We start from the raw sequence: 57,671 nt of genomic DNA, 5'->3' as shown, positions 1-57,671 counted from the left end.
GCGGCCACGCTCTACGACATCGGCTTTGGCCACTTCTGGCACGCGCCCACCGACACCCACGGCGGCGATCTGCTCTACATCCAGGGCCACAGCGCGCCGGGCATCTATGCCCGCGCCTTTGTCGAAGGGCGGCTCACCGAGCAGCAGTTGCTGGGCTACCGGCAAGAGACCGGGGGCACCGGGCTGTCCTCCTACCCGCACCCCTGGCTGATGCCGGACTTCTGGCAGTTCCCCACCGTGTCGATGGGCCTGGGGCCGCTGATGTCGATCTACCAGGCGCGCTTCCTCAAGTACCTGCAAGGCCGCGGCCTGGCGGACACCGCGGCGCGCAAGGTGTGGGCCTTCATGGGCGACGGCGAGATGGACGAGCCCGAATCGCTGGGCGCGATCTCGCTGGCCGGCCGCGAGCGGCTGGACAACCTGATCTTCGTCATCAACTGCAACCTGCAGCGGCTGGACGGCCCGGTGCGCGGCAACGGCAAGATCATCCAGGAACTGGAATCGGTATTCCGCGGCGCCGGCTGGAACGTGATCAAGGTGGTCTGGGGCGGCGGCTGGGACAAGCTGCTGGCCAAGGACAAGAGCGGCCTGCTGCTAAAGCGCATGGAGGAATGCGTCGACGGCGAGTACCAGGATTTCAAGAGCAAGAGCGGCGCCTACGTACGCGAGCACTTCTTTGGCAAGTACGAGGAACTCAAGGCGCTGGTCGCCGACATGAGCGACGAGGAAATCTGGGGCCTCACGCGCGGCGGCCACGATCCCGAGAAGGTGTTTGCCGCCTACGCGGCGGCCGTGAAGCACACCGGCGAGCCGACGCTGATCCTGGCCAAGACGGTCAAGGGCTATGGCATGGGCGAATCCGGCGAAGGCCAGATGATTGCCCACCAGGCCAAGAAGATGACGCAGGACGCCCTGCGCGGCTTCCGCGACCGCTTCCAGATTCCGGTCAGCGACGAGCAACTGGCCGACGTGCCCTTTATCAAGCCGGCCGAGGACAGCCCGGAGATGCAGTACCTGCGCGCCCGGCGCGCGGCGCTGGGCGGCTACCTGCCGGCACGCCGCAGCAAGTCCACCTCGCTGGAGATCCCGCCGCTGTCCAACTTCCAGCGCCTGCTGGACAGCACCGGCGAGCGCGAGATCTCCACCACCATGGCCTTCGTGCAGATGCTGGGCACGCTGGTCAGGGACAAGGCCATTGGCAAGCACGTGGTGCCCATCGTGCCCGACGAATCGCGCACCTTCGGCATGGAAGGCATGTTCCGCCAGCTGGGCATCTATTCGTCGGTCGGCCAGCTCTACAAGCCGCAGGATGCCGACCAGCTGATGTACTACCGCGAGTCCAAGGACGGCCAGGTGCTGCAGGAAGGGATCAACGAGGGCGGCGCGATGTCCAGCTGGATTGTGGCCGCGACCTCGTACAGCACGAGCAACGTGCCGATGATCCCCTTCTATATCTACTACTCGATGTTCGGGCTGCAGCGGGTGGGCGACCTGGCGTGGCTGGCGGGCGATATCCGCGCGCGCGGTTTCCTGCTGGGCGGCACCGCCGGGCGCACCACGCTCAACGGGGAAGGCTTGCAGCACGAGGACGGCCATAGCCACATCATCGCCGGCACCATCCCGAACTGTGTCTCCTACGACCCCACCTTCGCCTATGAAGTGGTGACCATCGTGCGCGAGGGCATGCGCCGCATGTACGAGCAGCAGGAGGATGTGTACTACTACATCACCCTGATGAACGAGAACTACACGCACCCGGGGCTGGCCGAAGCGAGCGCCGGCGCCAGCACCGAGGAAGGCATTCTCAAGGGCCTGTACCTGCTCAAGGACGGTGGCAAGGCCGGCAAGGGCGGGCTGCGCGTGCAGCTGATGGGCAGCGGCACCATCCTGCGCGAGGTGATCGCGGCGGCCGAGCTGCTGAAGGCGGACTTCAACGTCACCGCCGACATCTGGAGCGCCCCCAGCTACAACGAGCTGCGCCGCGACGGCATGGCCACGGAGCGCTGGAACCTGCTGCATCCCACCGAGCCGCGCCGCAAGAGCTGGGTCGAGGCGAGCCTGGATGGCCATGACGGCCCGGTGATCGCCGCCACCGACTACATGCGCAATTACGCCGACCAGGTGCGCGAATACGTGCACGCCGCCGGGCGCCGCTACGTGGTGCTTGGTACCGATGGCTTTGGCCGCAGCGACTACCGCGCCAAGCTGCGCAGCTTCTTCGAGGTGGACCGCTACCACGTGGCCGTGGCCGCGCTCAAGGCGCTGTGCGATGACGGCGCGATCAAGCCCGCGGTGGTAGCCGAGGCCATTGCCAGATATGGGGTGGATAGCGAGCGCGCAGCGCCGTGGACGGTCTGACAGGCGAAGGAATAAAGACAATGAACCAAGCCATTGAAATCAAGGTGCCCGACATCGGGGACTTCAAGGACGTGCCGGTGATCGAGCTGTTCGTCAAGGTGGGAGACCTCGTCAAGGCGGAGGACCCGCTCGTCTCGCTGGAGTCGGACAAGGCCACCATGGAAGTGCCCGCGCCGCACGGCGGCGTGGTCAAGCAGATCCACGTCAAGCTGGGAGATGCCGTCAGCGAAGGCAGCGTGCTGATGCAGTTCGAAGGCGCTGGGGCCGGCACTGCCGCCGCCGCGCCGGCGCAAGCCGCCAAGCCCAGCGTGAGCGCGCCGCCCTCCCCGGTCAGCGCGCCCGCCGGACTGGCCGAAGTGCGCATTCCCGACATCGGCGACTTCAAGGACATCCCCGTGATCGAGATCTTCGTCAAGGTCGGTGATACCGTGAAGGCGGAGGACCCGCTGCTGTCGCTGGAGTCCGACAAGGCCACCATGGACGTGCCGGCCCCGCTGGGCGGCGTGGTGCGGGAGATCCGCGTCAAGGTGGGAGACACTGTCAGCGAAGGCAGCGTCATCATGGCGCTGGCCACCGGCGATGCGCCGGCGGCGACAGCGACGACGGCGGTGCCGGCGCCAGCCGCCGCGCCCGCCGTGGCAGCCGCGCTTGCTGCCCCTGCCCCTGCCCCTGCCGCACCCGCCGCCACCGCCGCATCCGGTGGCGTTGACGAAACCGCTTTTGCCCTTGCCTATGCCAGCCCGGCAGTACGCAAGCTCGCCCGGGAGACCGGCGTGGACCTGGGCAAGGTGCGCGGCAGCGGCGAGCACGGCCGCATCCTGCGCGCCGACGTAGAGGGCTTCGCCCGCCCGGGCGGCGCCGTGGCGCCCGCCGCCAGGCCCGCCGCCGCGCCAGCGGCTGGCGGCGCCGGCCTGGACCTGCTGCCGTGGCCCAAGGTCGACTTCGCCAAGTTCGGCCCGGTCGAGCGCAAGGAACTGAGCCGCATCAAGAAGATCTCGGGCGCCAACCTGCACCGCAACTGGGTGGTGATCCCGCACGTCACCACGCACGACGAAGCCGATATCACCGACCTCGAGCCGTTCCGCGTGCAGATGAACAAGGAGCTGGAGAAGAGCGGCGTCAAGATCAGCATGCTGCCCTTCATGATGAAGGCGGCCGTGGCCACGCTCAAGGCATTCCCCGAGTTCAACGCGAGCCTGGACGGCGACACCCTGGTGCTCAAGCAGTACTACCACATCGGCTTTGCGGCCGACACGCCCAACGGCCTGATGGTGCCGGTGATCCGCGACGTCGACAAGAAGAGCATCCCCGATATCGCGCGGGAGATGGGCGAGCTGGCCAAGCTGGCGCGCGAGGGCAAGCTCAAGCCCGACCAGATGTCGGGCGGCACATTCACCATCAGCTCGCTCGGCGGCATTGGCGGCATCAACTTCACCCCCATCATCAACGCCCCCGAGGTCGCAATCATGGGCGTGTGCAAGAGCTTCTGGAAGCAGCACTCCAGCGACGGCAAGAACTGGGCTTCGCGCCTGACGCTGCCGCTGTCGCTGTCATGGGACCACCGTGTCATCGACGGCGCCGCGGCTGCCCGCTTCAATGTCCATTTTGCCAACCTGCTCGCCGATCTGCGGCGTGTGCTGTTCTGAGGGGCGCGCTGCAATGACCCAACGTGTCGAAGTCAAAGTGCCGGATATCGGCGATTTCAAGGATGTCACGGTGATCGAGGTCATGGTCAAGCCCGGCGAGACCATCGCCGTGGATACCAGCCTGATCGCGGTCGAGTCCGACAAGGCCTCGATGGAGATCCCATCCACCCACGCCGGCGTGGTCAAGGAGATCGCCGTCAAGGTCAACGACAAGGTGAGCGAGGGATCGGTGATCCTGGTGCTGGAGGCTGCCGAGGCCGCCGCAACCGTTGCCGCGCCCGGCGCGCCGGCGCCGGGGGCCTCATCGGCGCCGCCCAAGCCAGGGCCGGCCGCCGTGCCCGTCGCCAACGCTGCCAGCTACACCGGCAAGGCGGACATGGAATGCGAAATGCTGGTGCTGGGCGCCGGCCCGGGGGGCTATTCCGCCGCGTTCCGCAGCGCCGACCTGGGCATGAAGACCGTCCTGGTGGAGCGCTACGACACGCTTGGCGGTGTCTGCCTCAACGTGGGCTGCATCCCCTCCAAGGCGCTGCTGCACACCGCATCGGTCATGGATGAAGTGGCGACCCTGCCGGACCACGGCATCCGCTACGGCGCGCCCGAGATCGACCTGGACAAGCTGCGCGGCTTCAAGGACAGCGTCATCAAGAAGCTGACCGGCGGCCTGGCCGGCATGGCCAAGGCGCGCAAGGTCGAGGTGGTGACCGGCGTCGGCAGCTTCCTCGATCCGTATCACATGGAAGTGGTGGCGGCCGATGGCGGCAAGCGCGTGATCAAGTTCGCCAAGGCCATCATCGCGGCGGGCAGCCAGGCGGTGAAGCTGCCCTTCATGCCCGACGACGAGCGCGTGGTCGACTCCACCGGCGCGCTGCTGCTCAAGTCCATCCCCAAGCGCATGCTGGTGGTGGGCGGCGGCATCATCGGGCTGGAGATGGCCACGGTCTACTCCACGCTGGGCACGCGCATCGACGTGGTGGAGATGCTGGATGGCCTGATGCAGGGCGCGGACCGCGACCTGGTCAAGGTCTGGGAAAAGAAGAACGCGCACCGCTTCAACCACGTCATGCTGAAGACCAAGACGGTGGGGGCCAAGGCCACCGCGGCCGGCATCGAAGTGAGCTTCGAGGGCAAGGAGGCACCGGCGCCGCAGGTCTATGACCTGGTGCTGGTGGCGGTGGGCCGCAGCCCGAATGGCCGTGCCATCGGCGCGGATAAGGCCGGCGTGGCCGTCACCGAGCGCGGCTTCATCGAGGTCGACAAGCAGATGCGGACCAACGTCGCGCATATCCATGCTATCGGCGACATTGTTGGCCAGCCGATGCTGGCGCACAAAGCGGTACATGAAGCGCATGTGGCCGCCGAGGCCGCGCACGGCGAGCCCGCCTTCTTCGACGCGCGGCAGATCCCGTCGGTTGCCTACACCGATCCCGAGGTGGCCTGGGCCGGCAAGACCGAAGACCAGTGCAAGGCCGAGGGCATCAAGTTCGGCAAGGCGGTGTTCCCGTGGGCTGCTTCGGGCCGCGCCATCGCCAACGGCCGCGACGAAGGCTTCACCAAGCTGCTCGTCGACGAAGCCACCCATCGCGTGATCGGCGGCGGCATCGTCGGCACGCATGCCGGCGACCTGATCAGCGAGATCTGCCTGGCCGTGGAGATGGGCTGCGAGCCCGCGGATATCGGCAAGACCATCCATCCGCACCCGACGCTGGGCGAATCGATCGGGATGGCGGCCGAGGTGTTTGAGGGGCATTGCACCGATTTGCCGCCTGTGAAGAAGAAATAAGAAGAAATAAGAAGACGCAATAAGCGAGCGGCGCACGGCGCGGCATTGTCGCCGTGCGCCACGCCCAAGAGATCACAAGACCGTCTATCGCCGATCTGGCGCCCCGACCGAGCCACAGAGACAACCATGACCGAAAACCTTCGCGAAGCCGCACTCGACTACCACCGTTACCCCACGCCCGGCAAGATCTCCGTGACGCCGACCAAGGCAATGGCCACGCAGCGCGACCTCGCCCTCGCCTACTCGCCGGGCGTGGCCGACGCCTGCATGGAGATCGTGCGCGATCCGGCCGAGGCCATGAACCTCACGTCGCGCGCCAACCTGGTCGCCGTGATTACCAATGGCACCGCGGTGCTGGGCCTGGGCGATATCGGGCCGCTGGCGGGCAAGCCGGTGATGGAGGGCAAGGGCTGCCTGTTCAAGAAGTTCGCGGGCATCGATGTGTTCGACATCGAACTGGCGGAGGACGACCCGGATGCGCTGATCGACACCATCGCCCGCATGGAACCGACCTTTGGCGGCATCAACCTGGAAGACATCAAGGCGCCCGAGTGCTTCTACATCGAGAAGAAGCTGCGCGAGCGCATGAAGATCCCGGTCTTTCACGACGACCAGCACGGCACCGCCATCGTGGCCGCCGCGGCCATCCTGAATGCGCTCAAGCACGTTGGCAAGGATATCGCCGAGGTCAAGCTGGTGGCATCCGGCGCCGGCGCCGCGGCACTGGCCTGCCTGGACCTGATCGTCAACCTGGGCCTGCCGATCGGCAACGTGTTCGTCTCCGACAGCAACGGCGTGGTCTATCGGGGCCGCAAGGAGGCGATGGACCCCAACAAGGCGCGCTATGCGCAGGACACGTCCGCGCGCACACTGGCCGACATCATCGGCGGCGCGGACATCTTCCTGGGGCTGTCGGCCGGCGGCGTGCTCAAGCCGGACATGGTCAAGGTCATGGCGCGCGACCCGATCATCCTGGCCATGGCCAACCCTACGCCGGAGATTGCGCCGGAGGCCGCGCTGGCGGTGCGCCCCGATGCCATCCTGGGCACCGGCCGCTCGGACTATCCGAACCAGGTCAACAACGTGCTGTGTTTTCCGTTCATCTTCCGCGGTGCGCTAGACGTTGGCGCCACCACCATCAACGAGGAGATGAAGCTGGCCGCCGTGCGCGCCATCGCCGAGCTGGCGCATGCGGAAATCCCCGAAGTGGTGGCCCAGGCGTACGGCGCGGCGGGCCTGCGCTTCGGCGCCGAATACCTGATTCCCAAGCCGTTCGACCCGCGCCTGATCGAAGCGGTGGCGCCCGCCGTGGCCAAGGCCGCGATGGACAGCGGCGTGGCAACGCGCCCGATCGCCGACATGGAGGCGTATCGCCAGCGCCTTGGCCAGTTCGTCTACCAGTCGCGCAGCGCCATGGGGCCGGTGTTTGCCGCCGCCAAACGCGCGCCCAAGCGGGTGATCTACGCGGAGGGCGAGGACGAGCGCGTGCTGCGCGCCGCCCAGGTGGTGATCGATGAGGGCATCGCACGCCCGTTGCTTGTCGGCCGCCCCGATGCCATCGTCCAGCGCATTGCGCAATTCGGCCTGCGCCTGCAGCCCGGCGTGGATTGCGAGTGTGTGGATCCACTGGACCCCGCCGTCTACCGCGACGCGGCCGAGGCGTACTACCAGCTGAGTTGCCGCGACGGCGTCTCGCGGGCGCTGGCACAGGCGGAGGTGCGCAGCCGCGGTACGCTGCTGGGCGCCATGCTGGTGCGCCAGGGCCGGGCCGATGCCATGCTGTGCGGCACCGTGGGCCGCTTCCAGGACCACCTTGGCTACGTGCGAGACACCATCGGCCTCAAGCCCGGCAGCGAGACGCTCGCCGTCATGCAGATGCTGATGCTGCCGGGGCGCCAGCTGTTTATCTGCGACACCCATGTCAACCTCGACCCGACGGCGCAGCAGATCGCCGACATTACGCTGCTGGCGGCCGAGGCGGTCCGGCGTTTCGGCATCACGCCTAGCGTGGCCCTGCTTTCCCACTCCAACTTCGGCGGCTCCACCGCGCCGGCGGCGGTGAAGATGCGCGAAGCGCTGGCGCTGGTGAAAGCGCGCGAGCCGTCGCTGGCCGTCGAAGGCGAGATGCGCGGCGATGCGGCGCTGTCCAAGCCCATCCTGGAACACGAGTTCCCCGAATCCTGCCTGCCCACCGAAGCCAACCTGCTGGTCATGCCCAACGTGGATGCCGCCAACATCTCGTACAACCTGATGCGCATCGCCGCGGGCGGCGGCATCACGGTGGGCGGCATCCTGCTCGGCGCAGCGCGCCCGGTGCACATCCTGACGTCTTCATCGACGGTACGCCGCATCGTCAACATGAGCGCCGTGGCAACGGTCGACGCCAGCGCGCAGCGCGCGACGGCCTGGGCAATCGACTGACCTGCCCCCCCGACGACGCCGGCGCCCACGCAACCCCAAGGAGGAGACACCCATGGACAATGACAATCACCCCAAGCCGTTGTACCGATCCCTGTACTTCCAGGTCATCACCGCGATCGTCATCGGTGTGATCCTCGGCCACTTCTATCCGCAGGCTGGCGAGGCGATGAAGCCATTGGGCGATGGCTTCATCAAGCTGATCAAGATGATCATCGCGCCGATCATCTTCTGCACGGTGGTGGTCGGCATCGCCGGCATGGAGGACATGAAGAAGGTCGGCAAGACCGGCGGGCTGGCGCTGCTGTACTTCGAGGTGGTGAGCGCCATTGCGCTGGTGGTGGGCCTCGTGATCATCAACATCGTCAAGCCCGGGGTGGGCATGAACGTCGACGTGAGCACGCTCGACACCAAGAGCATCGCCGCCTATACCGAGCCCGGCAAGATGCAGGGCACGGTGGATTTCCTGCTGCATGTGATCCCCAATACCGTGGTGGACGCGTTCGCCAAGGGGGAGATCCTGCAGGTGCTGCTGTTTGCCGTGATGTTTGGTTTCGCGCTGCATAAGTTCGGCGGGCGCGGCACGCTGGTGTTTGACTTCATCGAGAAGTTCTCGCATGTGCTGTTCACCATCGTGGGCTACATCATGAAGGTGGCTCCCATCGGCGCGTTCGGGGCCATGGCGTTCACCATCGGGAAATACGGCGTGGGCTCGCTGCTGCAGCTTGGCCAGCTGATGGCGACGTTCTATGCGACCTGCCTGTTCTTCATCTTTGTCGTGCTTGGCGGCATCGCGCGCGCGCATGGGTTCTCGATCTGGAAGTTCATCAAGTACATCAAGGAGGAACTGCTGATCGTGCTGGGCACGTCGTCGTCCGAATCGGTGCTGCCGCGGATGATGGCCAAGCTGGAGAACCTGGGCGCGCGCAAGTCCGTCGTGGGGCTGGTGATCCCCACCGGCTACTCGTTCAACCTGGATGGCACGTCCATCTACCTGACCATGGCGGCCGTGTTTATCGCCCAGGCCACCAACACCGACATGAGCCTGACGCAGCAGCTCACGCTGCTGGCGGTGCTGCTGCTCACCTCCAAGGGCGCGGCCGGGGTCACCGGCAGCGGCTTCATCGTGCTGGCGGCCACGCTGTCGGCGGTGGGCCATGTGCCGGTGGCGGGCCTGGCCCTGATCCTGGGCATCGACCGCTTCATGTCGGAGGCGCGCGCGCTGACCAACCTGATCGGCAACGGCGTGGCCACGGTGGTGGTGGCGAAATGGACCGGCGACCTGGACGTGGCGCGCATGCACCGCCGGCTGGACAACGAATCGGACGCCGAGGCCGACGAACCGGAGGCCGTGCTCGATCCGATGGTGGCGCGCATGCCGGCCTCCGGCACCACGCTGACCCGGTGACCGGCAGGCCGCGATGAAACCTTCCACCTACCGTCCCGACGCCAGCGTCAAGGCACCGCACCGCATCGTCATCGTCGGCGGCGGCGCCGGCGGCCTTGAGCTGGCCACCCGGCTGGGCAACACCCTTGGCCGGCGCCGGCAAGCCGAAGTCACCCTGATCGAGAAGACCCGCACCCACGTGTGGAAGCCCAAGCTGCACGAGATCGCCGCCGGCAGCATGGACATGAGCGCCCATGAGGTGGGCTATCTGGCGCAATCGCACTGGCACCACTTCCGCTACCGCGTCGGCGAGATGGTGGGCCTGGACCGGGAGCGCCGTGAGGTGCTGGTGGCGCCTTATGTCGACGACGAAGGCACGCAGATCACGCCGCCGCGCACCTTTGGCTACGACACCCTGGTCATCGCGGTGGGCAGCCAGAGCAATGACTTCGGCACCCCTGGCGTCTACGAGCACGCCATGCGGCTGGAGTCCGCCGCGGACGCGCTGCGCTTTCACTCGCGCATGGTCAATGCCTGCATCCGCGCGCATGCGCAGACCGCGCCCCTGCTGGCCCAGCAGCTGCACGTTGCCATCATCGGCGCCGGCGCGACCGGGGTGGAACTGGCGGCCGAGCTGCACCGCACCACCCGCGAGGTAGTGGCCTTCGGCCTGGACCGGGTCGACGCCGACAAGGACATCCGCGTCACGCTGATCGAAGCCGCGCCGCGCGTGCTGCCGGCGCTGCCGCCGCGCCTCTCAAGCGCCACCGAGGGCCTGCTGCGCAAGCTGGGCGTGGAAGTGCTCACCGACGCCAAGGTGGCCGAGGTGCTGCCCGGCGGCGTGCTGCTGGGCGATGGCCGCCTGCTGCCGGCGGAGCTGGTGGTATGGGCGGCGGGCGTGAAAGCGCCCGATTTTCTCAAGGACCTGGCGGGCCTTGAGACCAACCGGATCAACCAGCTGGTCGTGCACCCCACGCTGCAGACCAGCCGCGACGAGAACATCTTCGCGATCGGCGATTGCGCGGCGTGCGCGTGGCCCGAGGCCAACCAGGGCAAGGGCGGGTTCGTGCCGCCGCGCGCCCAGGCCGCGCACCAGCAGGCCTCCCACATGGTCAGGCAGGTCCGCGCCCGCATGGCGGGCAAGCCGCTGGCCGATTACCGCTACCGCGATTTCGGCTCGCTGGTGTCGCTGGGCGAGTTCAGTACCGTGGGCAACATGATGGGCGGCCTGATCGGCGGCAGCCTGATGGTGGAGGGACTGTTCGCCCGGATGATGTACCTGTCGCTCTACAAGATGCACGAACTGGCCTTGCACGGCTTTGCCAAGGTGGCGCTGGACACGCTGGCACGCTCCATCGTCCGGCGCACCGAGCCGCATGTGAAGCTGCACTGAACCCGGTGCCGCTGTCCCGCACACGCACGCGCACACGCACAAGCAACCGCACTCTTCCGGACCCCATGACCACGCCCACGCCCGACCCCTCCCGCTGGATTGCCGAGCTCTTCAGCACGCAACAGACCATGCTGCGCGCGTTCGGCGCCGCTCCCGGCCAGGCACCGCAGGACGCCGACGCCACGCCCGCACCGGTTTCCATGCTGGCGGCAGCACGCGCGCTTGCCGCCTGGCCGGAACAGGCCCTCAGGCAAATGAGCGCGCTCTGGCCGGCGGGCGAGCCTGCCGGCACTGCGGACCGGCGCTTTGCCGCACAGGCCTGGCGCGATGACCCGCGCTTCGCGCTGGCGGTGCGCCACTACCAGAGCTACGCCACGCTGCTGCAAGGCGCGATCGAGCAAGCGCCGGCCGATGCGCAGACCAAGGGTCAGTGGCAGTTTGCGCTGCGCCAGGTGCTGGATGCGCTCAGCCCGGCCAACTGCCTGGCCACCAACCCCGAGGCGCTGCAGCTGGCGGTGGACTCCGGCGGTGCCAGCCTGGTGGAAGGCATGCGCCTGTTCCTGCAGGACCTGGCCAAGGGACGCGTCTCCATGACCGATGAGCAGCGCTTCGAGGTTGGCCGCAACGTGGCCACCACGCCAGGCGACGTGGTCTATGAGAACGAGCTGATACAGCTCATCCAGTACGCGCCGGGCGCGGGCAAGGTCCATCAGCGCCCGTTGTTGATCGTGCCGCCCTGCATCAACAAGTTCTACATCCTCGACCTGCAGCCCGAGAACTCTTTCGTCGCCCATGCGGTGGCGCAAGGACATACGGTCTTCCTGGTGTCCTGGCGCAACGTGGCGCAAGCGCAGGGGCACCTGACCTGGGACAACTATCTCGAACAGGGCGTGCTGCGCGCCATCGACGTGGCGCAGGACATCACCGGCGCCGATCGCGTCAACACGCTGGGCTTCTGCGTGGGCGGCACGCTGCTGGCCTGCGCGCTGGCCGTGGCTGCCGCGCGCGGCGAGGACAAGGTTGCCAGCGTCACGCTGCTCACCACGATGCTGGATTTCCACGACACGGGCGAGATCGGGCTGCTGGTCAATGAAGCCATGGTCGCCATGCGCGAGGCCACGATCGGCCGCGGCGGGCTGCTGCGCGGCCGCGAGCTGGCCCATGTGTTCGCGGCGCTGCGCGCCAACGACCTGATCTGGCCCTATGCCGTCAACAGCTACCTGAAGGGGAGCGCGCCGCCCGCGTTCGACCTGCTGTCCTGGAACTGCGACGACACCAACCTGCCCGGGCCGATGTACTGCTGGTACCTGCGCAACGCCTACCTGGAGAACCGCATGCGGGTACCCGGCGGCACGGTGCAGTGCGGCGAGCCGGTGGACTTTGCCCGGGTCCAGGTGCCTGCCTTTCTCTATGCCTCCCATGACGACCATATCGTGCCATGGGGCAGCGCCTATGCCACCACGCGCCTGCTGGGCGGGCCCACGACCTTTGTGCTGGGCGCCAGCGGCCACATCGCCGGCGTGATCAACCCGCCGGCCAAAGGCAAACGCCACCACTGGACCGGGCCGCTCCAGGGCGATCCGCAACGCTGGCTCGACGGCGCCAAGCGCACCGAAGGCAGCTGGTGGCCGGCCTGGACCCGCTGGCTGGCGCAACACGCCGGCGCGCGCACCGCTGCGCGCCGGTCGCCCGGCAACGCCGCTTACCCCGTGATCGAGCCCGCACCCGGGCGCTACGTCAAGGCGAAGGCCAGCTAGCTACCAACCAGCCAGCCGCCCCGTCAATCCGCTTATCCACCCTACCCCCAAGATTCACCCAGGAGAGTCACATGGAAGATGTTGTTATCGTCGCCGCGGCCAGAACCGCCGTGGGCAAGTTCGGCGGATCGCTCGCCAAGGTGCCGGCCCCCGAGCTGGGCGCCACGGTCATCAAGGCCTTGCTCGAACGCAGCGGCCTGAAACCCGAGATGGTCGACGAAGTGCTGCTGGGCCAGGTGCTGACCGCTGGCAGCGGGCAGAACCCCGCGCGCCAGGCCGCCATCAAGGCCGGCTTGCCCAACACCGTGCCCGCCATGACCATCGGCAAGGTCTGCGGCTCCGGCCTGAAGGCCGTGCACCTGGCGGCCCAGGCCATCAAGTGCGGCGACGCGGATATCGTCATCGCCGGCGGCCAGGAGAACATGAGCGCGTCGCCGCACGTGCTGGCAGGCTCGCGCGACGGCCAGCGCATGGGCGACTGGAAGCTGACCGACACCATGATCGTCGACGGCCTGTGGGACGCCTTCAACCAGTACCACATGGGCACCACCGCCGAGAACGTGGCCAAGGCCTACAACATCTCGCGCGAACAGCAGGACGCGTTCGCGGCCGCGTCGCAACAGAAGGCCGAGCTGGCACAGAAGACCGGCCGTTTCAAGGACGAGATCGTGCCGGTCTCGATCGTCTCGAAGAAGGGCACGGTGGTGTTCGATACCGACGAGTTCATCAAGCACGGCACCACGGCCGATGCCCTGGCGGGCCTGCGGCCGGCGTTCGACAAGGCCGGCTCCGTCACCGCGGGCAATGCCTCCGGCCTGAACGACGGCGCAGCGGCAGTGCTGATGATGTCGGCCAGCAAGGCGCGCGAGCTGGGGCTGACGCCGCTGGCCCGCATCGCCTCCTACGCCAGCGCCGGGCTTGACCCCACGATCATGGGCATGGGCCCGGTCCCGGCCTCGCAGCGTTGCCTGCAAAAGGCGGGCTGGAGCATCAACGACCTGGACCTGATGGAAATCAACGAGGCCTTCGCCGCCCAGGCGTGCGCGGTCAACCAGGAAATGGACTGGGACGCCAGCAAGATCAACGTCAATGGCGGCGCCATTGCCATCGGCCATCCCATCGGCGCGTCCGGCTGCCGCATCCTGGTCACCCTGCTCCATGAAATGGCACGGCGCGACGCCAGGCGCGGCCTGGCGTCGCTGTGCATCGGCGGCGGCATGGGCGTGGCGCTGGCCGTCGAGCGCTAAGACAACATGCATTCCACAAGGAGAAATCAACGATGAGCAAGCAACGCGTAGTACTGGTCACGGGCGGCATGGGCGGCCTGGGCGAAACCATTTCCACCAAGATGGCCGATGCCGGCTACCGGGTGGCGGTCACCTATTCGCCCGGCAACACCACCCATGGTGAATGGGTTCAGCAGATGAAGGCACGCGGCTACGACATCCTCGCCGTGCCCTGCGATGTGGCGGACATCGATTCGTGCGCGAAGGCGGTGGCGGCCGTGACGGAGGTCGCCGGCCCGGTCGATGTGCTGGTCAACAACGCCGGCATCACGCGCGACATGACGTTCAAGAAGATGGACAAGGTGAACTGGGACATGGTGCTGCGCACCAACCTGGACAGCCTGTTCAACATGACCAAGCAAGTCGCGGACGGCATGGTCGAGCGCGGCTGGGGCCGCGTGGTCAATGTGTCGTCGGTCAACGGCTCCAAGGGCGCGTTCGGCCAGACCAACTACTCGGCCGCCAAGGCCGGCGTGCACGGCTTTACCAAGGCACTGGCCCTGGAGGTTGCCAGGAAAGGCGTGACGGTAAACACCATCTCGCCCGGCTACATCGGCACCAAGATGGTCACGGCCATTCCCGAGGAGATCCTGAATACCAAGATTCTCCCGCAGATCCCGGTAGGCCGCCTGGGCAAGCCGGAGGAAGTGGCGGGCCTGATCATCTACCTGGCCTCCGAGGAAGCCGCCTTCCTGACCGGCGCCAACATCGCCATCAACGGCGGCCAGCACATGCAGTGACGCGGGCGCAGCGATGACGGCCATCTGGCAAGACAACAACAAGGCAAGGCAGCAACCGGAGACCATATGAAATCCATGGGCATCGATCACGACGCGCTGATCAAGCAGTTCGCGCAAGCGTCGGAAAAGCAAGGCGAATCCCTGCAACAGGCTGTCCAGCAGGCGACCCTCAAGGCGTTGCAAGGCCGGGAGCTGACCCTGAAGAGCATCAAGGACACGCTGAAGATGGTCACCCAGGCGGCCTCCGCCGGGGTGGCCAGCAGCGGGCTCGCCGGGCCAGGGCTGGAGCCGATGTTGTCCCAGGTCGCGCAGGGCATGGACGCCGCGCTGGTGCAGGCGGTGGAGGCCAATCGCCGGGCGTTGCAGCAGATCGTCGACCAGGGCGCCCAATTGCGCGAGACCCACCTCAAGAAGGCCGTGGCCGACATCGAGAAGATGGAGGACGCGCTGTTCAGCTCGGTCGCCAAATCCGTCGGCGAATTGCCGCAGTCGGTGCAGGGGCCGTGGTCGTCGGTGCTGGACGGCATGAAGCTGAAGGGCACGGCAACCGGCGCCAGCGCCACGGCGGTGGTCGAGCAACTGACCACCCAGGCGCGCGAGCTCGCGCGCGAGGGACGGGCCTTTGCGCAAAGCAGCACCGAGGCCTGGCTCGCGCACTACGCCACGCTGGTCAGCGGCGTGCTGATCGGTATGTCGAATGGCCTGAACGGGGAAGGCAAGCGCTGACCTCGCGGTAGCCCCACCGCCATGCAGCAACCGGGACGCCGCAAGCGCGGCGTCCCATCCACAACCCACGGAGGAGCCCGGACAGATGGATCCCATCCTGCTGGCGCGCATGCAGTTTGCTGCCAACATCACATTCCATATCCTGTTCCCGACCATCAGCATTGGCCTGGGATGGTTGCTGCTGTTCTTCCGCTGGCGCTATCTGAAGGCGGATTCGCCACCGCTGCGCCATGCCTGGCTGAGCGCCTACCGGTTCTGGACCAAGGTGTTCGCGCTGACGTTCGCGCTTGGCGTGGTCAGCGGCATCACCATGAGCTTCCAGTTCGGCACCAACTGGCCGGGCTTCATGGAAACGGTTGGCAATATTGCCGGGCCCCTGCTCGCCTATGAAGTGCTGACCGCCTTCTTTCTCGAAGCCGGCTTTCTTGGCGTGATGCTGTTCGGCCACGGCAAGGTGGGCGAGCGGATACACCTGATGTCGACCTTCTTCGTCGCCTTCGGCACCACGCTCAGCGCCTTCTGGATCCTGGCGCTGAACTCCTGGATGCAGACGCCACAGGGCTACGAGATCATCCATGGCGAGTTCCATGTGCAGAGCTGGCTCGCCGTCATCTTCAACCCCTCCTTCCCCTACCGCTTCTGCCACATGCTGCTGGCCTCGGCGCTGACCTGCGCCTTCCTGCTCGCGGGGCTGAGCGCTTGGCAGTTGCTCAAGGGCACCGGACAGCTATCCGCGCCCAAGGTGCTGCGAGTCGGGCTGACCCTCGCTGCCGTCGCGATCCCGCTGCAGATCGTGATTGGCGACATGCACGGGCTCAACACGCTTGCGCATCAGCCCCAGAAGATCGCGGCCATGGAGGGCGTGTGGGAAACCGAGCGCGGCGCACCCTTGCTGCTCTTCGCCATTCCCGATGCCGGCGCGCGCACCAACCGCGCGGCGATCGGCATCCCGCATCTCGCCAGCCTGATCCTGACGCACCGCGCCGACGGCGAGATCCGCGGGCTGAACACGTTCGGCGACGCGCATCCGCCTGTGCTGCCGCTGTTCTTCGCGTTTCGCGTGATGGTGGGCATGGGTGTGCTGATGCTGGCGGCCAGCTGGCTGGGCTGGTGGTGGTACCGCCGCGCCGGCTGGCAGCCGCAGCGGCTGCCGCGCGCGCTGCTGTGGGGATTCGCAGGCATGACCTTCTCCGGCTGGATTGCCACGGTGGCCGGCTGGTACGTCACCGAGATCGGACGCCAGCCCTTTATCGTCTACGGCCTGGTACGCACCGCCGACGTTGCCTCCAACGTGCCGGCGCCCCATATCGCCCTGACGCTGGCGCTGTTTGCGACGGTGTACCTCGCGCTGATCGTCGCCTATGTCAGCGTGCTCAAGTACCTGGCGGAGAAACCGGAAACGCCGCTCGGGGCCGATCACGCCGGACAACCCACGCCTGCGTCCGGCACGATCGCCGCGCGCCCCTTGCCTGCCGGGAGCCAACCATGACCTGGATGCGCTTCGACGACGCCCTGCCCGTGATCTTCATGGCGCTGATGGGCGTGGCCATGCTGGTCTACGTGATCAGCGATGGCTATGACCTGGGCGTCGGCATGCTGATGCACCGGGCGGCCCCGGCCGAGAAAGACGTCATGGTGGCATCGATCGGCCCGTTCTGGGATGCCAACGAAACCTGGCTGGTGCTCGGCATCGGCATCCTCCTCGTGGCTTTCCCTAAGGCGCACGGATTGATATTGACCGAGCTCTACCTGCCTGTCACGCTGATGCTGGTGGGGCTGATCCTGCGTGGCGTGGCGTTCGACTTCCGGGTGAAGGTGAAGAGCGCGCACAAGCCGATGTGGGACCGCCTCTTCTTCGCCGGCTCGACGATCGCGTCGGTGTCGCAAGGATGGATGCTGGGACGTTACATCAGTGGCTTCGGTACCGGTTGGAACTACCCCTTGTTTGCTGCGGCCATCGCCGTGGCATTGCCGATGGCCTATGTGCTGCTCGGCGCGTGCTGGCTCGTCATGAAGACCGAGGGCGAACTCCAGCAGCGCGCGGTGCACTGGGCCAGGATCGCGTGGGCGCCGATGGTATGCGGGCTGGCATTGATCTCGATCGCCACGCCGTGGATCAGCCCGGTGGTGCGCGAGCGCTGGTTCGTGCTGCCGCAGATCGTCGCCCTTGTCTCCATCCCGCTGGTGACCGGCGTCGCGCTCGTGGCCGTGCGCATGCTGCTGAACACCCGCGTGGTGCGCGGGCCGGTGAGCTGGCTGCCCTTCGCGCTGCTGATCGGGGTCTTTGTACTCAGCTTCCTCGGGCTGGCCTACAGCATCTTTCCGTTTGTCGTGATCCACCGCCTGACGATCTGGCAGGCCGCCAGCAGCCCGGAAGCCTTGAAGGTGATCCTGGTGGGCGTGTGCATCTCGGTGCCGGCCATTGCCGGCTACACGGTGTTCACGTACCGGGTATTCCGTGGCAAGACCGGCGAACTCCGCTATGCCTAGCTGGCCCCGGAACATGCTGCGGCGCGACACAACGCAAGGCCCCGCCGACGGCCGCGCGGGTTTCGCGCAGCCGTGCGCCGGGAGTACACTGCATTCACCTGACCTGTGCCTGGACGAGCACAGGTCTCGCTTCCATCACTGGTATCCGGACGACAAGTCCTGCATCGTTGAGGACCGCGGAGAAAGGGCTCGCGACATGAATCTCGGCCGTATGCGCATGGGGATCTGGTGCGGTATGGCATTGGTAGCGATCGCGCTGGCCACGTGGCTGGCCTATGCCATGGCGTTGCGCGCCGGGCTCGATCAGCTGCGGGTTGCCGCCCAGCATCACCTCGATGTCGTGTCCGCGCGGCTTGACGGCGAGCTGTCCCGCTTCGACTACCTGCCATCGCTGCTCGAATCCACCACGGATGTCTTCGCGTTGCTCAGCCGGCCCGACGACGTGGCGCTCAAGCAGCAGGTCAGCCGTTACCTGCACGGCATCACCGCAACCGCCGGCGCGGACAACCTGTACGTCACGCAGCGCTCCGGCCTGACCCTGGCGGCGGCCGACTGGGACCAGCCGGGCACCCCGGTGGGCGCCGATCTCTCGTTCCGGCCGTATATGCGCGATGCGCTGGAGCACGGCCGGGGCCGCTTCTACGGCGTAGGGTTTACCTCCGGCCGGCCCGGCTATTACCTCGCCTACGCGCTGCAGCAAGGCGGCGCGCAGCGCGGCGTGGCCACGGTCAAGGTCAACCTCGACGCGGTGGAACGTAACTGGGTCCAGATCCCGGGCAAGGTGCTGGTGGTCGACGCCCGCGATGTGGTCATCCTGGCGTCGCTTGCGCCGTGGCGGCTGCGCCCGCTGGCGCCGCTGACGCAAGCGATGCTGGCCGAGGCCGGCCTGGCGCGCACCTACGGCAAGTCCGACCTGATGCCGCTGGACTGGCAGGTGCGCGCCAGGCTGGACGCGCACACCACGCGCGTGCGCCTGGATGGCGTGGACTACCTGGCCTCGGAGCGCATGGTCAACCATGGCCTCTGGCGCATCATGCTGCTGGATGACGAACTGCCGGCGCGCAACCTGGCCCGCAACGCCGCCATCGGCGCCCTGCTGGCCTGCATGGTGATCCTGCTGCTGGCGCTGGTGATTGCGCTGCGCCTGCGCGCCGCGCAACAACAAGCCGCCGCGCAACGCGCGCTGCGCGCCGCGCACGATGGCCTGGAGGCCAAGGTGCTGGAGCGCACGGCAGAGCTGCGCGCGCTGCAAAGCGACCTGGTCCACGCCGGCAAGCTGGCCGCGCTCGGGCAGATGTCCGCCGGCGTGGTGCATGAACTCAACCAGCCGCTGGCGGCCATGCGCACGCTGTCGGACAACGCCGAGGTGCTGCTGGAAAAAGGCAGGCTCAAGGATGTGGCGGGCAACCTCCAGCGCATCGCCAAGCTGATCGATCGCCTTGGCCGGCTGACGCAGCAGCTCAAGGTCTTTGCCTTCAAGTCCCAGGATGCGGTGCAGCCGGTCCTGGTACGCCAGGCGGTGCAGGACGCGCTGCTCCTTGTCAGCACCCGGATGCGGGAGCGCGATATCACGGTCAGCGTAGCGATCGACCCCGACGACATCCGCGTCCTGGCCGATGAGATCCGCGTCGAGCAGGTGCTGGTCAACCTGCTGGGCAATGCCGCCGATGCCTTGTCGGGCGCGCCGGTGCGGGAGCTGGAGATCCACGCGGCCCGGCAAGAGCACATCTGCATCGTCACCATCCGCGACACAGGCCCCGGCATCCATCCCGACGTGCTGCCGCGCCTGTTCGACCCATTCATTACCACCAAGCCGGCAGGCAAGGGCCTGGGCCTTGGCCTGATGATCTCGGCGCACATCGTGCGCGAATTCGGTGGGCGCCTGTATGCCCGCAACCTTGCGCCTGCCGGTGCCGAGTTCGTGGTCGAGCTGCCGCTGGCGCCGTCGCATGAGAGACAAAGCCATGACTGACACCCATCCCATCCGCGTGGTTTTTGTCGAGGACGAGGAGGATGTGCTGGTTGGCAGCTCGCAGGCCCTCGAGCTGGCGGGCTTCGCCGTGGACGGCTTTGCATCGGTGGAGCAGGCGCGCAGCAGCATCGGCATCGGCGAGCCGGTGGTGGTGGTCTGCGATGTGAAGCTGCCGGGCATGAATGGCGTGGCCTGGCTCAACGAGATCCGGCACATCGACCCCGACCTGCCCGTGATCCTGATGACCGGCCACGGCGACATCTCCATGGCAGTGCAAGCCATGCGCGAGGGCGCGTACGACTTTATCGAGAAACCGTGCTCCTCCGAGCGGCTGGTCTCCGTGGTCAGGCGCGCCGCCGACCGCCGCAAGCTCAGCCTGGAAGTGCTGGGCCTGCGCGAGCAGCTGGAAAGCTGGCACGGGATCCAGGCCTGCCTGATCGGACGCTCCGCGCAGATGGAGCGGGTGCGCCGCGCCGTGCGCGCGCTGGCCGATGCGCCGGCGGACGTGGTGATCTATGGCGAGACCGGCACGGGCAAGGACCTGGTGGCGCGCTGCCTGCATGACCATAGCGCTCGCCGCACCGGCAACTTCGTGCCGCTGAACTGCGGCGGCCTGCCCGAAGCCCTGGCCGAGAGCGAGCTGTTCGGGCATGAGGTGGGTTCCTTCACGGGCGCCACGCGGCGGCGCTGCGGCAAGTTTGAGCATGCGCAGGGCGGCACCCTGTTCCTCGACGAGATCGAAAGCATGCCGATGTCGGTGCAGGTCAAGTTCCTGCGCGCGCTGCAGGAACGCTCCATCGAACGGGTGGGGTCGAACGAGCCCATCGCGGTGGATTGCCGGGTCATTGCTGCCAGCAAGGAAGACCTGAAACTCCTCAGCGAGCAAAAGAAGTTCCGTGCCGACCTGTACTACCGCATTGGCGTGGCCTTTATCGACCTGCCGCCACTGCGCGAGCGGCGCGAAGATATCCCGCTGCTGTTCGAGCATCTCATCCTGCAGGCCGCTACCCGCTTCAACCGGCCGGCGCCGGTGCTCGGGAACGCGCAGTTCGAGCTGCTGCTGTCCCATTCATGGCCTGGCAACGTGCGCGAGCTGCGCAATGTGGCCGACCGTTTCGTGCTCGGGCTGCTGTCCGACGATTTCGAGCTGCACGGCAGCCATGCGGAGCACGGCAACAGCCTGCCCGACCAGCTCGAACAGTTTGAGCGGGTTGTTGTCATGGAGGAACTCAAGCGTAACAACTGCGATGTGGCGGCGACCGCCCGCGCACTTTCCATCCCCAAGCAAACGCTGTACTCCAAGCTGCGCCGTCTGCAAATCGCCTATGACAAGGTGCAGGCCGAGGAGTAACCCAGGCGTAATCCAGCTGAGCCACCTGAGCCACCTGATCCACCATCGCCCCCGGTAGCGCGAGGGACGCCCCCCCCCTATTTTCAAGACTGACAGGTATTCCCCATGCTTTACCAATTCCACGAACTCAAGAGCGCCCTGCTGTTGCCGCTCACCGCGCTGGCGCAAGCCACGTCGCGCACCTTTACCAATCCGCTCAGCCCGCTGTCCATGATGCCGGGCGCCAACCGGATGGCCGCCGGCTACGAACTGCTCTACCGCCTCGGCAAGGATTACAAGAAGCCGCCCTTCGACATCAAATCGGTGCAATGCCACGGGCGGGACGTTCCCATCGTGGAGCAGACCATTATGGAGAAGCCCTTTTGCAAGCTGCTGCGCTTCAAGCGCTATGCCGACGATCCGCAGGTCATCCAGTGGCTGAAGGACGAGCCGGTGGTGCTGGTGTGCGCCCCGCTGTCCGGCCACCACGCCACCCTGCTGCGCGATACGGTGCGAACCCTGCTGCAGCATCACAAGGTCTACGTGACCGACTGGATCGATGCCCGCATGGTGCCTGCGCAGGACGGCCCGTTCCACCTGACCGACTACGTGCACTACATTCAGGACTTCATCCGCCACATTGGCGCGGAAAACCTGCATGTCGTCTCCGTATGCCAGCCGGCCGTGCCTGTGCTTGCCGCCATCTCGCTGCTGGCTTCCGCCGGCGAGGCCACGCCGCGGACCATGACCATGATGGGCGGCCCGATCGATGCGCGCCGCAGCCCCACTGCCGTGAACGCGCTGGCCACCGACAAGTCCTTCGCGTGGTTCGAGAACAACGTGATTCATGCCGTGCCGGCCAACTACCCGGGACACGGCCGCAAGGTCTACCCGGGCTTCCTGCAGCACGCCGGCTTTGTGGCGACCAATCCGGATCGCCACCTCTCCTCGCACTACGACTACTACCAGAACCTGGTCGACGGCGACCTGGACGACGCCGAGGCCCACGTGCGTTTCTATGACGAGTACAACGCCGTGCTCGACATGGCCGCCGAGTACTACCTGGATACGATCCGCGACGTGTTCCAGGAATTCCGGCTGGCCAGCGGCACCTGGGAGATCGGCGGCAAGCCGGTACGGCCGCAGGACATCACGGGCGCGGCGCTGCTGACCATCGAGGGCGAACTGGACGACATCACGGGAGCGGGCCAGACCGCGGCGGCGCACGATCTTTGCGCGGGCATTCCCAGCGCGCGCAAGCAGCATGTGACGGCGCAGGGCTGCGGGCACTACGGCATTTTCTCCGGCCGGCGCTGGCGCGAAGAGATCTATCCGCAGCTGCGCGCGTTCATCGCCAGCTATCGCTGAGCCTTGCGGGCGCCTGCGGCCAGGCCGGAGGCGCCCCTTAGCGCCTTAGTCCGTCTGTCCATTGATCCGTTCGTCCGACTGGTCGGGGATGGCCCGTATCAGCTCATCGAGCTGCGCGCTCATGGGCAAGCCGAGCCGCTCGCCGGTGGGCAGCTTGTTCATGAACCATTGCTTGTACATGCGATCCAGTTCCCCGGACACGGCCATCTCGCGCACCGCCTTGTCCACCACGGCGGCGAACTGCGGATCGCCCTTGCGGAACATGATCCCGTAGGGATCGTAGGAGAGGAAATCACCGACGATCTGGAACCTGCCGCCGGCGGCGCTGCTGCGCAGAAAGCCGTACAGCAGCACATCGTCCCCCGCATAGGCGTCCGCGCCACCGTGCTGCAAGACCTGGAACGCATCGGCATGTTCCCGCGCCTTGATGACGTTCAGCTGCAGGCCGAAGCGGGCCGAGAGCCGCTCAAGCGCCTCCACGTTCGTGGTGCCGCCGGTCGCGACCACGGTCTTCCCCTTCAGGTCCTTGAACGACTTGATCGGCGATCCCTTCGGCACCATCAGCTTGGTCCCGGCCACGAAGATCACCGGTGAGAACGACACGCGCTTCAGGCGCTCGGCGTTCCTGGTGGTCGAGCCGCATTCCAGGTCGACCTTGCCGGATGTGACCGCATCGAATCGATTTTCCGAGGTGACCGGCGTCCATTGAATGCTGACGTCGCGCCCCACCTCCGCCGCCGCCGCGTCCACGATCGCGCGGCAGATATCGATGGAATAGCCGACCGGCTTGCCAAGCCGGTTCAGGTACGAGAATGGCAAGGACGACTCGCGGTAGCCGATGGTCAGGGTGCCGCTTTCCTTCGCCTTCTTCAGCGTGCCGGCCAGCTCCCCCGCCTGTTGTGCCGACGCCGCGCCGGCGGCCAATGCCGCGCACAGCGCAACGGCCGCCCACATCACGATTTGCCGGCACTTGCGGCCGCTGCGCCCGGCGCTCACGCGTGCTCCGTTTGAAGTCATTTGATTTGCACTCCTGCAATGATCGTTCGCACAATGCCAGGCACGCCATGCGCGAGGCCGCCAGCGAGGCGCCCGGCGCGCACGCCGGTCAGGCCTGGACCGCGTCCGGCTTGGCGAGCGGGCCGTGCGCATCCGACGCGGTGCTGTCGCCCTCGCCTTCCACATCCGACTCGCCCGCCAGCTGGCCCTCCCACTTCGCCACCACGGCGGCGGCAATCGAGTTGCCTACCGCATTGGTCGCCGAGCGGCCCATGTCCAGGAACTGGTCGACCCCCATGATCAGCAGCAAGCCGGCTTCCGGAATGCCAAACTGGTTCAGCGTGGCGGCAATCACCACCAGCGATGCGCGCGGCACCCCGGCCATGCCCTTGGACGTCAGCATGAGCAGCAGCAGCATGGTGATCTGGGTACCGAGCGGCAAGTGAATGTTGTAGGCCTGCGCGATGAACAGCACGGCGAACGTGCAGTACATCATGGTGCCGTCGAGGTTGAAGGAGTAGCCCATCGGCAGCACAAAGCTGGAGATCTTGCGGTTGACGCCGAACCGGTCCAGCGCGGTGAGCATCTTCGGATAGGCGGCCTCCGAGCTGGCGGTGGAAAAGGACAGCAGGAAGGGCTCGCGAATCAGGCGGATCAGCGTGAACACCCGCTTGCCCAGGAAGAAGAACCCGGCCGCCACCAGCAAGCCCCACAGCACCAGCAGGCCCAGATAGAAGCTGCCCATGAACTTCGCGAAGGTGATGAGGATGCCCAGCCCTTGCGTGGTCACGGTGGAAGCAATGGCCGCGAACACCGCCAGCGGCGCCATCCACATCACGGCACCGGTGATCTTGAGCATGGTCTGCGCAAGATCGTCGATGACGCCCGCCAGCCGCTTGCCCGTCTCCCCCAGCGTCGACAGCGCGGTACCGAAGAAAATCGAGAACACCACGATCTGCAGGATCTCATTGGTGGCCATGGCCTCCGCCACGGACCTCGGCACCAGGTGCGTAATGAAATCCTTCAGCGTGAAGGCGTTGGTCTTCAGGTTGGTGGCGGCCCCCACGTCTGGCAACGGCAGGCCGATATTGTGGCCGGGCTGCAGCAGGGTGGCCAGTATCAGGCCCAGCGTGAGCGAGAGAAACGAAGCCACGATAAACCAGCCGAGCGCCTTCACGCCGACGCGGCCAACGGTACTCGCATCGCCCATGTGCGCGATGCCGACCACCAGCGTGGAGAACACCAGCGGTGCGATGATCATCTTGATCAGGCGCAGGAAGACATCGGTGAAGATCGATATGTAGCCGGCGATCTCCTTGGCGGTACCGGGATCCGGGAAGGCCTTGTTACAGCTATACCCGACGATGACGCCGAGGATCATCGCGATGACGATGTAGGTGGTGATTGGGCGCTTTTTTTTCATGACTGCTCCTTGGCTTCTTGTGAGCCTGCGTTTCCGAAGCCGCCACCCCCGGATCTGTTCAGGCGAATTGGCCCCCCGCGGTCCGGTTCGGACCGCGTCCTGCTTGCGTTTTCTCGTATTGGATGGTTAGCCTGCGGCCAATGACAGCCCGGATTCGACATGCATGCCTTCCCCCATGACTATGAGACTAGGAAACTCACTGAAAACTGCCAACATCGTCGAGCATCCACCGGCGCGCGGGCGCCACCGCGTGCGGCAGCGCCGTGCTCTCCACGTCGAACTGCGTCGAAGTCGAACGCCGTCACCAACAGGTTGGCGTCGATGACCTGCACAAGCACCCCGCTGGCCGGCTCGTAGTGGTAGCGGGTTGCCTTGCCGTCGAACCCGGTCTCATGCAGCAGGCGGCCTACCGGGTCGTACTGGAACTCGGTCCGGGCGCCGTTCTCGTTGGTGAGCGCAGCCAGCCGCCCCAGCTTGTCCCACTGATATGAAAATGTTGAATGCAGAATCCGAAAAAACCGATGCCATCCATCGCGGCATCGGCATGCAGATCGAGCAGCGTGAGGACGCCGCCGATGCGCAAGTCCCCGCCGGTTACGGCTCAGCACGCGGCGACGCAGGCGCGGATAGCGGACGAACCCCGCAGGCCCGGGTACAGCGCCGGCACCGGCTCAATGCCTGGTCCAGCTGCTGCTTTAGCGGTATCAGCAAGGCATGGAGGCGGCTATCGCCCGCGTGCAGGTTCAGCAGCGTGATGACGGATTCCAGATGCGCGCTGATGCGCAGGAGTTCGTGGCAGCCTTGGTGGGTCGCCTCGTGGCTCGAATCAGCTGCGTTGTCCGCCAGCAAGGGCTCGGCGATCAGCCTGGCTTCCAAGGCGGCTTCCCGTGCTTCGGCTGCGGTGCGCGGGCGACGTTGGCGGGCGGTCATGGGTACCTCCTGTCTTGTGATCGGATTGCGATCCTGGAAATCAGCGTTTCGATGGGCGGTGTTGACGAGCACCGTCCCGGCGCGAGGCAGAGGTGAGTTCTTGCACGGATAGGCGTGTGCATCCCCACCGCCTGCGGCTTTGCGGGCCGCGGTGCAGGTGTGAGGAACGGATGCGGCTCAGTACAGCGCTTGCACGCGGTTCACTGCCTGGTCCAGTTGCTGCTTTAGCGGCGCCAGCAGGGCATGCAGGCCGTTGTTGGCGGCTTGCTCGTCGGCTTGTAGCGCCAGCAGGAGCAGGAGGGATTCCAGGCCGGCGCTGACGCGCAGGAGGTCATGGCAGGATTGGTGGATGGTTTCGCGTAAGGCTGTGCGGTCAGCCTCGGTTACGTACTCTGACATCAACGACTCCATCAGTGGCGGCGTGTCGGCGGCATGTGAGGCGATGCGCACGAGCACGTCGGCCGATTGTTGGACGGGCGCCTCGCCCGTGAGGACCTGCGTGTCTGATAGACTTTCGCGGCTTGCATCCGGTGCAGAATGCGGCGCGACGATGTAGCCCTATTCGGGCTGGGCATCTGCGCGACTGCGGGTAGCTAGACGACCTGAGAAGGGCCATCTATTGATGTAGAGATGCTGGCATGCCGAACATCGCGTTTTGCGGTTGGGGCTGCGCTGCCGGCACAGCACAAGGTGTCGACCGTCGCAGCGTCCCGGGTGTCTATGGAAATCAATGTTAGCCAGTTTTGGCCATAAAAACAAGCCAAATATAGCTATACGCATCCACCTCTCTCCATGCATGAGGGAGCGGTCGCTGTACACCTTTGATTTATTTGATTATTTCTAGTGAGCTGAGCCGGCGCTCGACAAGTTCGACCGCCCTCCCCTCATCTTGGAACTTGAGGAAAATGCAAGGACATGTCGCTCGTTGATCGGCTTCGGCAGTGCGCAGAGATAGCTGGAAGTGGCGATGAACTTGCCCGCAGGGCAGCTATCCCGAGGAGGACGCTGGAATACTATCTCGCTGGCGAGTCGGACCCCAAAGCCAAGCGGCTGACAGCGATCGTCGAGGCGACCGGCGTGAACGGGCACTGGCTGCTGACGGGTAGCGGCCCGATGCTGGCAAACGATGCACGGCTGCCATCGAATCGTGCGACGGCGGGGATGGATGCCAGCCGACTTGGTTCGGCGTTAGTCGAGGTGGAGCGGAGTCTTGCGGCCACGCAGCAACATGTGTCGGATGAACGGCGCGCCAAGATCGTGCTCTTGGTGTACGAGCACCTTGAGAGCGGAAAGACGCCCGAGGAGAGCGCCGCGTTTGCGCTGCAACTCATCGAGCTGACTAGTGGGCCGTAACGTTTGCTCTGGCCTATTTCTCGAGTTCCGCGCGTTCGCTACCGGTCAGTTTCATTACGCCTTCCATGGGCATAATGACACTTCCTATTTAGACGTTACGATCCACTAGCTGCCCGTCGAGGCATAGTGGCGCAGCCCGGCACGCCACACGCCGAAAGCCGCCAAGAGAAAAACGAAGCCCGCCAACGGCGACACCAGCCCTGTCCAGGCAGGCGCGCCGAGTGGATCAGGCTTGCCCAATATGGTCAGCGCAGGGTAGTAGGCGACACAGGCCAGTGGCACGGCAAAGGTCAGCACGTACCGGAACCATTGCGCATACAAAGCCAGCGGATATTGCGTCGCCTGTACGCCGCCGTATGTCAGGACGTTGGCGATTTCGAGGCTCTCGATGGTCCAGAAAGACAGCGTGCCCTGCAGTACCAGGATGCCCAGAAACAGCGCCACGCCGCCTGCGACCGCGAACAGGGCAATGGCGATGGATCCCGGTGTCCACGCGATGCCCACCTGCACCGTTGCGAAAGCCAATACCATCAGCCCTTGCAACAAGCGCCCCAGACGGCTGATGCGGACGTCGTGCCCCATCAATTGCAGGGCCAAGGGACGAGGCCGCAATAGCAACCGGTCGAATTCGCCGGTGCGCAGCAACGCCGTGCCCAGCACGTCGAAGCCGCGCCCCAGGGCATCGGCGATGGCGAACATGCAGTTCACCAGCCCATAGAACAGCGCCACCTCGCCAATTCTCCAGCCCTGCACGTCGCCGAAGCGGTGGAACAATGCCCAGACCGCGACCACCTCGACGCCGGTGACGAGGAACTGCCCCACCGTAAGCAGCAGCGCCGAGCCCGGATAGCGCGCCTGGCCGCTCAGCGAAGCCATCACCAGACGGGCGAACAATGCCAGCGAGCCCATGCGCCTCAGCCGCCTTGCACGTCGAGCCGGCGCATCGTGCGGCCCATGGCCGTATGGCCAACCGTCACCAGCAGCACAATCCACAGGCATTGCAGGCCCAGCCCGCAGAGCATCTGCGCGCCGCCCAGCTGCCCGAAATAGATGCGCGCCGGAATATCCATCACGCCCGCTAGCGGTTGCACCAGCAACACGGTCTGCCAGGTGTCGGGCAGTAGCACCAGCGGCAGCAGGTTCCCGGAGAACACGATGACGACGGGTGCCGCCAGCGTATTGATGCCGCGTTCGTTGAGCGCCGCTGCCGCCGCGATGTTGAGCAGCATCACCAGCGATGTGGACAGCAGCAGCGCGAGCAGCACCGAGGCGATGAAGCCCATGCCCGCGGCCAGTCCGGCAGGCGGCCGCCAGGCCCATTCACCCAGCCCGGCAATTGGCAGCGCGACGCCCGCAAAGGCTAGCATCAGTGCCACACGCGGTAGCACGCGCGCCGCCGTCCAGCCGGCCGAGCGCGCAAACCACAGCGCATAGGCATTGACCGGCCGCAGCCGGTCATATGCCACGGCACCGGTGCGCACCGCCTGCGCCACCTCGGGGTCGCCCATCCACGGCAGCAGGGCGAGCAGCCCTTGGGCCAACCATGTATAGGTGATGGCCTGCGCGAGCGACAGCGGCGCGCTCGCCGCCACCGCGCTGCGGTAGAACGCCACCAGCACCATGATCTTGATTCCCCCCCACCAGCACTGCGTAACGAAGCCCGCGTATACCGCCAGCCGGTACTGCAGCATCTGCAGGAACCGGGATCTGAATGCCGCGAGATAGGGGCGCGCGAGTTCGCGCGGCGCCATCATGGACTAGGCCTCGAGCGCGCCGTGCATCGCGTAGAAGTGCGCGATGACGGCCTCGATGGTCATACCCTCGTCTTCCGCGTCCGCTGACAGGCCCTCATCCAGTCGGCGCGCGGCCACCACTTGGGACCGCAACGCCTCGACCTCGCAGTCGGCGAGCACGCGGCCGTGGCCGATCACGATCACGCGCTTGGCCAGCGCCTCGATGTCATGCATGTCGTGCGTGGTCAGTAGCACGGTGGTGCCGCGTTCGTGGTTGGCGCGCCGCACGAAGTCGCGGACCGCGAGCTTGGTGGGCGCATCGAGCCCGATTGTCGGCTCGTCCAGGAAGAGGATGTCGGGCTCGTGAAGCAACGCCGCCGCTATCTCGGCGCGCATGCGCTGCCCCAGCGACAACTGGCGCACCGGCTGGTCGAGCAGGCGCTCGAGATGCAATAGCGCGACCAGTTCGTCGCGCGTGCGGGCAAAGCGCACCGGGTCGACCCGATAGATGTCGCGCAGCAGCGCGAAGCCGTCGCCCACCGGCAGATCCCACCAAAGTTGCGTGCGCTGCCCGAACACCACGCCGATGCGTGCCACGTGCCGTTCGCGGTCGGCGAAAGGGACGCGCCCTTCGATTTCAACGCGGCCGCCGTCGGGCCGCAGGATACCGGCAAGGATCTTGATGGTGGTCGATTTGCCCGCGCCATTCGGGCCGATGAGGCCCAGCAGTTCGCCGCGCTGCAGTTCGAATGACACCCCCGCCAGCGCATCGACCGTACGATAGCGCGGCCGAATCAATGCACGCAGCGCACCGAGCACGCCCGGGTCGCGCTCGTGGATGCGGTAGGTCTTGCGTAGACGACTGACGAGGATCTGGGGCATGGCGGCGCGGTATGGCGGCGCAAAGAGGGCGGGCAAGCTTACATGAAGTGTGATCAGCGGTCCACCCCGACCTTTCCGATCTCGCGGGCACAGCGCGTCCGCCTGGCGTCGTTTTGAGGCCCTCGCTTCGCCACGCAGATCGGCGGAGACCCGAAGCAAAACACGCTCTCTAAACCACAATCTCCCGAGACATCTGCGGCCTGCGCACCAGCAACTCAGCCAGCTTCTTCAACGCAGCAGCAAGATGGGCACGCGTCTCAACACCTCCCAGCGAGATGCGGATCGCATTGGGCGGCGTGGGGCCAGCATAGAACGCATCGGAAGCGGTAACACGCAGATCCTCCGCACGCGCGGCCTGCGTCAGCGCCAGCGACGTCCAGTAGCTCGGCAAGTTGTGCCAGACGTGTATGCCGCTGGGTGGTGCCTGGTCCGCGCTGAACAGCAACTGCCGCGCGAGCTCGCGCCGCGCGAAGGCTTCCGTACGGATCCCGGCCAGCAACTGCGCGGCGGAGCCTTCGTGAATCCACTGTGTGGCCAGGGCTGTCGACAGCGGCGTGGACATCAGCGCGAAGGAGCGCAGCGCGGCCAGCACGCCCGCCCGGCTGCGCGCTTCGGGCAGGCGGATATAGGCGGTCCGCAGCCCCGGGCTCAGGCATTTCGACAGCGTGGCAACGTAATAAACCTGGCCCGGCGCAAAGTGGGCCACGGGCGGCGGCGCGTCGCTGCCGAGCAGCCAGTAGGGATCATCCTCGATGATCCAGGCGCCGCACTTCTGCGCGGCCAGCGCGACATCGCGGCGCCGGTGCGCGGGCATGGTCCGCGTGGTCGGGTTCTGGATGGTCGGGTTGAGGTAGATCGCGCGTGCACCATGTTCGCGGCACGCTTGCTCCAGCGCATCGGGCCGCATGCCGTCGTCATCGGTGGCCACCGTTACCACGCGGCGCCCGAGTTGCTCGGCGGCCGCGCGCAGGCCGGGATAGGTCAGCGGCTCCGCGAGGATCGCCTCGCCTGGCTGCGTGAGCGTGAGGATCAGCGCCGCCAGCGCGGCCTGGGCGCCGGGGCAGGCAATCAGCTGCTGCGGGCTGACCGACTCCAGCACCGGCTTGAGCCACATGGCGCCGGCGGCCCGGTCCGCCCTGCTGCCGCCACCAAGCTGGTAGGTCATCAGCAGGTGCGCATCGGAGCGCAGCAGCACCTGCGACATGCCGCGCTGCAGCAAGTCGTGAAAATCCACGCCTGCGGGCGGCGGCGGCACGTTCATGCTCAGGTCGACCATCTGCGCCAGTTCGACCTTTGGCGGGGCGACGAACGTGCCCAGCGCCCCGCGCGCCTCGATCAGGTTGCGCCGCTTGGCCTCGGTGAATGCGCGCGTCACCGTGGTGAGATCCACCCCGAGCTGCCTGGCCAGCGCGCGCTGCGGCGGCAGGCGGTCGCCGGGGTTCAGGCGCCCGTCCCCGACCGCGCGCTCGATGAAGCCAACGATCTGCTGGTAGCGCGCGCCCTCGCCGCGCACGAAGGCGGCGGCCCAGTCGGGACCGGCGCCCTCATCTTGTATGGATTTGCTCTGATGCATTTTGCTTGATGTATGGCCTTTGTCTTACATTATCATGCGCCGCAGCATCACACAAATCCATACATTTAACGCTTTGTATGCGTTTCCCGCCAGTCCGGCGGACTCCCCTCTCTCGCGATGGTTTCCAGCGTGCCGTGGCAGGCAGTCCCGACGCGCGCGCCGGTTATGTGATGCATAACTAAGGTGTGTCTTATGCGTAACTCAATTGCCGGGGCAGGCGCTGCTGTCCGGCGAGAATCCAGCGCTTGGCTGAATGCTTGCAAGGGAGGGCTCCGCCCTGCGGGGCTGTTCCTCGGTGGAGCAGCGATGCTCCTTCTCAGTGGCTGCCAGCTGGAGCTGCTATCCCCGAAGGGCGACATCGGGCACCAGGAAAAGACGCTGATCCTGGTCTCGCTGTTCATCATGCTGCTGGTCGTCGTGCCCGTCATTTTCCTGACGCTGTATTTCGGCTGGCGCTATCGCGCCTCCAACACCAAGGCAACGTATGCGCCCAAGTGGGCGCACTCCACGCGTATCGAGGTGGTCATCTGGACCATCCCGTGCGTGATCGTGGCCGGCCTGGCAGTGCTGATCTGGAACACCACGCATTCGCTGGACCCCTACAAGCCGCTGGAGTCGACCGTCAAGCCCATCCGCGTCGAGGCCGTGGCGCTGAACTGGAAATGGCTGTTCATCTACCCGGACTACGGCATCGCCTCGGTCAACCGGCTGCCGATCCCGGTCGATACGCCAATCAATTTCAGCATCACCGCGGAATCGATGATGAACTCCCTGTTCATCCCGCAGCTCGGCAGCATGGTCTATGCCATGGCCGGCATGCAGACCAAGCTGCACCTGATCGCCGACACGCCTGGCACCTACGCGGGTATGTCCGCGGCCTACAGCGGCCCCGGCTTCTCCGACATGCATTTCGACACCGTGGCCACCTCGCGCGAGGCGTTCGACGCGTGGGTACGGCAGGCCAGGCAGTCGCCGCTGACGCTGGACGATCAAGCCTACAAGACGTTGGAGCTGCCGAGCACCAAGGAGCCGGCGACGGTCTACGCGGGCGTTGCGCCCGGCCTGTTCCAGAACATCGTCAACAAGTACATGCATAGCGATATGCGCGCCAATATGCGTGGCGATGCGCGCGGTGATGCGCGTGGCGGTGCGCTTGGCGACGTATGCACAGCCCAAAGCCCCCCGCTGGCCGCCAACTGATGAAGCCAATGAATCCGAAACACATGCACTGCATGCAACACACGCAACGCCACCGCGCCGCGGCCACGGAGCACTGATCCATGTTCGGCAAATTGAACCTCGAGGCGATTCCGTACCATGAGCCCATCATCATGGGTACGCTGGCCGCCGTCATTCTGGGCGGCATCGCGCTGCTCGGCGCCGTGACCTACTTCGGCAAATGGAAGTACCTGTGGACCGAGTGGATCTGCTCGGTCGACCACAAGCGCATCGGCGTGATGTACATCATCATGGCGCTGGTCATGCTGCTGCGCGGCTTCGCCGACGCCATCATGATGCGCGCGCAGCAGGCGATCGCTGTCGGCGATGCGGCCGGCTACCTGCCTCCGCACCACTACGACCAGATCTTCACCGCCCACGGCGTGATCATGATCTTCTTCGTGGCAACGCCGTTCATCCTCGGCTTGATGAACGTCATCGTGCCGCTGCAGATCGGCGCGCGCGACGTAGCCTATCCGTTCGTCAACTCGCTCAGCTTCTGGCTGGCAGCAGCGGGCGCGGTGCTGGTGATGATGTCGATGTTCGTCGGCGACTTTGCCGCCACGGGCTGGGTCGCCTATCCACCGTTGTCCGAGCTGGGATATAGCCCGACGGTTGGGGTGGACTACTACATATGGTCACTACAGATATCGGGCCTGGGAACCACGCTCACCGGGATCAACTTCATCGTCACCATCCTGCGCATGCGTGCCCCGGGCCTGACGCTGATGAAGCTGCCGGTGTTCACCTGGACCGCGCTGATCACCAACATCCTGATCGTTGCCGTGTTCCCGGTGCTGACCGCCACGCTCGCGCTGCTCACCGCCGACCGTTACCTGGGCATGCACTTCTTTACCAATGAGCTTGGCGGCAACGCCATGATGTACGTCAACCTGATCTGGGTCTGGGGACACCCGGAGGTCTACATCCTCATCCTGCCGTGCTTCGGGGCCTTCTCGGAGATCATCTCCACGTTCTCCGGCAAGCCGCTGTTCGGCTACAAGTCGATGGTGTACGCCACCTCGTCGATCGGCATCCTGTCGTTCTTCGTCTGGCTGCATCACTTCTTCACGATGGGCTCCGGCGCGAACGTCAATGCCTTCTTCGGGATCATGACGACCATCATCTCGATCCCGACCGGCGTGAAGCTGTTCAACTGGCTGTTCACGATGTATCGCGGCCGCATCCGCTACCACTCGTCCACGCTGTGGACGATCGGCTTCATGGTGACCTTTGCCATCGGCGGCATGACGGGCGTGCTGCTGGCCGTGCCCGGCGCGGACTTCTTGCTGCATAACAGCCTGTTCCTGGTCGCGCACTTCCACAACGTGATCATTGGCGGCGTCATCTTCGGCTGCCTGGCCGCCATGAGCTTCTGGTTCCCCAAGGTGTTCGGCTTCACCCTGAACGAGCGCTGGGGCAAGATCTCGTTCTGGTGCTGGCTGGTGGGCTTCTACCTGGCCTTCATGCCGCTCTACGTGCTCGGCTTCAAGGGCATGACCCGCCGGATGAACCACTACACGCACGCCGACTGGCAGCCCTACCTGATCGTGGCGCTGTGCGGCGCCGTGATCATCGGCGCCGGCATCGTCGCCCTGCTCATCCAGCTGGCCGTGAGCGTGCGCGACCGCAAGCAAAATCCCGACCTCACCGGCGACCCGTGGGATGGCCGCAGCCTGGAGTGGGCCACCGCATCGCCGGCGCCCTTCTACAACTTCGCCCATGTGCCGCACATCACGTCGCTGGAACAACACTGGGATGACAAGGAGGCGGGGCGCGCCTATGTGCGGCCAGGCCACTACGAGGACATCCATATGCCCAGGAACACCAGCGCGGGCGTGATCGTGTCGGCGTTCGGCCTGGTGCTCTGCTTCGCGCTCGTCTGGCACATGTGGGCGATCGCGGGCCTTGGCCTGCTGGGCGTGATCGGCACCTTCATCGCACGGACCTACAACCGCGACGTGGACTACTACGTCCCGGCGGCCGAAGTCGAACGCATCGAAAACGCGCGCTATGCGCAGCTACGCAAGGCGGCTTGACCCATGAGCTACACAGTCATTCACAACACGCACGAGCACGTCGCGCACGACGACGGATCCAAGACCACGCTGGGGTTCTGGATCTACCTGATGAGCGACTGCCTGATCTTCGCCGTGCTGTTCGCCACCTTCGGGGTGCTGGCCGGCAATACGGCAGGCGGCCCGAGCGGCCGGGAGCTGTTCGAGCTGCCGTTCGTGCTCGGCGAAACCATGCTGCTGCTGATCAGCAGCTTCACCTTCGGCGTGGCCATGCTGAACATGCAGCCCGGTCGGGAGCGCCAGGTCATCCAGTGGCTGGGCATCACGTTCCTGCTCGGCGCGGCCTTCATCGCCATGGAGCTGTATGAATTCGCCGAGCTGCTGCATGCCGGCGCGGGGCCGGGCGTCAGCGCGTTCTTGTCTGCCTACTTTTCCCTGGTGGGCACCCACGGCCTGCACGTAAGCTGCGGCCTGCTGTGGATCCTGGTCATGATGCACCAGGTCAAGTCCTTCGGCCTGGATGGCGTGACCCGGCGCCGCCTGGCCTGCCTCAGCCTGTTCTGGCACTTCCTGGACCTGATCTGGATCTGCGTGTTCACCTTTGTCTATCTGCGAGAGTTTGTATGAAGACCGCCCATCTCCACACAGGATCCGCGGCACACGCCGCGCACGGCAGCCTGAAGGGCTATGCGATCGGCTTTGCGCTGTCGCTGGTGCTCACCCTCGCGTCGTTCGGCGCGGTGATGGGCGGGTTCGTGCCCAAGGGCATGGGCCTTGCCGCCATCGTGGTGCTTTGCGTTGCGCAGCTGGTGGTGCAGCTGGTGTTTTTCCTGCATATCGGGACCTCCGCGGACCAGCGCATGAACACGGCGATCTTCGTGTGCACCGGGCTGCTGATCGCCATCATCGTGGCAGGCTCGCTGTGGGTCATGCATAACGCGAACGTCAACATGATGCCGATGGATATGTCGCCGGAACGCGCGCGCCTGCGCGACTAACACCACGGGCCCGATGGGCCCAATGGGCACCATGGCGTGGCCGCCCCCCTCTCCGGGGGCCGGCCACGCGCCGCCGTCAGGCGGCGTGCTTGCGAATGACTAGATAGAAGGGCTAGATAAGCAGGCTGCCGGCGGGCGCCGTGCGCCTGGCCGCGGGCCAGTGGCGGATATTCTGAAACCGCGTGGTGCGGTCGCCAAGCATGCTGGCGCCCCCTTCCCAATAGACCCAGCTCCGGCCCCTTCTAAGGCGGTCCAGATAGGCGTCCTCAAACCCGGCTGGCAAGCGATTGGCCATGGAGGCCAGCGCGCTTTCGTCAACGCCAAGCGCACCAGCAAGCCTGAACTTCCCGCCAGACAGGCCATCCGCGATTCTCAGGTCCAGGTAAGGCACGAACAGGCCGATGCGGCGCAGCGCCGCCGGCATCGCACTGCCCCATGCCTGGACGGCAGCACGCAACGCACCGAGCGCGAGCAAGAACGCCCGCTCATTCCTGGCCGTCAGCACGCGGCCGCTAAGCACGCCATCCACCAGTTCCTTGCCTGCGGCGGTAAATGCTAGCGGTGCCAGCGAGGCGCATTCGGGATGCCCCTGGCTGAGAAGCGCAAGGCAAGCCGCGAGGCCGCTTGCGCTTTGCTCGCCCATGCTCAAGGCCGGACAACGCGGATCGGATTCGGAAAGCAGAACCAGCACATCGGCAGCATGGCGCGGCGACGCCAGCACGATGCGGTCATAGGCGAGACCGGCGTCTCGCATGCACAGTTCAAGCGCGGTGCAGGCCGGACATCCGGCCAATACAAATAACTGGTACTTCATGGCTGCGGCGGTTTCCCCTGGCGTCGGCAATGACGCGCGTCCAGGGGATGTTGCCGCACCGCAGCAATGCAGAACAGGAGCAGAAGTACGCTATTTGGAGCGGAGCAGAGTCGAATCCCGCCGGGGCACTACCCGGGCACTAACCGGGCACCCGCAGCGCGGCATTCAGCTGGTCAACCACCTCCGCCCAGTCAGCATCTTCCAGGATTTCCTCCCGCAGCAACGCGGCCTGCGCGGGGGTCCAGAAAGCGGCGTCCGCAAGTGCGACATCGGGGGCCAGGGGCGAATGCGCGGCCAGGAATTCACGGATCGCCCGATCGTCGGCAGGCAGGCCGAGCTGCGCAAACAACTCGGAAAAATGGTGGAAGGAATTGTCCATGGCGAGCGTACCTCCTACGGTGAAGACGCATCAATGCATCAGTGCATCAATGCATCGGTGCATTACTGTTCGACCTTGCACGCTGAACGCGGCTCAGCCCCGCGCTATCCGCTTGGCCATGCTCCAGCGATGCACCTCCGAGGGACCATCGTAGATCCGGAAGGCGCGCATGTCGCGGAAGATGCGCGCGACAATGGTTTCGTCCGTCACCCCGCTGCCGCCAAGCACCTGCACGGAACGATCCACCACCCGCCACAACGCCTCCGAGCAGTACACCTTGGCCAGGCTGGACTCATCGCGCCCCTTCTCGCCCCGGTCCAGCACCCAGGCGCAGTGCCAAATGGCCAGGCGCGCGGTGTGCATATCCATTTCGTTGTCGGCCAGCATGAATCCCACGCCCTCATGCTCCACCAGGGTCCGGCCAAACGCAAGGCGTTGCCGCGCATAGTCGACCGCAATGTCATGCGCGCGCCGGGCCGCCCCGAGCCAGCGCATGCAGTGCGTCAGCCGCGCCGGGGCCAGGCGCAGCTGCGCGTAGCGGAAACCTTCGCCAAGCTTGCCGAGCACGTCGCGCTCGGGGACGCGCAGGCCATCGAAACGCACCACGGCATGCCCACCCGTGAAGCACGTATCGAGCGCATCCATCTGCCGCTCGATCTCGACACCGGCCTGGTTCATGTCCGCGAGGAACATGGTGGCGGTGCCGTCTTCCATCCGCGCCATGATGATGGCAAAGGTGGCGCCGGTGGCGCCCGTGATAAACCACTTCCTGCCCGTGATCACGAAATGATCCCCATCGCGCACCGCCGTGGTTTGCAGCATCGACGGATCGGCCCCCGCGCCTGGCGCCGGTTCGGTCATGCAAAAGCACGAGCGCGTGTGCCCAAGGATCAGGGGCTGCAGCCAGCGGGCCTTCTGCTCCGGCGTGGCGACCAGCTCCATCAGGTGGATGTTGCCTTCGTCCGGCGCGTGGATGTTCATCGCCACCGGGCCCAGCGGCGAGTAGCCCGCCTCTTCAAAGACAATAGCCTTGTCCCGGTGCGACAGCCCGAGGCCTCCGGCCTCCATGCTGGCGTGGGGTGTCAGCAAGCCCGCCGCCCTTGCCTTTTCCACCAGGTCCGCGCGCAAGTCCTCGGTTGGGCCATGCGGCGTTTGCCGGGGATCACGCTCCATCGGCATGACGTGGTCCGCGATGAACTGGCGGGTGCGTGCCTGCAGATCCTGTTGAACGGAAGTCAAACTGAAGTCCATTATCTTGCCTCGCCTTGCTTCGTCTTCTGATTGGGCCATTGCGGCCATGCAGAAGAAATTGTAGGCGAGGCAGGTGTCCCGGCGCGAGGCGTGTTGCGATGCAGGCGTGGCTATCCCTGCACGGCTAGCATTCGACTTGGCAGACGCCAAGTTGCTGGGCCATCAGCACGAGATCGGCAAACGTGCGTGCTTTCATCTTGCGCATGGCCTGCCCGCGGTGGATCTTTACCGTCACCTCGCTGATGCCGATGCGGCCGGCAATCTGCTTGTTCATCAGCCCGGATGCGGCCAGAGCCATCACCTCCGACTCCCGCGGCGTCAGCGTCTCGAAGCTGCTGCGAAGCCCCTGGGCCCTGCGCATTCCCTCGCGTCGCCGGCGGTCCTTTTCGATCGCTGCCGATACCGCATCGAGCAGGTCCTGATCGCGAAACGGCTTGGCCATGAAGTCTTCCGCGCCAGCCTTCATCGCTGCCACGGTCATGGCAATATCGCCATAGCCCGTCATGAAGATGATCGGGACACAGATGCCCAATTGCCGCAGGCGCGCCTGCAGGTCCAGTCCACTCTGGCCGCGTAGCCTGACGTCGAGCACCAGGCAGCAAGGTGCTTCCGGCAACCGGTATTCAAGCAATTCCGCAGCCGAGCCGAACAGCGCGGCACGCATGCCGACCGAGCGAAACAGGTTGCCCAGCGCACCGCGCAGCAGCGCATCGTCGTCGACGACCAGCACCAATGCTTCGTCGCAAGTCATTGTCTCGACAGGCTCCAGGCTTTGAGATGTCACGGTCAGTTTCTCCAGTCAGCTTCAAAGGCGCCAGCAAGAACGCGGACAACGTCAATCGTTGTGTCGGGCTGTGCGGGGCTGTGTCGCTGTGTGGCTGCCCCGCAGGCACACTATGCTTTTGACTTGCCGGCGTATTGTCGATTTGTGCCGGCTTTTGTCTACTGTGGCGTATTCATGCGCGCCAATATTCCATATGAATGAATCATCACCCAAGAGGATGGCAGCAAGGGGCGTAATCGCCACGGGCGTGGCCGGCCGGCGCCGCCCTGCCTACGGTCGCGGCTGTGGTTACGGCACTGGCAGGGTAAAGGAGAAGGCCGCGCGACGATACCGGTCAGCGGCTGATTGACCTCGTGCGCAATCGATGCCGCCAGCTCGCCAAGCGTGGCAACCCGGGAGACATGCGCCAGTTCGGCTTGTACCCGCTGGCATTCCTGGTTCTGGCGCAGCAACTCGGCATACAGCCCGGCGTTTTCCAGCGAGGGTCGCCACCTCATACTTTGGTGTTACCCCCGGCCACACCAGCCTGGCCTGATAGCACGTCGGGGACGGCGCGGTCTGACCGCTCTCCCCTGCGCGCCCGGGGGGAACCCCTGACCGATGCCGACAATACCACCGTATGATTCCACTGAGCGTGACAGCGCGCTATCCTCAAAGCAAGCGATGGGGGCCTCCGACCGCTTCGTCACCGCTTCACCGCTCATGACAAAAGGAGGAACACCGTGTGATCGCTAACCCGGTGATCGCCATCGTCGACGACGATGCTGCTGTCCGACAAGCCCTGGGAAGCCTGCTCCGCTCCTTCAACATGAGCGTCGAGCTTTATGCGAGCGGGAACGATCTGCTTCAGTCAAACACCATCGAATCCATTTCCTGCCTGATCGCCGACGTGCAGATGCCGGCGATGAACGGCTTCGCGCTTTGCGAACACCTCCGCGCGCGCGGGTTGTCCACGCCGGTGATCTTCATGACGGCCTTCCCCGAGGACCACTGCCGGCAACGCGCCGAGGCGATCGGCGCTGTCTGCTTTCTCAGCAAACCGTTCATGGAAACCGACATCATCCGTTGCATCGGGAATGTGCTGGCGCGAAGCGCCGCTTCCTTGCCGCGGCCAGGAGACTGAAGACGATGTCCGAAAGCGCGATGCCCCTGGCGCTCGGCATGCGCCAAGAGCGGCTTGCCCTGGGCCCGGGCGGTGTCTTTGCCGCCGCGCCGGGACGCCACCCGCCCTGATCCGGCGCGGGTGTGGTCAGCTGCCGTCGGGTGCGGCCAGGTGGCGCACGACGGGCGGCGCGGCACCGCGGTGAAAGCGATGCACACGCGTCTGGATCAGTTTGTCGTTCATGGTGTGACGCTCGTGCTGGCGCAGATGCTCCAGCCACGACTCCACCACGAAGGTCTCGATGAAGCGTCCGGGCGCGGCCAGGTCTTCGTAGGCACCCCAGGACAGCGCACCGCTGCGACGGCGAATCCGGCGCATCTCCTGCACGGCCTTGGCAAACGCTGCCGTATCCTCGCGCGCGACCTCGTATTCCACGCAGATCATCACCGGCCCACGGTCGTGGGCTACGTCCAGCTCGCCCGGGTGCAGAAAACCGGAAGGCGCCAGGTCCAGGTCCGGCGAGATGCCCAGGCGCCACCGCAGCGCAGTGGCGCACGCAAGGGCCAGCCCCGCTGCCGCCAGCATCAGGGCAACAGGAATGCCCAGCAGCGCGGCAGTCTTGCCCCATAGCGCGCTCCCCGCGGTCATGGCGCCGAAGAACACGGTCAGGTAGACCGCCAGCGCGCGTGCCTTGACCCAGCCCGCGGCGCTGCGCTGAGCGGCCACATTGAGCGTGGACAGTACCGCGATCCACGCCAGCCCGGCAAACAGCAGTGCCGCCGCCAGCAGCCAGAAATGCCGCACATAGGCCAGCGCGAGCAAGCTCAACGCGAACAGCAGGCTAGCCAGCACCACCATGCGATCGGCGGAGACCCGGCCGCGCAGCTTGGGGAGCACAAGGGCGCCACCGACGGCGCCCAGGCCGATGCTGGCCAGCAGCAAGCCATATCCGCCCGGGCCGAGGCCCAGTTCCCGCCGGGCCACCAGCGGGAGCAGCGCCCAGCCGGCACTGCCGAAAAGAAAGAATGCGAGCGCCCTGACCAGCACGACCCGCAGCAGCGGCGCGGCCTCCACGTAGCGCAGGCCGGCACGCACCGCCGAAACGAAATGCTCGGGCGGCAGGTTCCGCCGGGCGGGCTCGGCCTTCCACCGGTACAGCACCAGCGTCACGCCCAGCACCGACAACGCGTTGAGCAGGAAGACCACCGCGGGCCCGGAGAACGACAGGATCAGGCCGCCCAGCGCAGGGCCGATCGCACGGCTGATATTGATCCCCAGGGAGTTCAGCGCAATGGCCGGCGGCAAGTCCGCCTTGTCGACCAGATCCGGCACGATGGCCTGGAACGGTGGCGAGCTCATCGCCGCGCCGGTGCTCAGCAAAAATGCGGCGATCAGCAGCACATGCGCGTTGACCAGGCCGGTGAGCGCAAGCACACCCAGCGTGGCCGCCACGGCCAGCGTCCAAAGCTGCGCGAAGATCAGGTACTTGCGCCGGTCGACGATATCGGCCAGCACCCCGGACGGCAGGGCGAACAGGAACATCGGCAGGCTGCCCGCCGCCTGCACCAGGGCGACCATCAGGGGATCGGGATCGAGCGACGTCATCAGCCAGCTGGCACCCACGTCGTTCATCCAGGTGCCCACATTGGACGCCACCGTGGCGATCCACAACATCCGGAAAGTGCTGTGCCGCAGCGGGCTCCACGGCGAGCCGGCAGCAGCGGCTTGAGAGTCATTCATGGCTTGGTCGCAAGTTGCCCAGGCACTGCCGGCGGCAATGCCAACAGTGGCACAGCCGCATTGTGTGGAGCACAGCGAGCGCCGTCTACCCATACCAAGGGACAGTTGCGTGGTGCCTCGGCGCCGGCTAGCATCGGCGCCGAGGCAGTGGCCTTGCGCCCAGCGCTTCAGGCGTGAACCCTGCGGCGCCAGTTGCCGGGAGAGACGCCGACCGATTGCGAGAACACGCGGGTGAAATGGCTTTGATCGGAGAAGCCACAAGCCATGGCCACTTCCGCCAGGGAGAGTCCTGTTTCGCGCAGGAGCCCGCGGGCGCGCTCCAGGCGCTGGGCCGCCAGCCACTGATAGGGAGTCTGGCCGGTCGTATCCCGGAAGGCACGGGTGAAATGGCTACGCGACAGGTTGCAGGCGTCGGCGACGTCCGCAATGGACAGATCGCCATCGATCTTGGCGATCAGCATTTCCTTGGCCATCGCCACGCTGCGTTGCGACAGCAACCGGTTCGTCTTGGGCGTGGCGACGGATCCATGCCCATAGTGCTCGACGAGATAGGTCCCGATCGTGAAGCCCAGTTGATCGACGAAGAGCTTGCTGGCCATCTCGGGGTGGCTCAGTGCCGGCGCCGCCGCCTGGGCGAGATGCGCCAGTACCTGGTCTTGCTCTCCCGCCGCGCTGCGCAGCCCCAGGATGCGCGAGCGGCCTAGTTCCGCGCTGGTGCGCTCGATAAAGGTGCGGGAAATCTCCAGCAGGATGAAATCGAAATAACCATAAAAATCGGCTTTATAGTCTTCGAAGAAATTCCGGATATAGATGGAGTTTTTTTCAAATTCGTGGGTGCTCGCGCGGCGCTCATGAAACACCCGGCGGCGATGTCCCGTGCACAGCGAAACCCCCACCAGAAAGCCACGATTCGATGCCGAAGTGATAACCTGGCTCGCCTTCTCGCCGGGCGAGCTTTTGCGGAAAAACCGGATCTCGCTGCCGGCGAGATTCTGATCCTTGGAGAGCTTTTCCGCGGCGCACCCGAATGCGTCAAGCGATCCGTGGGATGGGAGCGGGATTGCGGCATTGGCGTTGACGGACATGATTTCACACAAGAATAAACCACCACCATGAAAACCCACGCCGCGGCAGCAGCGGCCAACCAGAATAGCAGAGCTTGGTTGCAGCTCGCGTGGAACTTTGGATGATACAGGTCGAGTGACGCAAGCGCCTGTTGCCAGCTGAAAACGAAGGGCGCGCGATGCCTTCTGTATAATTCACACTCGTTCAAGCCATTCTCCCGTATCAAGCGACGTGCCAATCACGCGGCATCGCCAGTAGTCCGACGGACTATTGAGCACATGCCGGCAAGATCGCCTCCCTGGCGCTCCGATCGACTCCCATCTCGATCGCCGCGCGGTCGTCCAACATCCTGATCGTCGCCCCCCGGTCATCGACCGTCTGACGAGCCATGGCAATCCACGCGAACCTGCGCGATTGCCGGCCCGGCAAGCCGATCAGCAAGGATCTTTCCCTTTCTATGAGCAAACTCCCCAGGTTCGTGCTGAGCCTTGTGCTGGTTGCGCTATTGCACCTGACCCCCAACGCATTCCCGGCCGCAGCCGCCGCAGCCGCCGTCGACACCACCTCGAACGCGGATGCGCCCGCCACCAAGCCCCCATCGCACGCGGATGCCGTTGCCGAGCTGAAACGGCTCCAGACCGAGCAGGACCGCATCAAGCAACTGGCGTCGTCGCCCACCAGCGGCACGCAGCTCGAAGGGCTGGATGACGCCATCCACCAGTTGGCAAGCGACGTCGACAAGCTGAGCGCCGCGCTCACGCCCCAGCGTGCGCAGTTGCAGGCACAGCTCGACGTGCTCGGGCCGCCACCCGCCGCCGGCACCACGCCGGAGGCCGCTGCCGTCGCACAGCAGCGGGCGGACTTGAACGCGCGCAAGGCCCAACTGGACAGCGGACTGAAGCAAGCGGCCGAGGTCAAAGGCAATGTCACCAACCTGACCGAGCAGATCGCCAAGCTGCAGCGCAGCCGCTTGAAGAACCAGCTCGCGCTGCGCTCGCCCAGCATTCTCAGCATGGCATTCTGGGAGCCGTTGTTCGCGCCAAGCCCGGAGGACCAGCAGCGGCTGAACGCGTTCAAAGGACAAGTCACCCCGTTGTGGGACCTGGCCTGGCAGCCGGGGCGGCAAGCCATCACCGCCCTGCTTCTGCTGCTTGCGATCAGCGTCTGGACCATCGGCCGACGGCTGATCGAGCGGGCGCTGGCATGGTTCTGCCTGACGCGCTTGCCCGAGAGCCGGCTGCGGCGCAGCGCACTCGCGCTTGCAACGGCACTCGCGACGGTTGCGGCGACCGCCATCGCGGTACAGGTTCTGTGTTTTGCTTTCGCCCCGCACTACGAACTGCCAGCTCAGGTGCAAGACCTGATCAGCGAACTCGGCAAGCTGACGCTGACAAGCGCGCTGATCGCGGGCCTGGGACGGGCATTGCTGTGCACGCGCCATCCCTCATGGCGCGTGCCCGCGCTAGCCGACAAGGTCGCGCTGGCGATGCGGCCTTTCCCTAGTGTCCTCGCGGGCCTGCTGCTGATCGCCGGCACACTCGAGCAACTCAACCGGACCGCGGACACAAGCTTGCAGGTGACCTTGCTAGGCCGCGGCCTGGTGTCGCTTGTGGTGGTGCTGACCATCGGCGCAGCGCTGCTGCGCGCCAACCGCGTGCGCACGAAGCTCGCCGCGGCGGGCGAGCGTCCTGAAGCGCGCTCCACCTTTGCCGGCCTGATCCACGCTAGCGTCACGATGACGGTCGTCGCCTCGCTGATGGCGCTGCTGATCGGCTACATCACGTTCGCGCGCTTCCTGACCTACGAGCTTGTCTGGATCGACATCGTCCTGTGCAGCTTGTACCTGTTGACGCAACTGACCCGCGACGTCTGCGAAAGCGTGTTCAGCGCGCACCATCCAAGCGGCAAGGTCATCAAGCAGTTGTTCGGACTCGGGGACAGCCATCTCGCGCAGGCGTCAACGGTGCTGTCGGGGATCGGCACCAGCCTGCTGCTCCTGGTGGCTGTCATCGCGCTGCTGACCGGCGGCTTCGGCACCACGCCGAGCGACCTGCTCAACAGCCTGCTGACGATGCTCGGCGGCGAGCGGCTGCGCAGCCTCAACATCATGCCCGACCGCATCCTGAACGCGGTCATCGCGCTCTCGGTCGGCACCTACCTGCTGCGCTCGGTGCGGCGCTGGCTGGACGCTGAACTCTTGCCGAAGCTCGGCATGGAGGCGGGCCTGCGCGCATCGCTCATCACGTTGTTCAGCAACATCGGCTATGTGCTGATCGTATTGCTGACGCTGTCGCTGCTGGGCGTCAGATGGGAAAACCTGGCCTGGATCGTCAGCGCGCTGTCCGTGGGCATTGGCTTCGGCCTGCAGGAGATCGTCAAGAACTTCGTGTCGGGGCTCATCCTGCTGACCGAGCGCCCGGTGAAGGTCGGCGACATGGTAAGCATCGGCGGCGTGGAGGGCGACATCAAGCGCATCAACGTGCGCGCGACGGAGATCCTGCTGGGCGACCGCTCGACCGTGATCGTGCCCAACTCGCAGCTGATCTCGCAGAACCTGCGCAATGTAACGATGAGCAACAGCACGCAAGGCGTCGCGACGCTGCTGCTCACCTTCCCGTTGAACATCGATCCCGAACAGGTGCGCGAACTGCTGCTCGACTCCTATCGGGAAAATGAGGCGATCCTCGACAAGCCCGCGCCATCCGTCACGTTCAGCCAGCTGGCGCCGAACGGAATCACGCTTAGCGTGACGGGCTACGTCGGCAGCCCGCGGATCGCCACCGCGACCAAGAGCGACCTGCTGTTCGAGATACTGAAGCGGCTGCGCGCGGCCGATATCTCGCTGTCGGTCCCGCAGACGTTGCGGGTGGAGAATATGGCCGCGCTTGGCGCGTAACGCGTCCGGCCCCTTACGCGGCCCGTTACGGAGTCACCAGCGCCACCGAGTCCTGCACGCCATGCGCACGCCTGGCGCCCATGGCTTGCTGCACCACATCGCCGATCATGTCCGCGGTGACCGCCGACAGCGTCCATCCCAGGTGACCGTGGCCGGTGTTGTAGAACACGCAGGGCGCACGGCCCCGGCCCACGCGCGGCAGCATGGTAGGCATCATCGGCCGCAGGCCGGCCCAGGGCACCACGCTGCGCGTGCTGACGCCGGGGAAGCACTGGTTGACCCAATCCACCAGCGGGCGGATGCGGTCGGCGCGGATGTCGCGGTTGTAGCCGTTGAACTCCGCCGTGCCCGCCACGCGGAAGCGGTCAACGCCCAGGCGGCTGGTGACCAGCTTGGTTTCGTCGTCGAGCAGGCTCACGATGGGCGCGGCCGCCTGGCTTTGCGCGTCGTTCAGGTTGACGGTGATCGAATAGCCCTTGACCGGATAGATGTTGACGCGGTCGCCAAGGCTGGCCGCCAGCGCCCGGCTGGCCGTGCCGGCACAGACGACCACGCCGTCGAACATGCGCGATTCGGCCTGCTGGCCGTCGCTGCTGACGATGGTGACCTGCCGGCCATCGGTGCTGACCGACTGGACATCCTGGTTGTACAGGCAACGCACGCCCAGGCGGTCGATGGCCGCGGCCATGCCGCTGGTGAACTTGTGGATGTCGCCAGTGGAGTCGCTCTGGGTGAAATAGCCGCCGTAGTACTGCCCGGCCAGGGTCGGCTCGATGGCGCGCATTTCTTCCGGCGTGACAGCGTGGCGCTCCAGCCCGCCCTCGGCCAGCAGCTTGGACACCCTGCCGGCATGCTCGAAACCCGCCTTGTCGCGATAGATATGGAGGATGCCTTCCTTCTTCAGGTCGAAATCGATGCCTTCGGCCGCCGCCCAGGAGAACAGGTGGTCGCGCGCGGCAATCGCCAGGCGCGTGGTCTCGATGGTGTTCTTGCGGTAATGGGGAATGGCGGCGATGAACTCGGCGAACCAGGACAGCTTGTGCCAGCTCGGGCGCGGGTTGACCAGCAGCGGCGCATCGCTCTTGAGCATCCACTTGATGCCCTTGAGGATGGTGGACCAGTGTGTCCAGACTTCGGCGTTGGAAGCGGAAAGCTGGCCGCCGTTGGCGAACGAGGTTTCCATGGCGGCATAGCGGTGCTTTTCGAGCAGGGTGACCGAGAAACCGCGTTTGGCGAGCGCGTAGGCAGTGGTCACGCCGGTGATGCCACCACCGATAACGGCAATTGTTTTCATCTCTATGGTTCCAGGACGTCGGATGGGAGCCTCTTGCGCGGCATGCGCAAAAGACGCCCCCTCTGTCCTTGACCTGAGAGATTCACGATACGCCACTTTGGGGTGGCGGGGATCGCTTGCTCCTTCGGTACCGCCGGCTGACGAGCGCCGGGGTTCTTCAGAGTTCAAACGTGATACCGGTCCTTTTGCCTGAGAGTTTCCGGGGCGGTTGCTCCTTCGGCGCTGCCCGGCGCTTGGCCAGGCAGTCTCTCCCGATATCACTTTGCATGCCGCCGGGTAATACCAGGTGGCATGGCTCGGAACTTTAGCACTAGTCTGACTGCCTGGGGAAGTTCCCTGCGGGTTCAGGCCACGAATTTCAGCGGGCCGGCACCGGCGCGAGGGACTCGTGCGGCGTGGCGGTGCGCTGCGCGGCCTTGTGCACCATGGTGTAGGCATAGTCCACGCCCATGCCGTAGGCGCCCGAGTGTTCCTTGACCAGCTTCATCACGGCGTCATAGGTGTCGCGATGGGCCCAGTCGCGCTGCCATTCGAGCAGCACCTGCTGCCAGGTCACCGGCACCACGCCGGCCTGCACCATGCGCTGCATGGCGTAGTCGTGCGCTTCCTTGCTGGTGCCGCCGGAGGCGTCGGCCACCATATAGATCTCGTAGTCGCTGTCGTGCATCGCGGACAGCGCGAAGGTGGTGTTGCAGACCTCGGTCCACAGGCCGGCCACGATGATCTTCTTGCGGCCGTTGGCGGCCAGCGCGTCGCGCACCTTCTGGTCGTCCCACGAGTTCATCGAGGTGCGTTCCAGCGTCTGCTGGCCGGGGAATACGTCAAGCAGTTCGGGGTAGGTGTAGCCGGAGAAAGACTCGCTCTCCACCGTGGTGATGGTGGTGGGGATATTGAAGATCCTGGCCGCCTTGGCCAGCCCGACGGCGTTGTTTTTCATCGCCTGGCGGTCCATCGACTGCACGCCGAAGGCCATCTGCGGCTGGTGGTCGATGAAGATCAGCTGGCTGTTTTGCGGGGTCAGGACTTCGAGCTTGGCGTTGGTCATGATTTCTCTCTCCTTGGCTACTTGGCTATTTGGCAACTTGGCTACATGGTTGAATTATTTAGAACGTCGTCGTTGGCGTCGATCCGTCCATGGGTTGAACTTTATGGCAGAGCCGGCCGTCGATGTGATGAATCCGTCGGATAAGTTGTTCAATTTTATTGATCTATATTTTGAGGCACCAGGCGATGCGCCACAGACGCCACGCCGCGCGAGACTCACAGCCGTAGCGAGCGCACAGCCGCCGCGATATCGGCAGCGGCGTTGACCACGACCTGCTGATAGCCAGCGACAACGCCATCCACGCCACCCGGCGCGGCCAACTCCGCCCGTGTGTGGCCCACCGTCACCTTGCCATCGGGCAATCGGCGCACGGTCCAGTTGACGATGGCGCTGACGCGTTCGTCGATCTGGGCATCGATCTGCACCACTTCCGCGCTGACGCGGTAAAGCGGCTCCGCGCCGGACCTGCCATGCTGGTAGGCATCGACCGCGCCCAGGCTGGCCTGCAATCGCTGGGACAGCGCGTCGCGAAACTCATCCGGCAGCGATGCCGACCAGCGATCCTGCGCCAATAGCCTGAGCCTGCCATTGCCGTCGCTCAGGACAAGATTGACCCGGTTGACGCGCTCCGGCACGCGAACGGGCACCACTTCGATCCACACAGGCGCCGCGGCCTGGCTGGGCGCTGGCGTGGCCGCCGGCAGCGACAACGTGTAGTACCGCGCCTGCGGCGAAGCACAGCCGGCCAGCGCAGCAGCGGCAAAGGCGATCACCGCGCCCGCGGCCAGCCGCGGCGGATTGAAGCGCCTCACCATGGTGCCTCCTGCCCCGTCTTGCCGCGCACCACGGCTTCCGGGTGCCCTTCCAGATAATCGGTCAAGGTGCGCAGCGAGATGGCGGTGCGCGTCAACTCCTGCAGCATGCGGCGCGCGTCTTGCTGCATCGGCGCGTTTGCGTCGAGCGCGCCATTGGCCGCCTGCAGTGTCTGGTGCGCGTCCCGCAGCACGGTGGCGACTTGCGGCATCACGTCGCCATTGACCTGGGTCACCAGCTTGTCGGCGTTGCTCAGCATCTTGTCCAGTGACGCCATCGTGGTCCGGAGGTCCTGGCCGATCTGCTCAAACGGCACCTTGTCCAGCTTGGAGACGATGTCTCCCAACTTGGTCTGCAGTTCGTCGAATGCCCCGGGTATGGTGGGGAGCTCGGGCACGGGGGTGTCCAGGCTGAGCTTGACCGGTGGCGCGTTAGCGAAGAAATCAAACGCCACAAAGACCTGGCCCGTCAGCAGGTTGCCGGTGCGCAGCTGCGCCCGGAGGCCGCGCTTGTTCAGCACATCGGCGATGCCCCTGGCGTGGGGCTTATCCGCGAGGTCGCGCGCGGATAAGCCAATGCGGGAAGGATATAGCTCCACGATGACGGGCATGCGGAAGGCCTTCTTGTCGCGCTGGTATTCGATCCCGATGGATCGAACCTGGCCCACCGCGATGCCGCGAAAATCAACCGGAGCGCCGGGAGACAGGCCGCGCACGGACTGGTCGAAGTAGAGCACGGCCAGCGTGGGCGCAAGCTCGTCGGCGGCCTTGAAGGCGTTGGCCTGGTCGCTGGCAAGCATGAACTGGGTGTTTTCTCCTGCCACCGCGGCAGCCTTGGCATCGTCCGGCGCCTGGAAGGCAACGCCACCGAGCAACATCGTGGCAAGCGACTGCGTGTTGAGCTTGAACCCACCCGAGTCGAGCTTGATATCGACGCCGCTGGCGTGCCAGAAGCGCGTATCCACGGTGACCATCTGGTCATAGGGCTTGTTGATGAACACCCGGACGGACAGGTCCCGGCCATCGGGATTGAGCCGATAGGCCACCACCTGCCCGACCTGCACACGCCGGTAGTAGACCGGAGAGCCGATATCGAGCGAGCCAAGGTCCGCGGCGCGCAGCACGAACTGCGTGCCGGAGGCATCGGTGGTGACAACAGGCGGTGCTTCCAGCCCGGTGAAGGCGCGTCCGCGCACCGCGGACCTGCCGGCGTCCACGCCGATATAGGAGCCGGACACCAGCGTCTCCAGGCCCGAGATGCCAGAGCCGGCGATCCTCGGGCGCACCACCCAGAAGCGGGTGTCCTGGCTCGAGAAACTCTCGGCGTCGCTGGTCAGCTCGATAGTCGCGACGACATGCGAGCGGTCCGGCGCCAGCCGCAGTGACTTGACGAGGCCGATATCCACGGCCTTATAGCGCACCGGGGTCTTGCCGGGGATGAGTCCATCGGCCGTGCGGAAGCTCACCGTGACCGTTGGGCCGCGCTCGGCCAAGGTGTGGATCAGCAACGACAGCGAGATCACGGCAGCGGCAATGGGGACCAGCCAGACGAGCGAGGGTATCCAGCGCCCCCGCTGCCGGCGCTCCGGCCCGGGCATCGGCGGCTGTGGTGGCGGCGGCAAGGTGGAAGAAGGCAGAAGCGGCACGGATGCCTCAGGGTCGGACATGACTTGCATCCAGCGAATCCCACAGCAGGCGTGGGTCGAAACTAAGTGAAGCCATCATCGTGAGCACTACCACGGCGCCGAAGGCAATCGCCCCGCCGCCCGGAACAATGGTCGCCAGCGCCCCGGCCCGTACCAGCGAAGCCAATAGCGCGACCACGAAGATGTCGAGCATCGACCAGCGTCCAATCAGCTCAAGCAGGCCATAGAGGCGGGTCTGCTGGTGGATGCGCCAGCCTGAGCCCAATTGCACGGAGATCAGCAACAGGGTTAGGATTGCCAGCTTCAAGAGCGGCACGACGATGCTCGCGATCAGTACGATGATGGCGAGCAGCCTGGCGCCCGACATCCACAGATAGATGACGCCGGAGAAGATGGTGTCGCGCTGCGTGCCGAAGATGGATTGCGTCACCATCACCGGCAGCAGGTTGGCAGGGATATAGAGCATGTAGGCCGCCAGCAGGAAGGCCCAGGCGCGGGTCAGGCTCTGCGGCTTGCGATGATGCAAGATGGCGCCGCAGCGCGGGCAGGGTTCGCCCGCCAGATCGCGCGGGCTGAGCGCGGCGCAGGCGTGGCAGGACAGCAGGCCCAGCGAGGCCGCGGTCGTGGCGGTCGTGGCGGTCGTGGCGGTCGTGATTGTCATCGTGGCGTTTGCTCCCCCGGGTACCGCCAGAGGTCGCGCGGGTCAAAGCAGAGCATCACGGCGAGCACGATCATCAGCGCAGCGAGCGACCACAGCGCAACGCCCGGCAGCACCTGGGCAATGCTCGAGAGCTTCGCCAGCGTGACCAGCACGCCGATCATGAAGACTTCGAGCATGCCCCACGGCCTGGCCTGCTGGATGGCGCGGACGAGACGACCGAATCCCGGCGGCACCCGGCGCCGGGCCATCGGGGCCAGCAGGTAGAGCAGCATCAGCATCTCGGCCAAAGGAAACAGGATGGTGGTCGCGAACACCAGGATCGCCACCGGCACCATCTGGCCGGTCGAGAGGGCCTGTATCGCGCCCCACAGCGAGGTCTGCGAGCGCACGCCCTTGAGATCCATCTCAACGATGGGACAGGCACCCGAGAGAATGAAAAGAACCAGTGCGGTCACCACAAGCGGCAGCTGGCGGTGATAGGCGCGCTGACTCTGGCGATACAACATGCCGCCGCAACGCCGGCACAGTGCGCGTTCGCCCTCGGCGAGACCAGCTCGCTGATGGACAGCGTCACAGTATTTGCAGGCGACCAGGTGCGCGAGGCTCGCTGGGCGAGCCGACACGTCTTGCTTTGTGAACGGGGGCATGACAGTAGCTCGCAGGCGCAAGGCAGACTCGCGCATCGCAAAGAGATGCGGCATGTGTTGTCCTCAACTACGCGGATCACGGCATCGCCAGCCACTGCGCCATCTGGCCAGCTATCCAGCCGCAGCCAATGCAGAGCACCACCCATGCGACGACAATGGCGGCACAACTCCTGAGGTCCATGACTCAGCTCCGGCGGATACCGCTTGCTGCCCAGCTTAAAGCCAGCCGGCAAGCGTGACGCGTGGCGGCGACGTGGTCACCGGAGTTGTTCCACGAGCGCGTCCGCGCCTTTGTCGATGCCGGTCTTGGACGCAGTCAATGCGCCGAAATTGGCGACAACGTTCATGGCATTCGGGTATTGCTTGGTGATGTACGCCTTGAGAAGCCGATTGCTCTGCGCATCGAAGATCTCGACGGCATAGATGACATAGCCCGTCATCGCGCCCTCTCGCCCCCGGATTGCCTGCACCCCGTTGTAGAGCCCGCCAGCAATGTCGAAGCGCAACAACGGCCCGAGGACAGGTGTGGTGGCACTCGCGCCGGTCAATGTCAGCTTCAGGCGCAAGGTGTCCCGGGCCGGGCTGTTCACGATCGCGAAGCGCGTTTTCAGTTTCTCGGCAAATTGCGATTGCATGTAGCTCGCGAGCGCGGTTTTATCGTCAGCCGACAGATCGTCGAACTGATGGTCGCGGCCTTTGTAGATCTCAACCGGGTCAACGATGACTGAGGTGTATTTCCGCCAGTCCACCGCCGTCGCATAGCTATACGGCATGCGCTCGGCTTCCTCCTTGGCGTTGGTTGTCAGCACGGTTGACGATGAAATGCCGGAATAGGCCACGGGCTTTGTGCTCGCGCAACCGGCCATGACCACGGCAAACAGTGCGATCAGCAGGAGTCGGTTCGTTGTATTGGAGGCGAGCATTTGAAATCCCTTCATTGATTTGCCGACGGACCACGTTCGCTATGGAATGGCGGTCAGAGGCCATTTAGTGGATGCGCCATGCTTGTGAATCCAAGCGATGGTCGACTCTGGTTCTGTTTCCTGGACTGTGAAGCAGCCCCCTCCCCGCTGCAGACAGGCGCACGCATCCACAGCGCCAGAAAGCGCCGGTGTTTAGCGTGATCCACGGAAGAGCAGGACGGTGACGTAGCGAGAGCTGCCTTGCGACGCAGTATAGCGTCTCGCAATCAATTTGCAAACAATACAGTCGGTTTGTTTTTTGGAGCCAACGGGTGACCGAAGACAAGCCAGGGAGGGAGGCCGGCGACCTTCCCTAACCAGGTTAGGTCCGCAACAACGCACTTGAGATGGATTGATCGTTTAAAATGGCGCCGCGCTTGACGAAGTCCTTGCGATGGTCGTGCAAGCGCGGCACTTGTTGAGTACCTCGACAAGCAGGCGCAGCGCTGTGCAGCCGCTTGGTCATGAAACGGCCGGCCAACCAACCGTTTCCTTGCACGGCAATGTCCTTCTGGCAAGGTGATGGTTGTCATCAGAACGCTCACCGATTGACCAATCGGTGCCTCACATCAAAGGAAACTTGACCTGTCGCTGCAACCATCCGTTCGACGCGATTTGCTGCTCCTGTGGTTTTCTATTGCCGCGGTTGCGCTTGTGCTGGGCTGGCTGCTGCTGATACTCAGCCGCCAAGGCGCTGGCCCTCAGATTGCGCATGCGCGCCGACTCACCTCGACCAGTTGCCAAGCGCTGCAAGCGGGTGCGGCACGTTTCCCCCGGCAACTCGCGTCCGCGGACGATCGGCCCCAATCCATGGCCCCGGCAGCGGCACAGGCGGTGCTCGACCTGGCGCTGCGCGACCAGCCGGGCATGGAGGGCGGCTTCTGGCGCGCGGATGCGGGTGTGGTGGCCTACGCCTTCCCGACCTACGACGGCACGGGAATCAAGCGCGATCCACCGAGTGCCGAGTTGGAGCGCATTGCTTCCACTGCCCAGCGCGCGCAGGATTCCGCAAGCCTGGTGACAGACGTTCGGCCGGGTCTGCGCGAAGCCGTGGCTTTCGCTGCCTGCCCGGTGGAGACCGATGACCGGCGCCTGATCGCATGGACCCTGATGCGCGTGCCGCTATTGGCTGCGGAAACGGTCAACACCTTGATCCTCGCGGTGAGCCTGCTGCTGGCGCTGGTCGTGGTGTCCGGCGCATGGCTGGGCTGGATGATTTCGCGTTGGCAGCGCCAGTCAGCCCATCTGCGAAGCCAACTGGCCCAGTCCGAACGCCTGGCCACGCTGGGGCGCGTTTCCGCCGGGCTCGCGCACGAGATCCGCAACCCTTTGGGAACGATGCGCATGAAGGTGGAAAACGCGATGGCTGCGCCGGCCGACCTGCGCGAAGCCCGTGTGGCTAGCGCGCTGGAGGCCGTGCTATCGCAAACGGCGCGCCTGGAGACGCTGGTGTCGAGCCTGCTGGCGTTGACGCAACCGTTCCGCGCGCAGCGCCAACCGGTCGACCTGCCGGGCTGGCTGGAGGAGCGGCGCAACGCCCATGCCGACGCCGCGCAAAAGCATGGCATAAGAATCACACTGGCGGTTGAACCGGGGCTGAGCGCCGACACAAAGGGGCTTGCGCTGTTCGACCCGGCACAGATGGCGCGGGTCTTTGACAACCTGCTGCTCAATGCGGTGGCGCACACGGAGGCACTCGGCGAGATCGAGCTCGGTGCGCGCCGCACGCACCGTGGCGCATTGCTGTTGTGGGTGGCGGATGATGGCGCCGGCATTCCGGCTGACTTGCGCGATACGCTATTCGAGCCTTTCGCCACCACCCGCGCGGGAGGCACTGGCCTGGGACTGGCGCTCGTGCGCGAGATCGTGCAGGGCCACGGCGGACGGGTCGGTCTCGCCGAGTCGGCCAAGGGAGCGCACATAGAGATGGAGCTGCCATGGCCCGAATCCTGATCGTCGACGATGACGCCGCGTTCCGCGACAGCCTTGCAGAAGTGCTGCAGGACCTGGGTCATGCGGTGCTGCAGGCCGAAGCCACCGATGCGGGCCTGCACAGGCTGCGCACCGAGGACGTGGATGCGGCCATCGTCGACCTGCGGCTGCCGGGAGAAGATGGCCTGGCGTTCCTACGCCGTGCGGCGCGCGTCTCGCAGGTGCCCTGCATCATGCTCACCGCCTATGCGAGTGGCAGCAACACCATCGAGGCGATGCGCCTTGGCGCGTTCGACCATCTGACCAAGCCCGTGGCCAGGGCCGCCCTGGTCGAAACGCTCGAGCGGGCCTTGCGCCAAGAAGCCCACACCCCAGACCAGCATCAGGCTGCCGGGGCATCGCCTGGCGCAAGAGAGCCCGTGGATGGCACCGAACTGGTCAGCAGCAGCGAGGCCATGCGCCAGGTCTTCAAGCGCATCGGGCTGGCCGCGAACACCGATGCCACCGTCTTGATCCTTGGCGAGACAGGGACGGGCAAGGAATTGGTGGCGTGCGCCTTGCATCGCAACAGCGGTAGAGCCGCCGGCCCCTTCGTCGCGGTGAACTGCGCCGCGATCCCGGCCGAACTGATGGAAAGCGAGCTGTTCGGCCATGTCAAAGGGGCATTCACCGGTGCCGTCAATGAACGCATTGGCCGCTTCCGCGAGGCCGATGGCGGCACCCTGTTCCTCGACGAGATAGGCGACATGCCGTTGTCCACGCAGGCGAAGATCCTGCGGGTGCTGCAGGAGCGCGAGATCACCCCCGTCGGCGCCAACCGCGTCCTGCCCGTGGATGTGCGAATCGTCGCGGCCACACACCGGGACCTGCCCGCCGCGGTCCAGGAGGGCCGCTTCCGGGAGGACCTGTGGTACCGCCTGCAGGTGGTGCCGCTGTGGCTGCCACCACTGCGTGAACGACTTGGCGACGTGCTGCTGCTGGCCGAACACTTTCTGCGCCTGCTCGGCGGCGACTCGCCCAAGCGACTGAGCGCGGCGGCGGCTCGACTGCTGCTGGCCCATCCCTGGCCCGGCAACGTGCGCGAACTGCGCAATGCCATGGAACGCGCGGCCATCCTCAGCCACGGCCCCGTCATCGATGTCGAACACATCGGATTGCAGGCGGCGGCTGCGCCTGCCCCGGGTCTGGACATTGACTGGGACGGCCCGATGGAGGTGGCCGTCGCCCGCGTGGAACGCGAAATGATCGTGCGCGCCCTGGCGGCGACGGCCGGCAACCGCGCGGAGGCGGCGCGGCGTCTCGGCCTGTCTCGCCAGCAGCTCTATCGCAAGCTGGCCGAGTTCGACCTGGACTGAACCCGTCGCACGCAAGCCGGTGTCCGATTCCGCGACACCCTGGCGTCACTGGAGCGGACAGTCCGCGACGTCCGCTGCGCACAAGTCGTTGATTTCATTGAAGCGCCACTTGGGCATGGTGCTTGCGCCACAGGTTGGGTGTATTTCCCCAACCCAAGGAGCTTCGCCATGTCTACGCATTTCATCGCCACGTCTTCTGCTGCGTTCGCATTCGGCTTGTGCAGCCTGAGCCTCCATGCCATGCCGCCCGGCCCGGCACCCGATCTGCCCCCGGCACCGCATGAGCGGCTGGACGCCCGCGGCCTGATGGGCCAGTACGCGGTGGAAGGCCAGGTCCAGCGGATGCTCACCAATCCCTACGGTGAGGTTGACGGACTGCGCCTGAGCGACGGAACCATCGTCAAATTCCCGCCGCACATGGCCGATGCGCTCACAGCCACCGTCAAAGTGGGTGACACCGTCCGCATCATCGGACGAACGGAAGCGCGGGGCACAATCAGGGCCGACGCCATCGTCCACGCCGGCAGCGGGCGCACCGTGTACGACCAGCCGCCGCCGGTCGGCGAAGGTCGAGTCCTTCCGCCACACCTGCGCGCCCAGCGTTTGCAGCCCCAGCAGGTGGAAGGCCGCGTGGAGACCGTGCTCACCGGCCCACGCGGCGAGGCCAACGGCGTCATCCTGAGCGATGGCAGCATCGTTCGCTTCCCGCCTGAGAGCCTGCGTCTTTCCGTGCAGACGGGTGCGCCGTTCGCGGCATCCGGACTGGGCACGCGCAATGCGTTTGGTACCGCTTTGGAAGCCGTCAGCATGGGCACCACCCTGTCCGCCCTGCAGCCGCTCTACGACCGCGCGCCGTAAAAACAAGCCCCCCATGCGCCTGGCCGGTGCGGCAGATGCCCGCCTCGGCCAAGCGCAGCGTTCCCATTGATTGGAATCCCCCGATGCCTCCTAAGGTCTTACCCGTCGTCCTGCTTCTCGTGTCCAACGCCTTCATGACGGTGGCCTGGTATGGCCACCTCAAATTCGGAGACCGCCCGCTTTACCTGGTGGTGCTGGTGAGTTGGCTGATCGCCCTGGCCGAGTACTGCTTCGCGGTGCCCGCCAACAGGATCGGTCACGCCATCTACAGCGCTGCAGAACTCAAGACGATGCAAGAGGTCATTACGCTGGTTGTCTTTGCCGTCTTTTCCGTGGTCTATCTCGGCGAGCGGCTCACACTCAACCATCTGCTGGGCTTTGGCTTCATCTGCCTGGGTGCCTTCTTCGTTTTCAAAGGCCCATTGCACTAGGAAACGATGATGGCAACGCTTTTCATGCCCTCGACGCGCGCCAGCTCGCGGAGGTGGCTTTCTGGCCTGAACTTCTTCCTGGCCGACGTCCGTGACGGACTGGGGCCTTTTCTCGGCGTGCTTCTGGCCGGCCACGGCTGGCGAGCCGATGACATCGGCTACGTCATGGCTGCGGGCGGCATTGCAGGCATGCTGGCGACCACGCCGATGGGTGCATGG

The 57,671-nt window shown here is 65.6% G+C and carries 48 protein-coding genes and 1 riboswitch (2 of these 49 running past the window's edge); of the genes, 27 read left to right on the top strand and 21 right to left on the bottom strand.

The window, feature by feature from the left end; translation table 11 throughout:
* The 15 genes from aceE to ACX12D_RS21185 form a co-directional block, all read left to right on the top strand.
* A protein-coding gene (aceE, locus tag ACX12D_RS21255) for a pyruvate dehydrogenase (acetyl-transferring), homodimeric type (protein ID WP_459375493.1) crosses the window boundary here: on the top strand, positions 1–2,358 show its 3' portion. 336 nt of this gene lie to the left of the window's left edge; the window shows 2,358 of its 2,694 coding nt (coding positions 337–2,694); its start codon lies beyond the left edge, outside the window; it ends in the stop codon at positions 2,356–2,358.
* Between the two features lie 20 nt (positions 2,359–2,378).
* The gene (aceF, locus tag ACX12D_RS21250) at positions 2,379–4,004 is read left to right on the top strand and encodes a dihydrolipoyllysine-residue acetyltransferase (RefSeq protein ID WP_459375492.1); all 1,626 of its coding nucleotides are present in this window, start codon (positions 2,379–2,381) and stop codon (positions 4,002–4,004) included.
* Between the two features lie 13 nt (positions 4,005–4,017).
* Positions 4,018–5,787, top strand: a complete 1,770-nt coding sequence (lpdA, locus tag ACX12D_RS21245) for a dihydrolipoyl dehydrogenase (protein ID WP_459375491.1) — start codon at positions 4,018–4,020, stop codon at positions 5,785–5,787.
* A gap of 126 nt (positions 5,788–5,913) precedes the next feature.
* Positions 5,914–8,208: an NADP-dependent malic enzyme gene (locus ACX12D_RS21240; RefSeq protein WP_459375490.1), complete on the top strand. Its 2,295-nt coding sequence runs from the start codon at positions 5,914–5,916 to the stop codon at positions 8,206–8,208.
* Positions 8,209–8,260: 52 nt separating this feature from the next.
* The gene (locus ACX12D_RS21235) at positions 8,261–9,613 is read left to right on the top strand and encodes a dicarboxylate/amino acid:cation symporter (RefSeq protein ID WP_459375489.1); all 1,353 of its coding nucleotides are present in this window, start codon (positions 8,261–8,263) and stop codon (positions 9,611–9,613) included.
* Positions 9,614–9,626: 13 nt separating this feature from the next.
* The gene (locus ACX12D_RS21230; RefSeq protein WP_459375488.1) at positions 9,627–10,985 is read left to right on the top strand and encodes an NAD(P)/FAD-dependent oxidoreductase; all 1,359 of its coding nucleotides are present in this window, start codon (positions 9,627–9,629) and stop codon (positions 10,983–10,985) included.
* Positions 10,986–11,050: 65 nt separating this feature from the next.
* A complete protein-coding gene (gene phaC / locus ACX12D_RS21225; RefSeq protein ID WP_459375487.1) occupies positions 11,051–12,742 on the top strand; it encodes a class I poly(R)-hydroxyalkanoic acid synthase in 1,692 nt (563 codons plus the stop codon).
* Positions 12,743–12,813: 71 nt separating this feature from the next.
* On the top strand, positions 12,814–13,989 hold the full coding sequence (locus ACX12D_RS21220; RefSeq protein ID WP_459375486.1) for an acetyl-CoA C-acetyltransferase: 1,176 nt from the start codon (positions 12,814–12,816) through the stop codon (positions 13,987–13,989).
* Positions 13,990–14,021: 32 nt separating this feature from the next.
* Positions 14,022–14,768: an acetoacetyl-CoA reductase gene (gene phbB, locus ACX12D_RS21215; protein WP_174425371.1), complete on the top strand. Its 747-nt coding sequence runs from the start codon at positions 14,022–14,024 to the stop codon at positions 14,766–14,768.
* 66 nt (positions 14,769–14,834) lie between these two features.
* Complete coding sequence (locus tag ACX12D_RS21210; protein WP_459375485.1) at positions 14,835–15,494, top strand: DUF6781 family protein; 660 nt, start codon at positions 14,835–14,837, stop codon at positions 15,492–15,494.
* Between the two features lie 85 nt (positions 15,495–15,579).
* Positions 15,580–16,983, top strand: coding sequence for a cytochrome ubiquinol oxidase subunit I (locus tag ACX12D_RS21205; RefSeq protein WP_459375484.1), 1,404 nt, complete (start codon positions 15,580–15,582; stop codon positions 16,981–16,983).
* Between the two features lie 5 nt (positions 16,984–16,988).
* Positions 16,989–17,984, top strand: a complete 996-nt coding sequence (locus ACX12D_RS21200) for a cytochrome d ubiquinol oxidase subunit II (protein ID WP_459376476.1) — start codon at positions 16,989–16,991, stop codon at positions 17,982–17,984.
* A gap of 196 nt (positions 17,985–18,180) precedes the next feature.
* Positions 18,181–19,956: a sensor histidine kinase gene (locus ACX12D_RS21195; RefSeq protein WP_459375483.1), complete on the top strand. Its 1,776-nt coding sequence runs from the start codon at positions 18,181–18,183 to the stop codon at positions 19,954–19,956.
* Positions 19,949–21,307: a sigma-54-dependent transcriptional regulator gene (locus ACX12D_RS21190; protein ID WP_459375482.1), complete on the top strand. Its 1,359-nt coding sequence runs from the start codon at positions 19,949–19,951 to the stop codon at positions 21,305–21,307. Before ACX12D_RS21195 ends, ACX12D_RS21190 begins: the two co-directional genes overlap by 8 nt.
* Positions 21,308–21,412: 105 nt before the next feature.
* Positions 21,413–22,654, top strand: a complete 1,242-nt coding sequence (locus tag ACX12D_RS21185; protein ID WP_459375481.1) for a polyhydroxyalkanoate depolymerase — start codon at positions 21,413–21,415, stop codon at positions 22,652–22,654.
* A gap of 45 nt (positions 22,655–22,699) precedes the next feature.
* Here the strand turns inward: ACX12D_RS21185 and ACX12D_RS21180 are convergent, their stop codons facing one another.
* From ACX12D_RS21180 to ACX12D_RS21165, 4 genes are all read right to left on the bottom strand, one after another.
* Positions 22,700–23,608 (bottom strand): amino acid ABC transporter substrate-binding protein, encoded by a 909-nt coding sequence (locus tag ACX12D_RS21180; RefSeq protein WP_459376475.1) that lies wholly within the window; start codon positions 23,606–23,608, stop codon positions 22,700–22,702.
* Positions 23,609–23,759: 151 nt separating this feature from the next.
* Positions 23,760–25,073 (bottom strand): dicarboxylate/amino acid:cation symporter, encoded by a 1,314-nt coding sequence (locus tag ACX12D_RS21175; protein ID WP_459375480.1) that lies wholly within the window; start codon positions 25,071–25,073, stop codon positions 23,760–23,762.
* A gap of 594 nt (positions 25,074–25,667) precedes the next feature.
* A complete protein-coding gene (locus ACX12D_RS21170; protein WP_441631189.1) occupies positions 25,668–26,003 on the bottom strand; it encodes a DUF1484 family protein in 336 nt (111 codons plus the stop codon).
* 177 nt (positions 26,004–26,180) lie between these two features.
* Positions 26,181–26,402 (bottom strand): DUF1484 family protein, encoded by a 222-nt coding sequence (locus ACX12D_RS21165; RefSeq protein ID WP_441631187.1) that lies wholly within the window; start codon positions 26,400–26,402, stop codon positions 26,181–26,183.
* A 516-nt stretch (positions 26,403–26,918) separates the two neighbouring features.
* On the opposite strand from ACX12D_RS21165, the gene ACX12D_RS21160 reads away from it, so the two are divergent.
* Positions 26,919–27,356: a hypothetical protein gene (locus ACX12D_RS21160; protein WP_441631185.1), complete on the top strand. Its 438-nt coding sequence runs from the start codon at positions 26,919–26,921 to the stop codon at positions 27,354–27,356.
* 105 nt (positions 27,357–27,461) lie between these two features.
* Here ACX12D_RS21160 and ACX12D_RS21155 read toward each other — a convergent pair whose 3' ends face one another.
* From ACX12D_RS21155 to ACX12D_RS21140, 4 genes are all read right to left on the bottom strand, one after another.
* Positions 27,462–28,265: an ABC transporter permease gene (locus ACX12D_RS21155; protein WP_459375479.1), complete on the bottom strand. Its 804-nt coding sequence runs from the start codon at positions 28,263–28,265 to the stop codon at positions 27,462–27,464.
* Positions 28,266–28,270: 5 nt separating this feature from the next.
* Entirely contained in the window at positions 28,271–29,107 is an 837-nt protein-coding gene (locus ACX12D_RS21150) for an ABC transporter permease (RefSeq protein ID WP_459376474.1), read from the bottom strand.
* 6 nt (positions 29,108–29,113) lie between these two features.
* On the bottom strand, positions 29,114–29,971 hold the full coding sequence (locus tag ACX12D_RS21145) for an ABC transporter ATP-binding protein (protein ID WP_459375478.1): 858 nt from the start codon (positions 29,969–29,971) through the stop codon (positions 29,114–29,116).
* A 169-nt stretch (positions 29,972–30,140) separates the two neighbouring features.
* A complete protein-coding gene (locus ACX12D_RS21140) occupies positions 30,141–31,544 on the bottom strand; it encodes an aminotransferase-like domain-containing protein (RefSeq protein WP_459375477.1) in 1,404 nt (467 codons plus the stop codon).
* 306 nt (positions 31,545–31,850) lie between these two features.
* Between ACX12D_RS21140 and cyoA the strand changes: the two genes are divergently transcribed.
* The 4 genes from cyoA to cyoD all read left to right on the top strand — a co-directional run bounded on the left by cyoA (position 31,851) and on the right by cyoD (position 35,778).
* Entirely contained in the window at positions 31,851–32,744 is an 894-nt protein-coding gene (gene cyoA / locus ACX12D_RS21135; protein ID WP_459375476.1) for a ubiquinol oxidase subunit II, read from the top strand.
* An 80-nt stretch (positions 32,745–32,824) separates the two neighbouring features.
* Positions 32,825–34,801 (top strand): cytochrome o ubiquinol oxidase subunit I, encoded by a 1,977-nt coding sequence (gene cyoB / locus ACX12D_RS21130; RefSeq protein WP_459375475.1) that lies wholly within the window; start codon positions 32,825–32,827, stop codon positions 34,799–34,801.
* A 3-nt stretch (positions 34,802–34,804) separates the two neighbouring features.
* On the top strand, positions 34,805–35,407 hold the full coding sequence (gene cyoC / locus ACX12D_RS21125) for a cytochrome o ubiquinol oxidase subunit III (protein ID WP_043354234.1): 603 nt from the start codon (positions 34,805–34,807) through the stop codon (positions 35,405–35,407).
* A complete protein-coding gene (gene cyoD, locus ACX12D_RS21120; RefSeq protein ID WP_441631173.1) occupies positions 35,404–35,778 on the top strand; it encodes a cytochrome o ubiquinol oxidase subunit IV in 375 nt (124 codons plus the stop codon). The genes cyoC and cyoD overlap by 4 nt, the downstream gene beginning before the upstream one ends.
* A 112-nt stretch (positions 35,779–35,890) precedes the next feature.
* Here cyoD and ACX12D_RS21115 read toward each other — a convergent pair whose 3' ends face one another.
* The 4 genes from ACX12D_RS21115 to ACX12D_RS21100 form a co-directional block, all read right to left on the bottom strand.
* Positions 35,891–36,532, bottom strand: a complete 642-nt coding sequence (locus tag ACX12D_RS21115) for a hypothetical protein (RefSeq protein ID WP_459375474.1) — start codon at positions 36,530–36,532, stop codon at positions 35,891–35,893.
* Between the two features lie 199 nt (positions 36,533–36,731).
* Positions 36,732–36,971, bottom strand: a complete 240-nt coding sequence (locus ACX12D_RS21110; protein WP_459375473.1) for a DUF2789 domain-containing protein — start codon at positions 36,969–36,971, stop codon at positions 36,732–36,734.
* A 93-nt stretch (positions 36,972–37,064) separates the two neighbouring features.
* Positions 37,065–38,222 carry an acyl-CoA dehydrogenase family protein gene (locus ACX12D_RS21105; protein WP_459375472.1) on the bottom strand — a complete coding sequence of 386 codons (1,158 nt, stop codon included), beginning with the start codon at positions 38,220–38,222 and terminating at the stop codon, positions 37,065–37,067.
* 124 nt (positions 38,223–38,346) lie between these two features.
* A complete protein-coding gene (locus tag ACX12D_RS21100) occupies positions 38,347–38,973 on the bottom strand; it encodes a response regulator transcription factor (RefSeq protein WP_459376473.1) in 627 nt (208 codons plus the stop codon).
* A gap of 757 nt (positions 38,974–39,730) precedes the next feature.
* On the opposite strand from ACX12D_RS21100, the gene ACX12D_RS21095 reads away from it, so the two are divergent.
* Complete coding sequence (locus tag ACX12D_RS21095; protein ID WP_459375471.1) at positions 39,731–40,129, top strand: response regulator transcription factor; 399 nt, start codon at positions 39,731–39,733, stop codon at positions 40,127–40,129.
* A 126-nt stretch (positions 40,130–40,255) separates the two neighbouring features.
* Here the strand turns inward: ACX12D_RS21095 and ACX12D_RS21090 are convergent, their stop codons facing one another.
* Together ACX12D_RS21090 and ACX12D_RS21085 are read right to left on the bottom strand one after the other, a co-directional pair.
* Positions 40,256–41,848: an MFS transporter gene (locus tag ACX12D_RS21090; protein WP_459375470.1), complete on the bottom strand. Its 1,593-nt coding sequence runs from the start codon at positions 41,846–41,848 to the stop codon at positions 40,256–40,258.
* Positions 41,849–42,015: 167 nt separating this feature from the next.
* Complete coding sequence (locus tag ACX12D_RS21085; RefSeq protein WP_459375469.1) at positions 42,016–42,933, bottom strand: helix-turn-helix domain-containing protein; 918 nt, start codon at positions 42,931–42,933, stop codon at positions 42,016–42,018.
* 437 nt (positions 42,934–43,370) lie between these two features.
* Between ACX12D_RS21085 and ACX12D_RS21080 the strand changes: the two genes are divergently transcribed.
* A complete protein-coding gene (locus ACX12D_RS21080; RefSeq protein ID WP_459375468.1) occupies positions 43,371–45,809 on the top strand; it encodes a DUF3772 domain-containing protein in 2,439 nt (812 codons plus the stop codon).
* 25 nt (positions 45,810–45,834) lie between these two features.
* Here ACX12D_RS21080 and ACX12D_RS21075 read toward each other — a convergent pair whose 3' ends face one another.
* From ACX12D_RS21075 to ACX12D_RS21045, 7 genes are all read right to left on the bottom strand, one after another.
* Entirely contained in the window at positions 45,835–47,103 is a 1,269-nt protein-coding gene (locus tag ACX12D_RS21075) for a D-amino acid dehydrogenase (protein ID WP_459375467.1), read from the bottom strand.
* A gap of 167 nt (positions 47,104–47,270) precedes the next feature.
* Positions 47,271–47,367: riboswitch (glycine riboswitch) on the bottom strand.
* 94 nt (positions 47,368–47,461) lie between these two features.
* Positions 47,462–48,148 carry a hydrolase gene (locus ACX12D_RS21070; protein ID WP_459375466.1) on the bottom strand — a complete coding sequence of 229 codons (687 nt, stop codon included), beginning with the start codon at positions 48,146–48,148 and terminating at the stop codon, positions 47,462–47,464.
* Positions 48,149–48,363: 215 nt separating this feature from the next.
* Complete coding sequence (locus ACX12D_RS21065; RefSeq protein ID WP_459375465.1) at positions 48,364–48,963, bottom strand: PqiC family protein; 600 nt, start codon at positions 48,961–48,963, stop codon at positions 48,364–48,366.
* Positions 48,957–50,627, bottom strand: coding sequence for a PqiB family protein (locus ACX12D_RS21060; protein ID WP_459375464.1), 1,671 nt, complete (start codon positions 50,625–50,627; stop codon positions 48,957–48,959). Before ACX12D_RS21060 ends, ACX12D_RS21065 begins: the two co-directional genes overlap by 7 nt.
* Positions 50,614–51,267: a paraquat-inducible protein A gene (locus ACX12D_RS21055; RefSeq protein WP_459375463.1), complete on the bottom strand. Its 654-nt coding sequence runs from the start codon at positions 51,265–51,267 to the stop codon at positions 50,614–50,616. Before ACX12D_RS21055 ends, ACX12D_RS21060 begins: the two co-directional genes overlap by 14 nt.
* Positions 51,264–51,914 carry a paraquat-inducible protein A gene (locus tag ACX12D_RS21050; protein ID WP_459376618.1) on the bottom strand — a complete coding sequence of 217 codons (651 nt, stop codon included), beginning with the start codon at positions 51,912–51,914 and terminating at the stop codon, positions 51,264–51,266. The genes ACX12D_RS21055 and ACX12D_RS21050 overlap by 4 nt, the downstream gene beginning before the upstream one ends.
* A 257-nt stretch (positions 51,915–52,171) precedes the next feature.
* Positions 52,172–52,837 carry a DUF3313 domain-containing protein gene (locus tag ACX12D_RS21045; RefSeq protein WP_459375462.1) on the bottom strand — a complete coding sequence of 222 codons (666 nt, stop codon included), beginning with the start codon at positions 52,835–52,837 and terminating at the stop codon, positions 52,172–52,174.
* 849 nt (positions 52,838–53,686) lie between these two features.
* Between ACX12D_RS21045 and ACX12D_RS21040 the strand changes: the two genes are divergently transcribed.
* From ACX12D_RS21040 to ACX12D_RS21020, 5 genes are all read left to right on the top strand, one after another.
* A complete protein-coding gene (locus ACX12D_RS21040) occupies positions 53,687–54,829 on the top strand; it encodes a sensor histidine kinase (RefSeq protein ID WP_459375461.1) in 1,143 nt (380 codons plus the stop codon).
* Positions 54,814–56,163 (top strand): sigma-54-dependent transcriptional regulator, encoded by a 1,350-nt coding sequence (locus ACX12D_RS21035; RefSeq protein WP_459375460.1) that lies wholly within the window; start codon positions 54,814–54,816, stop codon positions 56,161–56,163. The genes ACX12D_RS21040 and ACX12D_RS21035 overlap by 16 nt, the downstream gene beginning before the upstream one ends.
* A gap of 168 nt (positions 56,164–56,331) precedes the next feature.
* Positions 56,332–57,021, top strand: a complete 690-nt coding sequence (locus ACX12D_RS21030; RefSeq protein ID WP_459375459.1) for a hypothetical protein — start codon at positions 56,332–56,334, stop codon at positions 57,019–57,021.
* Positions 57,022–57,104: 83 nt separating this feature from the next.
* Positions 57,105–57,452 carry a DMT family protein gene (locus tag ACX12D_RS21025; protein WP_459376617.1) on the top strand — a complete coding sequence of 116 codons (348 nt, stop codon included), beginning with the start codon at positions 57,105–57,107 and terminating at the stop codon, positions 57,450–57,452.
* A 6-nt stretch (positions 57,453–57,458) separates the two neighbouring features.
* Positions 57,459–57,671 carry the 5' portion of an MFS transporter gene (locus tag ACX12D_RS21020; RefSeq protein ID WP_459375458.1) on the top strand. It continues 1,041 nt past the right edge of the window, so the window shows 213 of its 1,254 coding nt (coding positions 1–213); it begins with the start codon at positions 57,459–57,461; its stop codon lies off the right edge, out of view.

This window comes from Cupriavidus sp. PET2-C1 (genome assembly GCF_054515855.1).
The sequence above is the reverse complement of the archived record's forward strand: the minus strand, read 5'-3'. Positions and strand labels throughout refer to the sequence as shown.

Excerpts from the sequence above, each read along its gene's own strand:
- aceF (WP_459375492.1), top strand. The coding sequence starts at position 2,379 with ATGAACCAAGCCATTGAAATCAAGGTGCCCGACATCGGGGACTTCAAG.
- lpdA (WP_459375491.1), top strand. The coding sequence starts at position 4,018 with ATGACCCAACGTGTCGAAGTCAAAGTGCCGGATATCGGCGATTTCAAG.
- ACX12D_RS21240 (WP_459375490.1), top strand. The coding sequence starts at position 5,914 with ATGACCGAAAACCTTCGCGAAGCCGCACTCGACTACCACCGTTACCCC.
- ACX12D_RS21235 (WP_459375489.1), top strand. The coding sequence starts at position 8,261 with ATGGACAATGACAATCACCCCAAGCCGTTGTACCGATCCCTGTACTTC.
- ACX12D_RS21230 (WP_459375488.1), top strand. The coding sequence starts at position 9,627 with ATGAAACCTTCCACCTACCGTCCCGACGCCAGCGTCAAGGCACCGCAC.
- phaC (WP_459375487.1), top strand. The coding sequence starts at position 11,051 with ATGACCACGCCCACGCCCGACCCCTCCCGCTGGATTGCCGAGCTCTTC.
- ACX12D_RS21220 (WP_459375486.1), top strand. The coding sequence starts at position 12,814 with ATGGAAGATGTTGTTATCGTCGCCGCGGCCAGAACCGCCGTGGGCAAG.
- phbB (WP_174425371.1), top strand. The coding sequence starts at position 14,022 with ATGAGCAAGCAACGCGTAGTACTGGTCACGGGCGGCATGGGCGGCCTG.
- ACX12D_RS21210 (WP_459375485.1), top strand. The coding sequence starts at position 14,835 with ATGAAATCCATGGGCATCGATCACGACGCGCTGATCAAGCAGTTCGCG.
- ACX12D_RS21205 (WP_459375484.1), top strand. The coding sequence starts at position 15,580 with ATGGATCCCATCCTGCTGGCGCGCATGCAGTTTGCTGCCAACATCACA.
- ACX12D_RS21200 (WP_459376476.1), top strand. The coding sequence starts at position 16,989 with ATGCGCTTCGACGACGCCCTGCCCGTGATCTTCATGGCGCTGATGGGC.
- ACX12D_RS21195 (WP_459375483.1), top strand. The coding sequence starts at position 18,181 with ATGAATCTCGGCCGTATGCGCATGGGGATCTGGTGCGGTATGGCATTG.
- ACX12D_RS21190 (WP_459375482.1), top strand. The coding sequence starts at position 19,949 with ATGACTGACACCCATCCCATCCGCGTGGTTTTTGTCGAGGACGAGGAG.
- ACX12D_RS21185 (WP_459375481.1), top strand. The coding sequence starts at position 21,413 with ATGCTTTACCAATTCCACGAACTCAAGAGCGCCCTGCTGTTGCCGCTC.
- ACX12D_RS21180 (WP_459376475.1), bottom strand. The coding sequence starts at position 23,608 with ATGTGGGCGGCCGTTGCGCTGTGCGCGGCATTGGCCGCCGGCGCGGCG.
- ACX12D_RS21175 (WP_459375480.1), bottom strand. The coding sequence starts at position 25,073 with ATGAAAAAAAAGCGCCCAATCACCACCTACATCGTCATCGCGATGATC.
- ACX12D_RS21170 (WP_441631189.1), bottom strand. The coding sequence starts at position 26,003 with ATGACCGCCCGCCAACGTCGCCCGCGCACCGCAGCCGAAGCACGGGAA.
- ACX12D_RS21165 (WP_441631187.1), bottom strand. The coding sequence starts at position 26,402 with ATGTCAGAGTACGTAACCGAGGCTGACCGCACAGCCTTACGCGAAACC.
- ACX12D_RS21160 (WP_441631185.1), top strand. The coding sequence starts at position 26,919 with ATGTCGCTCGTTGATCGGCTTCGGCAGTGCGCAGAGATAGCTGGAAGT.
- ACX12D_RS21155 (WP_459375479.1), bottom strand. The coding sequence starts at position 28,265 with ATGGGCTCGCTGGCATTGTTCGCCCGTCTGGTGATGGCTTCGCTGAGC.
- ACX12D_RS21150 (WP_459376474.1), bottom strand. The coding sequence starts at position 29,107 with ATGGCGCCGCGCGAACTCGCGCGCCCCTATCTCGCGGCATTCAGATCC.
- ACX12D_RS21145 (WP_459375478.1), bottom strand. The coding sequence starts at position 29,971 with ATGCCCCAGATCCTCGTCAGTCGTCTACGCAAGACCTACCGCATCCAC.
- ACX12D_RS21140 (WP_459375477.1), bottom strand. The coding sequence starts at position 31,544 with ATGCATCAGAGCAAATCCATACAAGATGAGGGCGCCGGTCCCGACTGG.
- cyoA (WP_459375476.1), top strand. The coding sequence starts at position 31,851 with ATGCTCCTTCTCAGTGGCTGCCAGCTGGAGCTGCTATCCCCGAAGGGC.
- cyoB (WP_459375475.1), top strand. The coding sequence starts at position 32,825 with ATGTTCGGCAAATTGAACCTCGAGGCGATTCCGTACCATGAGCCCATC.
- cyoC (WP_043354234.1), top strand. The coding sequence starts at position 34,805 with ATGAGCTACACAGTCATTCACAACACGCACGAGCACGTCGCGCACGAC.
- cyoD (WP_441631173.1), top strand. The coding sequence starts at position 35,404 with ATGAAGACCGCCCATCTCCACACAGGATCCGCGGCACACGCCGCGCAC.
- ACX12D_RS21115 (WP_459375474.1), bottom strand. The coding sequence starts at position 36,532 with ATGCGAGACGCCGGTCTCGCCTATGACCGCATCGTGCTGGCGTCGCCG.
- ACX12D_RS21110 (WP_459375473.1), bottom strand. The coding sequence starts at position 36,971 with ATGGACAATTCCTTCCACCATTTTTCCGAGTTGTTTGCGCAGCTCGGC.
- ACX12D_RS21105 (WP_459375472.1), bottom strand. The coding sequence starts at position 38,222 with ATGGACTTCAGTTTGACTTCCGTTCAACAGGATCTGCAGGCACGCACC.
- ACX12D_RS21100 (WP_459376473.1), bottom strand. The coding sequence starts at position 38,973 with ATGACTTGCGACGAAGCATTGGTGCTGGTCGTCGACGACGATGCGCTG.
- ACX12D_RS21090 (WP_459375470.1), bottom strand. The coding sequence starts at position 41,848 with ATGAATGACTCTCAAGCCGCTGCTGCCGGCTCGCCGTGGAGCCCGCTG.
- ACX12D_RS21085 (WP_459375469.1), bottom strand. The coding sequence starts at position 42,933 with ATGTCCGTCAACGCCAATGCCGCAATCCCGCTCCCATCCCACGGATCG.
- ACX12D_RS21080 (WP_459375468.1), top strand. The coding sequence starts at position 43,371 with ATGAGCAAACTCCCCAGGTTCGTGCTGAGCCTTGTGCTGGTTGCGCTA.
- ACX12D_RS21075 (WP_459375467.1), bottom strand. The coding sequence starts at position 47,103 with ATGAAAACAATTGCCGTTATCGGTGGTGGCATCACCGGCGTGACCACT.
- ACX12D_RS21070 (WP_459375466.1), bottom strand. The coding sequence starts at position 48,148 with ATGACCAACGCCAAGCTCGAAGTCCTGACCCCGCAAAACAGCCAGCTG.
- ACX12D_RS21065 (WP_459375465.1), bottom strand. The coding sequence starts at position 48,963 with ATGGTGAGGCGCTTCAATCCGCCGCGGCTGGCCGCGGGCGCGGTGATC.
- ACX12D_RS21060 (WP_459375464.1), bottom strand. The coding sequence starts at position 50,627 with ATGTCCGACCCTGAGGCATCCGTGCCGCTTCTGCCTTCTTCCACCTTG.
- ACX12D_RS21055 (WP_459375463.1), bottom strand. The coding sequence starts at position 51,267 with ATGACAATCACGACCGCCACGACCGCCACGACCGCCACGACCGCGGCC.
- ACX12D_RS21050 (WP_459376618.1), bottom strand. The coding sequence starts at position 51,914 with ATGCCCCCGTTCACAAAGCAAGACGTGTCGGCTCGCCCAGCGAGCCTC.
- ACX12D_RS21045 (WP_459375462.1), bottom strand. The coding sequence starts at position 52,837 with ATGCTCGCCTCCAATACAACGAACCGACTCCTGCTGATCGCACTGTTT.
- ACX12D_RS21040 (WP_459375461.1), top strand. The coding sequence starts at position 53,687 with ATGGCCCCGGCAGCGGCACAGGCGGTGCTCGACCTGGCGCTGCGCGAC.
- ACX12D_RS21035 (WP_459375460.1), top strand. The coding sequence starts at position 54,814 with ATGGCCCGAATCCTGATCGTCGACGATGACGCCGCGTTCCGCGACAGC.
- ACX12D_RS21030 (WP_459375459.1), top strand. The coding sequence starts at position 56,332 with ATGTCTACGCATTTCATCGCCACGTCTTCTGCTGCGTTCGCATTCGGC.
- ACX12D_RS21025 (WP_459376617.1), top strand. The coding sequence starts at position 57,105 with ATGCCTCCTAAGGTCTTACCCGTCGTCCTGCTTCTCGTGTCCAACGCC.